This is a genomic window from Rhizobium sp. LC145, from assembly GCF_001005825.1.
In the GTDB taxonomy this organism is placed as follows: domain Bacteria; phylum Pseudomonadota; class Alphaproteobacteria; order Rhizobiales; family Rhizobiaceae; genus Neorhizobium.
Genome location: NZ_LBHV01000004.1, coordinates 556616 through 613286 on the forward strand (window position 1 = coordinate 556616; position 56671 = coordinate 613286).

The 56671-nt window shown below is 62.5% G+C and carries 55 protein-coding genes (2 of these 55 cut by a window edge); 30 read left to right on the forward strand and 25 right to left on the reverse strand.

Annotation, left to right across the window (positions count from 1 at the left end; genetic code table 11):
• Nucleotides 1–500: the start of an ABC transporter substrate-binding protein gene (locus tag YH62_RS14250; protein WP_170986302.1), read on the reverse strand. 751 nt of this gene lie to the left of the window's left edge; only the first 500 of its 1251 coding nucleotides appear in the window; its start codon is at nt 498–500; its stop codon lies beyond the left edge, outside the window.
• A gap of 261 nt (nt 501–761) precedes the next feature.
• On the opposite strand from YH62_RS14250, the gene YH62_RS14255 reads away from it, so the two are divergent.
• Nucleotides 762–1814: a LacI family transcriptional regulator gene (locus YH62_RS14255; RefSeq protein ID WP_052760408.1), complete on the forward strand. Its 1053-nt coding sequence runs from the start codon at nt 762–764 to the stop codon at nt 1812–1814.
• Between the two features lie 40 nt (nt 1815–1854).
• Here YH62_RS14255 and YH62_RS14260 read toward each other — a convergent pair whose 3' ends face one another.
• The 5 genes from YH62_RS14260 to YH62_RS14280 all read right to left on the reverse strand — a co-directional run bounded on the left by YH62_RS14260 (nt 1855) and on the right by YH62_RS14280 (nt 8381).
• Nucleotides 1855–3360 (reverse strand): tripartite tricarboxylate transporter permease, encoded by a 1506-nt coding sequence (locus tag YH62_RS14260; protein WP_046794865.1) that lies wholly within the window; start codon nt 3358–3360, stop codon nt 1855–1857.
• Between the two features lie 9 nt (nt 3361–3369).
• On the reverse strand, nt 3370–3831 hold the full coding sequence (locus YH62_RS14265; RefSeq protein WP_046794866.1) for a tripartite tricarboxylate transporter TctB family protein: 462 nt from the start codon (nt 3829–3831) through the stop codon (nt 3370–3372).
• Between the two features lie 195 nt (nt 3832–4026).
• On the reverse strand, nt 4027–5010 hold the full coding sequence (locus YH62_RS14270) for a tripartite tricarboxylate transporter substrate-binding protein (RefSeq protein ID WP_046794867.1): 984 nt from the start codon (nt 5008–5010) through the stop codon (nt 4027–4029).
• Between the two features lie 204 nt (nt 5011–5214).
• On the reverse strand, nt 5215–6588 hold the full coding sequence (locus YH62_RS14275) for a sigma-54 dependent transcriptional regulator (protein ID WP_046794868.1): 1374 nt from the start codon (nt 6586–6588) through the stop codon (nt 5215–5217).
• Nucleotides 6585–8381 (reverse strand): sensor histidine kinase, encoded by a 1797-nt coding sequence (locus YH62_RS14280; protein WP_245282102.1) that lies wholly within the window; start codon nt 8379–8381, stop codon nt 6585–6587. The genes YH62_RS14275 and YH62_RS14280 overlap by 4 nt, the downstream gene beginning before the upstream one ends.
• 264 nt (nt 8382–8645) lie before the next feature.
• Between YH62_RS14280 and YH62_RS14285 the strand changes: the two genes are divergently transcribed.
• The 14 genes from YH62_RS14285 to YH62_RS14350 all read left to right on the forward strand — a co-directional run bounded on the left by YH62_RS14285 (nt 8646) and on the right by YH62_RS14350 (nt 25480).
• Complete coding sequence (locus tag YH62_RS14285) at nt 8646–9122, forward strand: DUF4126 family protein (RefSeq protein ID WP_046794870.1); 477 nt, start codon at nt 8646–8648, stop codon at nt 9120–9122.
• Nucleotides 9119–10492, forward strand: coding sequence for an FAD-containing oxidoreductase (locus tag YH62_RS14290; protein ID WP_046794871.1), 1374 nt, complete (start codon nt 9119–9121; stop codon nt 10490–10492). Before YH62_RS14285 ends, YH62_RS14290 begins: the two co-directional genes overlap by 4 nt.
• A gap of 102 nt (nt 10493–10594) precedes the next feature.
• Nucleotides 10595–12562: an asparagine synthase (glutamine-hydrolyzing) gene (asnB, locus tag YH62_RS14295; RefSeq protein ID WP_046794872.1), complete on the forward strand. Its 1968-nt coding sequence runs from the start codon at nt 10595–10597 to the stop codon at nt 12560–12562.
• A gap of 4 nt (nt 12563–12566) precedes the next feature.
• The gene (locus tag YH62_RS14300) at nt 12567–13877 is read left to right on the forward strand and encodes a lipopolysaccharide biosynthesis protein (RefSeq protein WP_046794873.1); all 1311 of its coding nucleotides are present in this window, start codon (nt 12567–12569) and stop codon (nt 13875–13877) included.
• Complete coding sequence (locus YH62_RS14305; RefSeq protein WP_046794874.1) at nt 13874–15031, forward strand: hypothetical protein; 1158 nt, start codon at nt 13874–13876, stop codon at nt 15029–15031. The genes YH62_RS14300 and YH62_RS14305 overlap by 4 nt, the downstream gene beginning before the upstream one ends.
• Nucleotides 15032–15141: 110 nt before the next feature.
• A complete protein-coding gene (locus YH62_RS14310) occupies nt 15142–16770 on the forward strand; it encodes a GumC family protein (protein ID WP_082118346.1) in 1629 nt (542 codons plus the stop codon).
• An 84-nt stretch (nt 16771–16854) separates the two neighbouring features.
• Nucleotides 16855–18111: an O-antigen ligase gene (locus YH62_RS14315; protein ID WP_245282103.1), complete on the forward strand. Its 1257-nt coding sequence runs from the start codon at nt 16855–16857 to the stop codon at nt 18109–18111.
• Complete coding sequence (locus YH62_RS14320) at nt 18104–18877, forward strand: polysaccharide deacetylase family protein (RefSeq protein WP_046794877.1); 774 nt, start codon at nt 18104–18106, stop codon at nt 18875–18877. The genes YH62_RS14315 and YH62_RS14320 overlap by 8 nt, the downstream gene beginning before the upstream one ends.
• Nucleotides 18874–20130 carry a glycosyltransferase family 4 protein gene (locus tag YH62_RS14325; protein ID WP_046794878.1) on the forward strand — a complete coding sequence of 419 codons (1257 nt, stop codon included), beginning with the start codon at nt 18874–18876 and terminating at the stop codon, nt 20128–20130. Before YH62_RS14320 ends, YH62_RS14325 begins: the two co-directional genes overlap by 4 nt.
• Nucleotides 20131–20266: 136 nt before the next feature.
• Entirely contained in the window at nt 20267–21634 is a 1368-nt protein-coding gene (locus tag YH62_RS14330) for a glycosyltransferase family 4 protein (protein ID WP_245282091.1), read from the forward strand.
• Nucleotides 21631–22686: a glycosyltransferase gene (locus tag YH62_RS14335; protein ID WP_046794879.1), complete on the forward strand. Its 1056-nt coding sequence runs from the start codon at nt 21631–21633 to the stop codon at nt 22684–22686. The genes YH62_RS14330 and YH62_RS14335 overlap by 4 nt, the downstream gene beginning before the upstream one ends.
• Nucleotides 22625–24793 carry a glycoside hydrolase gene (locus YH62_RS14340; RefSeq protein ID WP_046794880.1) on the forward strand — a complete coding sequence of 723 codons (2169 nt, stop codon included), beginning with the start codon at nt 22625–22627 and terminating at the stop codon, nt 24791–24793. The genes YH62_RS14335 and YH62_RS14340 overlap by 62 nt, the downstream gene beginning before the upstream one ends.
• Before the next feature lie 72 nt (nt 24794–24865).
• Nucleotides 24866–25084, forward strand: coding sequence for a hypothetical protein (locus YH62_RS14345; protein WP_046794881.1), 219 nt, complete (start codon nt 24866–24868; stop codon nt 25082–25084).
• A 180-nt stretch (nt 25085–25264) separates the two neighbouring features.
• Nucleotides 25265–25480 (forward strand): hypothetical protein, encoded by a 216-nt coding sequence (locus tag YH62_RS14350; protein WP_046794882.1) that lies wholly within the window; start codon nt 25265–25267, stop codon nt 25478–25480.
• A gap of 43 nt (nt 25481–25523) precedes the next feature.
• On the opposite strand, the gene YH62_RS14355 is transcribed toward YH62_RS14350, so the two are convergent.
• Nucleotides 25524–26033: a DUF892 family protein gene (locus YH62_RS14355; RefSeq protein ID WP_046794883.1), complete on the reverse strand. Its 510-nt coding sequence runs from the start codon at nt 26031–26033 to the stop codon at nt 25524–25526.
• A gap of 213 nt (nt 26034–26246) precedes the next feature.
• Between YH62_RS14355 and YH62_RS14360 the strand changes: the two genes are divergently transcribed.
• The 3 genes from YH62_RS14360 (at nt 26247) to YH62_RS14370 (ending at nt 28255) form a co-directional block, all read left to right on the forward strand.
• Nucleotides 26247–26426 (forward strand): hypothetical protein, encoded by a 180-nt coding sequence (locus tag YH62_RS14360; RefSeq protein WP_046794884.1) that lies wholly within the window; start codon nt 26247–26249, stop codon nt 26424–26426.
• A 27-nt stretch (nt 26427–26453) separates the two neighbouring features.
• The gene (locus YH62_RS14365) at nt 26454–26660 is read left to right on the forward strand and encodes a hypothetical protein (RefSeq protein ID WP_046794885.1); all 207 of its coding nucleotides are present in this window, start codon (nt 26454–26456) and stop codon (nt 26658–26660) included.
• A 98-nt stretch (nt 26661–26758) separates the two neighbouring features.
• Nucleotides 26759–28255 carry a phospholipase D-like domain-containing protein gene (locus YH62_RS14370; protein WP_082118367.1) on the forward strand — a complete coding sequence of 499 codons (1497 nt, stop codon included), beginning with the start codon at nt 26759–26761 and terminating at the stop codon, nt 28253–28255.
• On the opposite strand, the gene YH62_RS14375 is transcribed toward YH62_RS14370, so the two are convergent.
• Nucleotides 28235–29176 carry a lysylphosphatidylglycerol synthase domain-containing protein gene (locus YH62_RS14375; protein ID WP_046794887.1) on the reverse strand — a complete coding sequence of 314 codons (942 nt, stop codon included), beginning with the start codon at nt 29174–29176 and terminating at the stop codon, nt 28235–28237. The genes YH62_RS14370 and YH62_RS14375 overlap by 21 nt on opposite strands.
• A gap of 65 nt (nt 29177–29241) precedes the next feature.
• Between YH62_RS14375 and YH62_RS14380 the strand changes: the two genes are divergently transcribed.
• Nucleotides 29242–29994, forward strand: coding sequence for an endonuclease/exonuclease/phosphatase family protein (locus YH62_RS14380; protein WP_046794888.1), 753 nt, complete (start codon nt 29242–29244; stop codon nt 29992–29994).
• Nucleotides 29995–30001: 7 nt separating this feature from the next.
• On the opposite strand, the gene YH62_RS14385 is transcribed toward YH62_RS14380, so the two are convergent.
• From YH62_RS14385 to YH62_RS14400, 4 genes are all read right to left on the reverse strand, one after another.
• Nucleotides 30002–30679: a phosphoribosyltransferase family protein gene (locus tag YH62_RS14385; RefSeq protein WP_046794889.1), complete on the reverse strand. Its 678-nt coding sequence runs from the start codon at nt 30677–30679 to the stop codon at nt 30002–30004.
• Between the two features lie 145 nt (nt 30680–30824).
• On the reverse strand, nt 30825–31073 hold the full coding sequence (locus YH62_RS14390; protein WP_046794890.1) for a hypothetical protein: 249 nt from the start codon (nt 31071–31073) through the stop codon (nt 30825–30827).
• Between the two features lie 25 nt (nt 31074–31098).
• Nucleotides 31099–31302 carry a hypothetical protein gene (locus YH62_RS14395; protein WP_046794891.1) on the reverse strand — a complete coding sequence of 68 codons (204 nt, stop codon included), beginning with the start codon at nt 31300–31302 and terminating at the stop codon, nt 31099–31101.
• A gap of 45 nt (nt 31303–31347) precedes the next feature.
• Nucleotides 31348–31620 carry a hypothetical protein gene (locus tag YH62_RS14400; RefSeq protein WP_046794892.1) on the reverse strand — a complete coding sequence of 91 codons (273 nt, stop codon included), beginning with the start codon at nt 31618–31620 and terminating at the stop codon, nt 31348–31350.
• Between the two features lie 491 nt (nt 31621–32111).
• On the opposite strand from YH62_RS14400, the gene YH62_RS14405 reads away from it, so the two are divergent.
• On the forward strand, nt 32112–32753 hold the full coding sequence (locus YH62_RS14405) for a TetR family transcriptional regulator C-terminal domain-containing protein (RefSeq protein WP_046794893.1): 642 nt from the start codon (nt 32112–32114) through the stop codon (nt 32751–32753).
• Between the two features lie 13 nt (nt 32754–32766).
• Nucleotides 32767–33960 (forward strand): pyridoxal phosphate-dependent aminotransferase, encoded by a 1194-nt coding sequence (locus YH62_RS14410; protein ID WP_046794894.1) that lies wholly within the window; start codon nt 32767–32769, stop codon nt 33958–33960.
• 8 nt (nt 33961–33968) lie between these two features.
• Here YH62_RS14410 and YH62_RS14415 read toward each other — a convergent pair whose 3' ends face one another.
• The 5 genes from YH62_RS14415 to YH62_RS14435 all read right to left on the reverse strand — a co-directional run bounded on the left by YH62_RS14415 (nt 33969) and on the right by YH62_RS14435 (nt 39443).
• Nucleotides 33969–34259, reverse strand: coding sequence for a hypothetical protein (locus YH62_RS14415; protein WP_046794895.1), 291 nt, complete (start codon nt 34257–34259; stop codon nt 33969–33971).
• Between the two features lie 31 nt (nt 34260–34290).
• Complete coding sequence (locus YH62_RS14420) at nt 34291–35274, reverse strand: TIGR03885 family FMN-dependent LLM class oxidoreductase (RefSeq protein WP_046794896.1); 984 nt, start codon at nt 35272–35274, stop codon at nt 34291–34293.
• Between the two features lie 3 nt (nt 35275–35277).
• Complete coding sequence (locus tag YH62_RS14425) at nt 35278–36915, reverse strand: alpha-amylase family protein (RefSeq protein ID WP_046794897.1); 1638 nt, start codon at nt 36913–36915, stop codon at nt 35278–35280.
• Nucleotides 36916–36996: 81 nt separating this feature from the next.
• Nucleotides 36997–38247, reverse strand: coding sequence for a DUF763 domain-containing protein (locus tag YH62_RS14430; RefSeq protein ID WP_046794898.1), 1251 nt, complete (start codon nt 38245–38247; stop codon nt 36997–36999).
• 26 nt (nt 38248–38273) lie between these two features.
• Nucleotides 38274–39443, reverse strand: coding sequence for an aminotransferase (locus tag YH62_RS14435; RefSeq protein WP_046794899.1), 1170 nt, complete (start codon nt 39441–39443; stop codon nt 38274–38276).
• Nucleotides 39444–39517: 74 nt separating this feature from the next.
• Between YH62_RS14435 and YH62_RS14440 the strand changes: the two genes are divergently transcribed.
• Nucleotides 39518–40180, forward strand: coding sequence for a sulfite oxidase-like oxidoreductase (locus YH62_RS14440; protein ID WP_046794900.1), 663 nt, complete (start codon nt 39518–39520; stop codon nt 40178–40180).
• Nucleotides 40181–40219: 39 nt separating this feature from the next.
• Here YH62_RS14440 and YH62_RS14445 read toward each other — a convergent pair whose 3' ends face one another.
• From YH62_RS14445 to YH62_RS14455, 3 genes are read right to left on the reverse strand one after another with little or no spacing between them, the layout of a single operon-like run.
• Nucleotides 40220–42514 (reverse strand): xanthine dehydrogenase family protein molybdopterin-binding subunit, encoded by a 2295-nt coding sequence (locus tag YH62_RS14445; protein ID WP_046794901.1) that lies wholly within the window; start codon nt 42512–42514, stop codon nt 40220–40222.
• Entirely contained in the window at nt 42511–43494 is a 984-nt protein-coding gene (locus tag YH62_RS14450) for a xanthine dehydrogenase family protein subunit M (protein ID WP_046794902.1), read from the reverse strand. Before YH62_RS14450 ends, YH62_RS14445 begins: the two co-directional genes overlap by 4 nt.
• A complete protein-coding gene (locus YH62_RS14455; protein WP_046794903.1) occupies nt 43494–43967 on the reverse strand; it encodes a (2Fe-2S)-binding protein in 474 nt (157 codons plus the stop codon). Before YH62_RS14455 ends, YH62_RS14450 begins: the two co-directional genes overlap by 1 nt.
• A gap of 236 nt (nt 43968–44203) precedes the next feature.
• On the opposite strand from YH62_RS14455, the gene YH62_RS14460 reads away from it, so the two are divergent.
• Complete coding sequence (locus YH62_RS14460; protein ID WP_046794904.1) at nt 44204–44794, forward strand: TetR family transcriptional regulator; 591 nt, start codon at nt 44204–44206, stop codon at nt 44792–44794.
• Here the strand turns inward: YH62_RS14460 and YH62_RS14465 are convergent, their stop codons facing one another.
• Both YH62_RS14465 and YH62_RS14470 read right to left on the reverse strand, forming a co-directional pair.
• Nucleotides 44795–45598, reverse strand: coding sequence for a helix-turn-helix transcriptional regulator (locus YH62_RS14465; protein ID WP_046794905.1), 804 nt, complete (start codon nt 45596–45598; stop codon nt 44795–44797). It abuts the gene before it with no gap.
• Complete coding sequence (locus YH62_RS14470; RefSeq protein ID WP_046794906.1) at nt 45595–45960, reverse strand: nuclear transport factor 2 family protein; 366 nt, start codon at nt 45958–45960, stop codon at nt 45595–45597. Before YH62_RS14470 ends, YH62_RS14465 begins: the two co-directional genes overlap by 4 nt.
• Nucleotides 45961–46132: 172 nt before the next feature.
• Between YH62_RS14470 and YH62_RS14475 the strand changes: the two genes are divergently transcribed.
• From YH62_RS14475 to YH62_RS14485, 3 genes are all read left to right on the forward strand, one after another.
• Nucleotides 46133–46945 (forward strand): AraC family transcriptional regulator, encoded by an 813-nt coding sequence (locus tag YH62_RS14475; RefSeq protein WP_052760409.1) that lies wholly within the window; start codon nt 46133–46135, stop codon nt 46943–46945.
• A 94-nt stretch (nt 46946–47039) separates the two neighbouring features.
• Nucleotides 47040–47534: a nuclear transport factor 2 family protein gene (locus YH62_RS14480; protein ID WP_082118348.1), complete on the forward strand. Its 495-nt coding sequence runs from the start codon at nt 47040–47042 to the stop codon at nt 47532–47534.
• Between the two features lie 11 nt (nt 47535–47545).
• The gene (locus tag YH62_RS14485) at nt 47546–48061 is read left to right on the forward strand and encodes a nuclear transport factor 2 family protein (RefSeq protein ID WP_052760410.1); all 516 of its coding nucleotides are present in this window, start codon (nt 47546–47548) and stop codon (nt 48059–48061) included.
• Between the two features lie 15 nt (nt 48062–48076).
• On the opposite strand, the gene YH62_RS14490 is transcribed toward YH62_RS14485, so the two are convergent.
• Genes YH62_RS14490 through YH62_RS14500 form a run of 3 tightly spaced genes read right to left on the reverse strand, consistent with a single transcriptional unit; the run spans nt 48077 to nt 50929 of the window.
• The gene (locus YH62_RS14490) at nt 48077–48850 is read right to left on the reverse strand and encodes an enoyl-CoA hydratase (RefSeq protein ID WP_046794907.1); all 774 of its coding nucleotides are present in this window, start codon (nt 48848–48850) and stop codon (nt 48077–48079) included.
• The gene (gene mmsB, locus YH62_RS14495; protein ID WP_046794908.1) at nt 48847–49755 is read right to left on the reverse strand and encodes a 3-hydroxyisobutyrate dehydrogenase; all 909 of its coding nucleotides are present in this window, start codon (nt 49753–49755) and stop codon (nt 48847–48849) included. Before mmsB ends, YH62_RS14490 begins: the two co-directional genes overlap by 4 nt.
• A 19-nt stretch (nt 49756–49774) precedes the next feature.
• Nucleotides 49775–50929 carry an isobutyryl-CoA dehydrogenase gene (locus tag YH62_RS14500; RefSeq protein ID WP_046794909.1) on the reverse strand — a complete coding sequence of 385 codons (1155 nt, stop codon included), beginning with the start codon at nt 50927–50929 and terminating at the stop codon, nt 49775–49777.
• Nucleotides 50930–51194: 265 nt separating this feature from the next.
• Between YH62_RS14500 and YH62_RS14505 the strand changes: the two genes are divergently transcribed.
• The 4 genes from YH62_RS14505 to YH62_RS14520 all read left to right on the forward strand — a co-directional run.
• On the forward strand, nt 51195–53423 hold the full coding sequence (locus YH62_RS14505; RefSeq protein ID WP_052760411.1) for an EAL domain-containing protein: 2229 nt from the start codon (nt 51195–51197) through the stop codon (nt 53421–53423).
• Between the two features lies 1 nt (nt 53424).
• Complete coding sequence (locus tag YH62_RS14510; RefSeq protein WP_082118350.1) at nt 53425–54363, forward strand: amino acid ABC transporter substrate-binding protein; 939 nt, start codon at nt 53425–53427, stop codon at nt 54361–54363.
• 11 nt (nt 54364–54374) lie between these two features.
• Complete coding sequence (locus YH62_RS14515; RefSeq protein WP_046795108.1) at nt 54375–55274, forward strand: amino acid ABC transporter substrate-binding protein; 900 nt, start codon at nt 54375–54377, stop codon at nt 55272–55274.
• Nucleotides 55275–55378: 104 nt separating this feature from the next.
• A protein-coding gene (locus YH62_RS14520) for an ABC transporter ATP-binding protein/permease (protein WP_046794910.1) crosses the window boundary here: on the forward strand, nt 55379–56671 show its 5' portion. Its footprint extends 483 nt past the window's final position; the window shows 1293 of its 1776 coding nt (coding positions 1–1293); the start codon lies at nt 55379–55381; its stop codon lies off the right edge, out of view.

Here is a 56671-nt window from a genome sequence, read left to right on the forward strand (position 1 = left end):
ATCAGCTCGTCGATGTTCTCCGGAGCCTTGCCGCCGGCCTTGTCGAGCGCGGCCTTGTTGAGCCACAGCCAGTTGGTGGAGTGGACGTTCACCGGAGCAGCGATCCAGTGGCCGTCATACTTGGAGAATTCCTGGAGTGCGGCGGGGATCACCTTGTCCCAACCCTGCTGGGTGGCGAGCTCGTCGAGATTGCCGACAACGCCCATCTCGGCCCAGTCCTTGATGTCGAAGCCGAGCATCTGCACGGCGGTCGGCGGATCGCCGGAGGTGACGCGTGCGCGAAGCGCGGTCATGGCCTGGACGCCGGAGCCACCGGCAACCGGCATGTCCTTCCAGCCGACGCCTTCCTTCTGCAGGTTTTCCTTGAGCACGTTGAGCGCCGCAGCCTCACCGCCCGAGGTCCACCAGTGCAGGACTTCGACCTCTTCCTGCGCCTGCACGGCGCCTGCCGTAAGCGCGATGACCGCCGCGCCGGCGGCGAGTTTGCTGATCATTCGAATATTCATTGAGAATCTCCCTTTGCATCCGGGCTCCTCTCCGGATATCGAGTTATAACGATATAAACGCCTCGCGAGTCAACCCGGCTTCAGGATTTTTTAAGCACTTGACCGGAGTGGGAAGTCGATGAAAAAATTGGGGAAATTGGTATCTACCAATTTTTACTCGTGAATCGAGAAAAACTCCCGGCGTGTTTGTCCGGACTTGTAAAGTTTTAGGAGGTGCTCGCCCTGCGTTTCCTGGGGCGAGATGGAGGAAGACGAATGCCGTTGGAGGACCCGGCCCACAAGGGACGGCGGGCAAAACCCGAGAGCGCTCCCGACCGGATGGGAAGCGATGCGAAACCGACACTGAAAACCGTCGCCGAACTGACCGGCCTTGCCGTGACGACGGTCTCTCGCGCGCTTGCAGGAGCGCCCCAGATCGCGCTGGAAACCCGGTTGCGCGTCCGCCAGGTTGCCGAAGAGATCGGCTATCTGCCCGACCGCGCAGCACAGCGCCTTCGGACCGGCCGCACCAATGTCATCAGCCTGGTTCTCGATCCGCACGAGGAAATCCTCGGCTATGCGACCTCGATGATCAGTGGGATCACCGCGGCCCTTCGCGGCACGCCCTACCACCTGGTCATCACACCTCATTTTTCCGATCTGCCGCAGGTCGAGCCCGTGCGCCACATCATGCGCAACCGCATGGCGGACGGCATCATCTTCAGCCGCACCGAGCCCGCTGACGAGCGCGTCAAGCTGCTGGTGGAGAACAACTTCCCTTTCATCTGTCACGGCCGGACGGAACTCGCGACCCCGCACCCTTATGTCGATTACGACAATTACGGCTTCGCCTATGAGGCCGCGCGAAGGCTGATTGCCGCCGGCAGCCGGAAGCTCGCGATTATCCTGCCGCCGGAACGCTTCACCTTCGCCCACCACATGCGACACGGCTTCATGACCGCCGTGCGCGAAGAGGGAGTGGCTTTCGAGTTTGCAACAGGGATCACGCTCGACAGCAAGTCGCATGAGATTCGCGACAGCATTTTCAAACGCCTTGGAGAACCTGACCGGCCGGACGGTTTTGTCTGCGGCGGCGAAGTCTCGGCACTCGCGGTCATGGCCGCCTCCCAGGACCGTGGGCTGGAGCTCGGCAGGGACATCCGCCTCGTCGCCAAGCAGACCTCCGGCCTGTTCGACGAGATCCGCCCGCGCGTCGAGACGATCTACGAGGATCTCTCCGAGGCGGGCCTGTTGATGGGAAGACTTCTTCTGAAAAGGATCGCCGGACCTGTACCGGTGGGCGAGCTCCAGGCTTTACAGACGCTCTGAAGCAAGATGGGCCGCGCGGGTAGGCGCGGCCCATCTTATCTCAATCCTCTTCCTGGAACACGGCCTCGCGCTTGGCCTTCACGCTCGGCATGAAGACGACGACGAGAACCAGTGCGGCGAGGAAGAGGAGGCCTGCGCTGATGGGGCGCGTGATGAAGGTGGTTGCATCCCCACGCGACAGGATCATGGCTCGCCTCAGGTTTTCCTCGAGCAACGGCCCCAGCACGAAGCCGAGCAGCAGCGGCGCGGGCTCGCAGCGAAGCTTGGTGAGCACATAGCCGATGAGACCGAAGAACGCGACCGAATAGAGATCGTAGACGTTCGAGTTGACGCTGTAGACCCCGATCGAGCAGAAGGCCATGATGATCGGGAAAAGCACGTAATAGGGGATCGTCAGCAGCTTCACCCAAAGCCCGATCAGCGGCAGGTTGAGGACCACCAGCATCAGGTTGCCGATCCACATGGAGGCGATGATGCCCCAGAAAAGCGCCGGCTGCTCGGATGCGACGTTCGGTCCCGGCACGATGCCCTGGATGATCATCGCGCCGATCATCAGCGCCATGACCGGATTGGCAGGAATGCCGAGGGTCAGCAGCGGGATGAAGGAGGTCTGGGCGCCGGCATTGTTGGCCGATTCCGGCCCAGCGACGCCTGCGACCGCGCCGCGGCCGAACTCTTCCGGATGTTTGGAAACCTTCTTCTCGACCGTATAGGAGGCGAAGGAGGCCAGGATCGCGCCCCCGCCCGGCAGGATGCCGAGCACCGAGCCGATGACGGTGCCGCGCAGCACCGGCGCGATCATGCGCCTGAAATCCTCCTTGGTCGGCAACAGCCCGCTGACCTTGGCCATCAGCACCGTGCGTGTCTTCTCGCTCTCCAGATTGCGCAGGATTTCCGCGACGCCGAAAACACCGACGGCAACCGCCACGAAATTCAGGCCGTCGGAATACTCGCGGATGCCGAGGTTGAAGCGCGGCGTGCCAGTGTAGATGTCGGTGCCGACAAGGCCGAGAAGCAACCCGAGCACCACCATGGCAAGCGCCTTGACGACCGAGCCGTGCGCAAGCGCGATCGAGGAGACGAGGCCGACGATCATCAGGGAGAAATATTCCGCCGCACCGAACTGCAATGCGATTTCCGTAAGCGGCGGCGCGAAGATGGCGACGAGGAAGGTCGATACCGTGCCCGCAAAGAAGGAGCCGAGCGCGGCGATGGAGAGCGCTACCCCTGCCCGGCCGTTGCGGGCCATCTGGTAACCGTCGATAGCGGTTACGGCCGAAGAGGATTCGCCCGGCATGTTGATGAGGATCGCAGTGGTCGAACCGCCGTACTGCGCGCCGTAATAGATGCCCGCCAGCATGATCAGCGAGGAGACCGGCTCGAGCTGGAAGGTGATCGGCAGCAGCATGGCTATGGTCGCAGTCGCGCCGATGCCGGGCAGAACGCCGATCAATGTCCCGAGAATAACGCCGATGAGGCAGAAGAACAGGTTTTCAAACGAGGATGCCGTCGAAAATCCGAGTGCCAGATTGCTGAAAAGATCCATCCGCCCCTCCTAAAAATTGAGCCAGGGGCCGAAGCGCCGGAAAGGCAGGCCAAGACCGTAGCTGAACACCGCTACCGAAAAGACCGTCAGCAGCGCCGCCAGAACGAGCGCCGTCAGCGGCTTCATCCGGCTGGAAGCGAAGGAGGCGAAGAAGGCTGCCAGGAACAGCGCCGGCACGAAACCGAGGCCGCGCACGGTAAGCCCGAAGAAGATCGGCGCCGGCAGAATGAAGAATATGCCGCGCCAGGCGATCGGCCCGATCGGCTCGCCCTCCGCCCTGAATGCCTGGGCGAGGATGATGAGACCGAAGAGAACCAACGCGCCGGAGAGAACCAGCGGAAAATAGCCGGGTCCCATCCGGAAGGCCGTGCCGAGTTCGAGCTGAAACGATTGGAAGGCAAAGAAGAAGCCGAGCCCGACGAACAGAAGTCCGCAGATCAGGTTGGTCCTATCGAATTGCAAGGATTTCATGATGTCTCCGATGGGCTGGAGGAGGCACGGGGGAGGTTCTGCCCCTCACCCTAACCCCCTCCCCGCGCGCGGGGAGAGGGAACGTGCCCAATCCATCGTTCGAGGATGGCGTGACGGCGCGGCATATCCCTTCTCCCCGTCAAGACGGGGAGAAGGTGGCGGCAGCCGGATGAGGGGCAGCCGACCAGCGGAGCCTCAGTCGGCGTATTCGCCGGCCGCTTCGATCACCGGCTTCCAGCGGTTGATCTCGCCTTCGAGCTTGGCCTTCAGCGCTGCCGGGGTGGCGTCCGCTTCCGGCGAGGGCAAGGTGCCGAGTTCGGCGAAGCGAGCGACGACGTTCGGGTCCTTGAGCGCCACCTGCAGCGACTTGGAAAGGCGCTCGGTGACTTCGGCCGGCGTGCCCTTCGGCGCATAGATGCCGTGCCAAATGCCCACCTGCATATCGGGCAGGCCGGATTCGGCGACCGTCGGGATATCCTTGAGAACGTCCAGGCGCTCCGGCGAGGTCACGGCATAGGCCTTGATGGTGCCGCCCGTGATCTGCTTCGTCGTGTTCGTGGTCTGGTCGCACATGATGTCGACCTGGCCGCCGAGCAGATCGGTCATGGCCGGACCCGTGCCCTTGTAGGGAACGGTGACGAGCGGCGTCTCGATGGCGCTCATAAACAGCATGCCGCACAGATGCGAAGCCGCGCCGATGCCGGCATTGGCGACGGTGACCGTATCCTTGTTGGCCTTCGCATACTCGATCAGACCCTTGAAGTCGGTCGGTTCGAGATCCTTGCGGGCGACGATGGTCATCGGCACGTCGGTGACGAGGCCGACATATTCGAAGGCGTTCAGCGTATCATAGGGCAGCTTGCGGTAGAGCGTGGCGCTGGTCGCCATGCCGATGTGGTGCAGAAGCAGCGTGTAACCATCGGCGTCGGCCTGTGCGACGCGGCCAGCACCGAGCGTGCCGCCGGCGCCGCCGACATTTTCGACGATGATCTGCTGGCCGAGGTCCTTCGACATGGCTTCGGCAACGAGACGGGTGACCGTGTCGGTCGGGCCGCCCGCAGAGAAAGGCACGACCATAGTGATCGAGCGCTCCGGATAACCCTGCGCTCCCGCCGAAACGGAGAAGAGCGAAAGAGCCGCGAATGCGGTTGCGCCGAGAACGGCGTTGAACATTTTCATTGTGTTTCCTCCTGCGTCAAAGCCAGTGGGCGCAGCTCCTCCCGCGCCCGGCCTGGATGACCCCATTTGCGCACCATGGCAGTTTGCCGCAATCGCTACGGAGGGCAACTCCGTATTTTCCGTCCATGCGCTTTCACAGCATGGGTGGAAATGGGAACAACCTTCCCAAAGGATGGGTGGATTTCCACCCATCACCCTCTCCGCTCAGGAATCCCGGTCTTCCTGCAACACCTGCTCAGGCCCCAGCAGCTTCTTGTCGAGGCCATATTTCTGCATCTTCTCATAGAGCGTCTTGCGGGAAATGCCGAGAGATTCGTAGACCGGGCGAAGCGCCCCGCCATGCGCCGCGATCGCACCCGCGATGATGTTGCGCTCGAAGGCGGCCACCTTGTCCGCCAGTCGGCCGGCATCCGGGCGCGATGGACTGCCGGGCTCTCCCGGCCCGCTGTCCAGGCCTAGAACGAACCTGTCGGCGGCATTGCGAAGCTCCCGCACATTGCCGGGCCAATCGCGCTGGGCGATGCTCGATATCAGCTCCTGCGGCACGTCCGCATCCTCCCGGCCGTAGCGGGCGGCAGCCTCGCGCACGAGCTGGAGGAACAGAAGCGGGATATCCGGCCGCCGTTGCGCCAGCGAGGGCACATGAATGGTCGCGACGTTCAGGCGGTAGAAGAGATCCGCGCGGAACCTTCCGGCGGCGACTTCGGCTTCCAGGTCCACCTTGCTGGTGGCGATGAACCGAACGTCGAGCGGTACCGTCTCGTTCGAGCCGAGCCGCGTGATCACCCTCTCCTGCAGCACGCGCAGGAACTTCGCCTGAAGATCGACGGGCATGGAGCCGATCTCGTCGAGCAGGATCGTCCCACCCCGCCCGTGCTCGAACTTGCCGTAACGCGGCCGGAGCGCACCGGGAAAGGCACCGGCCTCGTGACCGAAAAGCTCGCTTTCGATGAGATTCTCCGGCAGGGCCGCGCAATTGATGGCGATGAAGGGGCGGTTCGCGCGCGAGCTGATGTCGTGGAGGGCCCGCGCCACCACTTCCTTGCCCGCGCCCGTCTCGCCGATGATCAGCGTATCGGCATCCGATGCGCCGATCGCCCGGATGCGGTAGCGCAGGTCCACCATGACCTGGGTACGTCCGGGAAGCCGCGCTTCGAGATCGTCGCGCTTGCCGGCCACGGCCCTCAGCCGCCTGTTTTCGAGCACCAGGCCCCGCCGATCCATCCCGCGGCGGATGATGCCCGCCAGATGCTGTGGGGTGAACGGCTTTTCGAGGAAATCATAGGCCCCTTCCCGCATCGCCTTGACCGCAAGCTGCACGTCGCCGTGCCCGGTGACGAGGATCACCGGTATTTCCGCGTCGAGTTCGCGGATCCGGTGCAGAAGCGTCATGCCGTCGGTGCCTGGCATGCGGATATCGCTGACGACGACCCCGTCGAAGCTGAAGCCGGTCAGCTCCAGCACATGGTCGGCCGTCGAAAAGGTCTGGACGGTTAGCCCGAACAGTTCCAGCGCCTGGGCGGTGGAACGGCGCAGCTCCTCCTCGTCATCGACCAGCAAAACCCTCTGCTCGCTCACTCGGCCGCCTCCTGCAGGTTCTTATCGGCGACTTCGAGCTCGATCAGGAAGAGCGCGCCGCCCTCCGGATGGTCGGAAACGCTGAGGCTGCCGCCGAAATCCTTGACGATGTTGTAGGAGATCGAAAGGCCGAGACCCAGCCCCTTGCCGATGCCCTTCGTGGTGAAGAAGGGATCGAAGATACGCTCGCGGATGGCGGCGGCCACGCCAGCGCCACGGTCACGCACGGAGACCAGGATCTTGTCTTTCACCCTTTCGGCCGAGACGGTGATGCGCCGGTCATCGAGCCCTTCCACGGCATCCGCCGCATTGGTGATGATATTGACCAGCACCTGCTGCAGGCGCACCGAACCTGCCTTGACGGGCGGAAGAGAAGGATCGAGCTGCAGTTCGAGAACCGCATCCGCCGCCTTGAGCCGGGTCGCGACGATCTCCATCGTATCGCGCAGAACATCGTCGAGGACCACCGGCCCGAGCTTCTCGTTCGGCTTGCGGGCGAAGTTGCGCAAGTGCTTGCTGATCGATGCCATGCGGTCAATGAGCGCCGAAATGCGTAGGACGTTATCGCTCGCCTCCGCCGTGCGCCCCCGCTCGATCAGCACGCTGGCCGTCTCGGCATAGGTCTTGGCCGCGGCGAGAGGCTGGTTGAGTTCATGGGAAAGAGCTGCCGACATCTGACCAAGTCCCGCAAGCTTGCCGGCCTGGATGAGATCGGCCTGGGTCTGGCGCAGCCGCCGCTCCGTGGCGCGGCGTTCGGCGATCTCCTGCTCGATGCGACTGTTGACGCGCGCAAGATCGGCCGTGCGCTCGGCGACCCGCCGCTCGAGTTCGTTACGCGCCTCCGCCTGCAGGAGCAGGCGCTCGTTGAGCCGGGCCCGGCGCTGGAGAAAGATCGTGAGCGCCAGACCCGCCAGGCAAAGCGTCAGCAGCACGGCCGCGATCGCCGTTTTCGTGCGGGCATGCACGGAATTGGTATCCATCAACACGTTGACGGTCCAGCCCGCCTCGGACATCGACTGGGAGACGACGAGATATTCCTTTTCCGCGCCGTCCTCGGCGATCGTCATGATCTGATGCCCGGCGAATGTGCCGCGCCTGACGGGAAGCTCGCGCACATAGGCATCCGCGTAACGACGGGAAGCCTCGGTGCGGGCAATTCGTTCCGGCGTCAGCGGCAGGAGGGTCGAATAGAGCCACTGTGGGCTGCCGGTCATGAAGATGATGCCTTCGGGATCGGAGACGAAGATCCTGTTGTCGCCGCCACTCCAGGAATCCTCGATCATGTCGATATCGACCTTGAAGACGATCACGCCCCTGATGATGCCATTGATCTCGATCGGGGAGCCGAAATAATAGCCGCGCTTCAACGAGGTCGTACCGAGCGCATAGAAGCGCGATTGCTTGCCGGCCGCCGCATCCTGAAAATAGGGCCGATAGCTGAAATTCTCGCCGACGAAGCTCAAAGGCTGGTCATGATTGCTGGCGGCGATGGTCTCACCGTCCATGGTCATGACGTAGATGTCGGAGGACTTCAGAAGTGCATTGATATCTTTGAGGTAAGCATTCGTTCTCGTTTTGAGATAGGGGTCGTCGGGATTTTCGATCAGAGTCTCGATATTGCCCTGGTCGGCAATCAGCGCCGGCAAGGCTTCGTAGCGTTTCAGATGACCGTCGAGCGCCGACACCGCAAGGCGCAGCGTCGTGCCGGCCTGGACCGCGGCCTCGTTCATATAGCTGCGGGCGGCGAAGTCCCTGCCGGGAAAGATCACGGCAACGCCGAGCCCGGCAAGCACGATCAAGGCTAAGAGAACGCGATGTCTCAAGAGATGACGGGCTCCTCTCCCGATTTCCGCGACACCTCCCATTGTAAATTCCGGGCCGCGGATTTCCATCTAATCTTGCGGACCGGCGAGCCGGTCAAGTGAGATACGGTCGGGAAATCCGGAGCGACAGGGCTTCAAACCCGAAATGTCGGCCTTTCCCTTGCTTGACTCGGTCGAGATTCATGATTGGATCAAGCGGAGGGTAACGCCGCGCGAAGGCGGCAAGGAGGGTCTGTGGTCTACTTGCTTGCACTTCTCATCGGCGTCGTTGCCGGGCTCCGTGCCCTGACTGCGCCCGCCGCCATCGGCTGGGCCGCCTGGCTCGGCTGGCTCGATCTTTCCGGAACCTGGCTCTCCTTCATGAGCTCGATCTGGGCTGTCGTGATACTCACCGCGCTCGCCATCATCGAACTCGTCACGGATCAGCTTCCCTCGACGCCGAGCCGCAAGGTTCCGCAGCAGTTCGGCGCCCGCATTCTGATGGGTGCGGTTGCCGGTGCTGCGATCGGCGTCGGCGGAGGTTCCTGGACAGCCGGACTGTTTGCAGGCATCGTCGGGGCGATCATCGGCACATATGGCGGGGCGGCTCTGCGTGCAAAGCTCGCCACGAGCTTCGGCAAGGACCCGCCGGCTGCCTTCATCGAGGATGCCATCGCCATTATCGGTGCCTGGCTCGTCATTGCGGCCCTGCCGATGCCGGTGGCGACATGAAGAGCTTCGACGCCATCATCATCGGTGCAGGCCAGGCGGGCCCGTCCCTTGCCGGCAGGCTCACCGCCGCCGGCATGACCGTGGCGATCGTCGAGCGCACGTATATCGGCGGCACTTGCGTCAACACCGGCTGCATGCCCACCAAGGCGCTGGTTGCCAGCGCTTATGCCGCCCACATTGCCCGCCGCGCCGACGATTACGGTGTGGTGATCGAGGGCCCGGTCAAGGTCGACATGAAGAAGACCATGCAACGGTCGCATCAGGTGACGCTGAACGCCCGCAACAACAATGAAAACTGGCTGCGGGGCATGGAAGGATGCACGCTGATCCTCGGCCATGCCCGTTTCGAAAGCCGCAACACCATCCGTGTCGGCGATGAGCTCCTGACCGCGCCGAAGATATTCCTGAACGTCGGCGGCAGAGCCGCCATTCCCGATTTTCCGGGGATCGACGACGTGCCTTACCTCACCAATAGCTCGATCGTCCTTCTGGACCGGTTGCCCAGACACCTCGCCGTCATTGGCGGCAGCTATATCGGCCTGGAATTCGCACAGATGTACCGACGCTTTGGCGCAGACGTCACCGTCGTGGAGAAGGGTCCGAGGCTGGTAGGACGCGAAGACGAAGATGTTTCGGAGGCGATCCGAGGCATTCTCGAAGCGGAAGGCATCAAAGTCCGCACTAATGCCGAATGCATCCGTTTTCGGCCGCACGAGGAAGGCGTTGCCGTCGGCGTGGATTGCACGGAAGGCGAGCCGGAAATCATCGGCTCGGATGTCCTGCTCGCTGTCGGCCGACACCCGAACACCGGCGATCTTGGCCTGGACAAGGCTGGCGTGGAAACGGATCAGCGCGGCTATATCAAGGTCGGCGAAGATCTCTCCACCAATGTCGAAGGCATCTGGGCGCTTGGCGATTGCAATGGACGCGGCGCCTTCACCCACACCGCCTACAACGACTTCGAGATCATCGCGGCCAATCTGCTGGACGGGGAGAACCGCAAGGTTTCCGACCGATTGCTCGGTTATGCCCTCTATATCGACCCGCCGCTCGGCCGCGTGGGCATGACGGAGACCGAAGCGCGCAAGGCAGGCGGACAAGTGCTCGTCGGCAAGCGGCCGATGAGCCGTGTAGGCCGCGCCATCGAAAAGGGCGAGACACAAGGTTTCATGAAGATCGTCGCGGACGCTGAGACCCGCAAAATCCTCGGGGCGGCCATCCTCGGCACCGGCGGAGACGAAGCGATCCACGGCGTGCTCGACATGATGAACGCGGGCGCGACCGTCGATGCGCTGCGCTGGGCGGTACCGATTCATCCCACCGTTTCGGAACTCTGGCCGACGGTGATCCTGGAGATGCAACCGGCTTAACCTTGCGTTTACCGCGTGTCGCTTTTCACAACCTTCTTAACAGGCCGAGCAAGGTTTTTCCCTTATGAACGGAGTTGATGTCCCTGTTCATGATGGAAACAGATGTGCGGTTTTGCTGGCTTCTTCGGTGACATATCGGCTCCGGGCGGCCCGGAGGCCCTTTTGTCCTCCATGGCGCGCGCGATCGCCCATCGCGGTCCCGATGGTCAGGGCGTATTCGCCGCGCCGGGCATCGGATTGGCGCATGTCCGCTTGTCGATCGTCGGCCTCGCCGATGGCCAGCAGCCGATGTCCAATCCTGAAGGCAACATCACGATCGCCTTCAACGGCGAAATCTTCAACTATGTGGAATTGCGCGAGGAGCTGAAGGCGCGCGGCATCCGCTTCCGCACCGGCAGCGATACCGAGGTCCTTCTGCAGCTCTACGCGATCTATGGAGACGAGTGCCTCGACCGGCTCAACGGCGACTTCTCCTTCGCGATCTGGGATGCCCGCAGGCGCCGCATCCTACTTGCCCGCGACCGCATGGGCGTGCGCCCTCTCTTCTACGCCGAGAAGAACGGCACGCTTTATTTCGCCTCCGAGGTGAAGGCGCTGTTGGAAGTGCCGGGCATAGAGGCTGAGCTTGATCCCATCGCGCTCGACCAGATTTTCACCCTCTGGGCACCCATTGCGCCACGCACTGCCTTCAAGGACATCTTCGAGCTGGAGCCGGGAGGATATATCACGATCGAGAACGGCCGGATGAATGTCCGGACCTACTGGTCGCTCGATTTTCCCGATGCAAATGATGTCGATCCAAGCGCGAACCAATCCGCAAAAGAGGAAGAACTCCGGGCGCTGCTGACGGACGCGACGCGGCTGCGCATGCGGGCCGATGTGCCGATCGGCGCCTATCTTTCGGGCGGTCTCGATTCATCGCTGATCGCAGCGCTGGCCGCACCCATGGCGCCCTCCGGCCTCAACACCTTTTCCGTGACGTTCGACAGCGAGGAACACGACGAAAGCCGCTTCCAGATGGAGATGGCGAAGGCACTCGGCACCAACCACCGCTCGATCCCCTGCCTTGCAGGCGATATCGCCGAAAGCTTCCCCGAAGTGATCCGTTTCACCGAGCGGCCGGTGCTGCGCACCGCACCGGCGCCCCTCTATCGTCTCTCCGGTCTCGTTCGGGACGCGGGCATGAAAGTGGTGCTGACGGGTGAAGGCGCCGACGAGGTTTTTGCCGGATACGATATCTTCCGCGAGGCGCGGGTCCGCCGCTTCTGCGCCCGCCAGCCGAGCTCGACGATCCGGCCGCACCTGTTCCGCAAGCTCTACCCCTATATTCCGGGGCTGAAACAGCAATCTCCCGAATACCTCTCCGCCTTCTTCGGCGCCGGCGACGAGCGGAGCGACGATCCGCTCTTTTCGCATCGCCCGCGGTTCCGCAGCACCTCGGCGGCCAAGATTTTCTATTCGGAAGATCTGCGATCCACGCTCGGCGAGTACGATGCGGCCGAAGAGCTCGCCTCGCGCCTTCCCTCCACCTTCCGCCGCTGGCACCCGCTGCATCAGGCGCAATATCTCGAAAGCCGTTTCCTGCTGCCGGGCTATATTCTCTCCAGCCAGGGAGACCGCATGGCCATGGCGCATGGCATCGAAGGCCGTTTTCCCTTCCTCGATCACCGCCTCGTGGAATTCGCAAGCCGGCTGCCGCCCGGCATGAAGCTCAAGGGCCTGGAGGAGAAGCATATCCTGCGCCGCGTCGCCAAGGATCTTCTGCCCGATCTCATCAGCCGCCGCCCCAAGCAGCCCTATCGCGCCCCGGACAGCCGTTCCTTCACCGGCGGAAGCGAGCGGGGCTATGTCGCGGAAATGCTGTCGGAGGCGGAAATCGGAGGCGGCGGTCTCTTCAACGCCCGCGCGGTATCGAAGCTTCACCGAAAATGCAGCACCCAGCCGGTCTCCGGCTTTCGCGACAACGCCGCCTTCGTCGGCATCCTCTCGACCCAGCTCTGGCTGCGGAATTTCTCGGCCGCAAGGCAGCGGACCGAAACCCGCGTGCTGGCCGCGCAAGGCAGGGGATAGACCGATGCCAGGCCGCCCGTCCAAAATCCAAAGCTACCGCGCCATGCTGCCGATGGTGATGTCCTATGCCGCGTCCGGCACCAGCCTCATCATCAGTTCGGTCGCGCAGCTCGTCACCTTCGCGGTGCTGGCGCGTTCCCTCGGCGTCCACGAATTCAGCCTCTTCGTGGCGATAACGGCGGTTTCCAACATCGCCCTGCACCTGTGCGGGCTCGGCGCGACCGAATGCCTGGTGAGGCGCGTTGCCCGCGATCATGCCATGTATCCGGCCATGCTGGGGCATAACATCATCCTGACCTCGATCAGCGGGCTCCTGCTCCTCGTGGTCGGCGCGATCGTCCTGCCCTTCTTCTTCGATGTCGATCCCGATCCGGTCGCCAATGCCGCGATGATAACCGTGATGCTCGTCACCAACATCGTCCTGGTGCGCGCGATCCTGTTCTGCGAGCAGGTATTCATCGCCTTTTCCGATTTCGCCACGGCCAACAAAGTGGTGGTGGGCTTCGCGCTGGTTCGGACCGCTGCGGCGGTTCTTGCCTGCCTGGTCTTTGGTGTATCGACACTGGAAGGCTGGATCGCCTGGCAATTCGCCGCCCACCTGCTGTTCTTCCTCGCCTGCATTGCAGCGGTTCGCCGGCTGGGAGTCCCGAAATACGGCATCGTCCGCGAGGAACTGCGGCTCGGTCTTTTCTTCAGCATCCCGTTCATCCTGAAGGCCGCCCGCCAGAATGCCGACCTCCTGGTCCTGAGCCTCGTGGCGAGCGCCGAGATCGTCGCCAGCTACAGCGTGGCCCGCCGCATCATCGAAAGCAGCTATCTCTCCGTCGATGCCCTGAACCGGATCGTCTATCCTGGAACGGCAAGGGCCAGCGTCGGCGGCCTTCATCATGCCAGAGAGCGGGTTACGAAGATCTTTGCCATCGCCCTTGCGATCAGCATTGCCGCCGCCGCCGCAGTCTTCGTGCTGGCACCTGTCCTTCCATACCTGTTCGGGCACGAATACACCTCGCTGGTGACCTTCGTACGTGACCTCTGCTGGGTGCTGGTTCCGGTTTCCGGCTGGGCGATCGCCGTCGAGGCGCTGGGGGCATCCGGCCACCAGGGCGCGCGCGCCTCCGTGCTCGGGGTCGGAAGCCTGCTCGGCGCCATCCTCGCCGCCTGGGCCACGTGGTATGCCCCGCCGATCGGCACTTTCGTCTCCTATTACGTCATCGAGACCGCCATGGCGATTGCCGCCTGGGCAGTCTACCTGCGGATCGTCCGGCAGGATGGCAAGCGGGAAACCCTCGTTACGGCGGGAGGGGCGGCCGAATGAATCAAAGCCTCGACAAGATGCCCCTGCTAGACAACACCTCCCTTGCCTCTCTCCATGCACAGCCCCGCAGCGTGCGCGCCATGGAGGCGGGTGATCTTCAGACGGTTGGGCGGCTGTTCAACAAGGCCTTCCGCAACAAGGTCCAGGAGCCCGGCGGGGATCTGCTCGACTATCTCGACCAGGTCTTCCTGAAACCTCCCGGCTATTCGCCGGAGCTGGGAAGCATCGTCCACGAAAACAGCAAGGGGCAGATCGATAGCGCATTGCTCGCCATGCCCATGGCCTTCGACATCGGCGGGCGGAGGATTGCCGCCCGGCTGCTCTGCGCCTTCATGGCGGATGGCCGATCAGGGCTGGTGGGTGCGGCGCAGCTTACCCGCGCGATACGATTGTCTCAGCCCGATCTCTGCTTCTCCGACAATGCCTCGCCCGCCAGTGCCGATCATTGGGGGGCCGCCGGCGGCATGATGCTGCCCATCCAGAGCCTCGAATGGCAGCGTATCTTCAGGCCCTCCCGGGCCGGCTTGCGGGAGCTTCAGACGAAACTCCCCTCATCCCGACATCTACCCCTCGGACCATTGCTTGGAGGTATCGACTCCCTTGCGAGGCGTTATTTCAAGGCCTTTACGCCGCCAATTCCGAAGGGGCTGGTTTCACAAGCGGCAAGTCTGGATGAATTCTTCGCGCATTCCCGGAAGATGACGGAACGCTTCTTCATCCGCCCGGCATGGTCGCGCGACGACCTGGCATGGCTGATGGAGACCGCATCCCTCAACAGGACGCTCGGCAACCTCCAGTGCCGCACCATATTCGATGCGAAGGGTGAGACGGTCGGCTGCTATCTCTTCTTCGGCCAGCAAGGGGGATGGGCGCATGTCCTCAACATACTGTGCCTCGAAGATCGGGAATTCGATGTCGTCGGCCAGATGTTCGCCGATCTCGATGCGAACGGTTATGCGGCCGCCCATGGCATGGCGCAGCCCTTCCTGATGAATGCGCTGATGCGCCAGCGGCAGATGAGTTTCCGGCATCGCGGCTATTTCTGCATGCTGACGCGCCATCGCGAAGTAAACGAAGCAGCCATTCGCCACGATATCTTCGTCGGCGGTCTGGCTTCCGAAAGCTGGAGCCGGTTGTTGACCGATTTCCGATAGATCAGAGCTATCGGATTAACCCGATATTCATGCGGCCCATCTAGTTATCCATGAGAATGCCTGGTGAACCAAGGTCTCTCCGTGCAGGGACGGCGCGGGTGGAGGTGTCAATGTACCGGCCGAAGGAGCCTGAAAACCGACGACCGGTTCAATCCGATGGGATGACCGGCCGCAGGACCGGCATGTCCCGGGTGGGCTCCCTCCTCGACCGTATGGACGAAGCCGAGAGCCACAATGCTCCTCCGGAAAACTATCGGCGATTGGCGCCTTCCGAACCCGCCGTTCGGGAACCGCCGGAGCCTCCCCGTCCGGAACCCGAAAAATCGACGCTGGAGCGCAGCCTGAACGCGCAGTTTCTCAGCCTGACCGAGATCGGCCCGGCGGATATCCTGCTCTGGCTGCGTGACGGTATCAAATGGATCGTGCTTGCCGTCATCATCGGTGTGATTGCGGCGCTGGCCTACGCATTGACGGCGACGCCGCGGTACACGGCCTATACCGATCTCATCGTCGATCCGGCAAACCTCAACGTCGTTTCCGACGATGTGTTCGCCTCCAGTTCGCAGCGGGATTCGCAGCTCCTCGAAGTGGAAAGCAAGCTTCGCGTGCTGACCTCGGGCAATGTGCTGCGCCATGTCATCACCGAACTCGATCTCGCGAACGATCCGGAGTTCAACAAGCCGAGCCTCCTCGACCCGCTCATGCGCCTGATTTCCGGTCCTCAGCCCGAAGGCGACAGGGAACTCGGCATCCTGCGGGCGTTGAGCGAACGCGTGAGCGCGCAGCGCGAGGAACGTTCCTTCGTGGTCTCCCTCGGGGTCTGGACGGAAGACCCGGCAAAATCGGTCAAGTTGGCGGATGCCATCGTGCGTGCCTTCGAAACCGAACTTTTCCAATCGACAGCGGAAAGTGCCGGCCGCGTCGCCGCCGGCCTCACCTCGCGGCTCGATGAGCTGCGTGCTGCCGTGACCCAGGCGGAAGAACGCGTGGAGCAATTCAAGCGGGACAACAAGCTGCAATTGAATGCGGGCGAATTGGCAAGCAGCCGTATTTCGAGCGCGCTGGACACCCAGGTTCTCGATGCGCAGCAGCGGTTGATCCAGGCCGAAGCCCGCTACGAGCAGATGCAAAACGCCGTCGCGAGCCGCCGCGCGGCGACCGACACGGTCTTCGACTCGCCCGCAATGGCCAATCTTCGCACCAGCTACGCCACGCTGCAGCAGCAGATCGGCTCTCTTTCATTGACCTATGGTGCACGGCACCCTCGCCTGATCTCCCTGCAATCCGAGCAGGCCGCGCTTGATAGAGCCATCGGCGACGAGGCCGGCCGTATCCTGCGATCGGCGAAGACGGATGTGGACCAGGCCCGCTCTACGCTGGACGAACTCCGCCGCAGAGCCGATGCCGAGCGCAGCACCGTCTTCACCAACAGCGATGCCCAGGTGCGGCTGCGGGAGCTGGAACGCGACGCCCAGGCGAAGGCCGCCGTATACGAAACCTATCTCGGCCGCACGCACCAGATCACCGAACGGCAGCAGATCGATGCCACCAATGTCCGGGTAATCTCGCCGGCAGTGCCGCCGAAGGCCAAGAGCTGGCCGCCGCGCACGGTGATCCTTCTCGCCGCCGGCGCGGTGGCGGGAACCGCGCTCGGCATCGGCCTTGCGATTGCGCTCGGCCTGCTGCGCCATCTCGATGACGCACGCCGCAGGCTTTCCTATCCGCACAGGTATGCGTGAGGGGAGCGTGCCATGCGATCCCCGACAGCCGAAGCCATAGCCCCCGTCACCCTGGACAGGAACGTTTTCGGCGTCACGCTGTTCATGGCCGTCTTCCTGTTCTTCTGGGTCACCACCGATCCTTACGTGGATCTCACCGGTGCCGCGACGCTCGATCCTTCTGCGGGGGCCTCGAACCGGCTCAACCAGATCGCAACGCTGCTGATCTTCGGCGGCATGCTGCTCTACGGCTTCCTGCACCCACTGCGCTCGATCATCCTGCAGCCCCGCTGGCTGCTTGCCGCCATCTTCGGCTGGTTCCTGTTCACGGCGCTTCTTTCCAACCACCCTACTCTTGGGATCAAAGCGTTGATCCTCGGGATCATCGTGCCCATCAACGCGAGCATTTTTCTGCTGCTGCCCTCCTCCGAGAGACAGTTTGCGAAGCTGCTCGCAATCGGCACGTTGATCATGCTGGGTTTCGCCTATTTCGGCGTGGTCTTCCGTCCCGATGTTTCGATCCACCAGGCCTCGGAATTGCGCGAGCCGATGAATGCCGGCTTCTGGCGGGGGCACTTCACGCATAAGAACGGTGCGGCAGGGGCCATGGTCATCGGAGCCTTCTTCGGCTTTTACGTGATGTCGGTCTGGTCGCGCATGATCGGACTGGTGATCGTGGCACTGTCGTGCTTCTTTCTCGTCCATACGGGCGGCAAGTCGGCATCCGCCATGCTGCCGGCGGTCCTGGTTCTTGCTTGGCTGTTCGAGCGGTTTCGCAGCCTGCGCATCCCTATCGCCGTTGGAGGCGTCGCCGCCTTCAACCTGCTGGCGGTGGGAGCGGCCGTCATTGCGCCCTTCCGCGAATTCGTCACCGGCCTCGGCATCGATGCGACCTTTACGAACCGCTCGGATATCTGGCGGTTCGCCTTTTCTGCAATTTCCGAAAACCCGATCACCGGCTACGGATTGAAGGCCTTCTGGCAGACGCGGGAACTCGTCTATAGCGGCGGCTCCGTCGAAACCTGGGCAGTAGAGGCCTTTAACGGCCATAATGCCTATCTCGACATGCTGCTGCAGACGGGCATTCCGGGCCTCGTCCTCACCCTGATCTTCGTCCTTTTCCTGCCGTTGCGCGATCTCAACCGTGCCGATGGCGGCGGCGCCCATTCGAACGTGACGCGGCTCTTCGTCCGCATATGGCTCTACACGCTCTTCAATGCGGGATTGGAAAGCATCTTTTTCGAAAGCGGCAGCCTGCTCTGGTTCACCTTCGTCGTCGCCCTCTATGGATTCCGGCTGCGTTCGCAGAACCTCGTCAGCGAGCCGCAAGGGGCACGGGAGGGGAACTTTGCTCATGGCTGATCCGACGACGACCGTAGACCACCTGATCGACCGGATCGGCAACCGCCTGATCTGGGAGATCGCGTCGAAGAGACGCCGGGTCGAAACGCAAGTGCCGCTCGTCTCCTTCACCTTCGACGACGTTCCCGATACTGCCCTGACGCATGGTGCGGGCATTCTGGAGAAATACGCGGCGCGAGGCACCTTCTATATCTCAGGCGGGCTTGCCGGCTCGGTGGAGCCGCGCCGCAGGCTGATCGATGCCGAAGGCTGCACGGAGCTTTTCCGTCGCGGCCACGAAATCGGGTGCCACACCTTCTCCCACAACCGCATCCGCAAGTTTGGCCGCGACCTCGGAGCAGATCTGGATCGAAGCGCCCGTTTTCTGCGCGAGATCGGCATCACCCGCCCGGCGACCAATTTCGCCTTTCCCTACAACGCCGCCTGGCCGCTGGCACGAAACACCCTGGCGGATCGGTTCGAGACATGCCGAGGTGCCGGCGAAGCGATAAACCGTGGCCTTGTCGACCCCCTGATGCTCAAAGCCGTGGAAATCCGCCAACCGGAGGATCATGCACTCGACCTCACCGGCTGGATCGACGATGTCGCGACCGATCCCGGCTGGCTGATCTTCTTCACCCACGATATCGCCGAAGAGCCGACACCCTACGGCTGCACCCCGGCGACCTTCGATCATCTCGTCCGCCATTGTATCGAAAAGGGCTGTCGGATCGTCACCGTCGAGGCGGCGGTGCGCGAACTCGGTTGGAAGGCAGACGCGAGATGAACGTCCGCCCCAGCGTGACCGACACCGTTACGAAGCGGCTGCTCAACATCAACAATTACTTCTATCGTCGCGGAGGCGCCGAAACGGTCTTCTTCGATCACACGGCGCTTTTCGAGGAGATCGGCTGGGATGTCGTGCCCTTCGCCATGCAGCATGAGAACAACCAGCCCTCCCCATGGTCGGAATATTTCGTCTCCGAGATCGAATACGGACGGGAGGCGGGCCCGCTCGCCAAGGCGGCACAGGCTGCCAAGGTCATCTATTCGCTGGAAGCGCAACGCAATCTCAAGCGGCTGATCGAAAAGGCGAGACCGAACATCGCCCATGCCCACAACGTCTACCACCACCTGTCGCCGGCGATCTTCTCGACCCTGAAGGACGCCGGAATTCCGGTCGTGATGACCGCCCACGACCTGAAACTCGCCTGCCCTGCCTACAAGATGCTGCGCGAGGGAAAGGTGTGCGAGGATTGCCGTGGCGGCCGCATACACAATGTCGTCGTCCACCGCTGCGTGAAAGAGTCGCTCGCGCTCAGCGCCGTCGTCTTCGCCGAGACCACGCTGCACCGAATGCTCGGACTTTATCGCAACAAGGTCGACCGCATCGTCGTTCCAAGCCGCTTCTATCGCGAGAAGCTGATGGAATGGGGTTGGCCGGCGGAAAGCCTCGTCCACATCCCCAACTTCGTCGATGTCGAGAAGTTTTCGGCCGATTGGGCGGAGAGCGACTATTTCGTCTTCGCCGGAAGGCTGGCTCCGGAAAAGGGCATTGCGACACTGATCCGCGCCGCCGCCAAGGCCGGGCAGCGCCTGGTGATCGCCGGCACCGGCCCCGAGGAAATGAAGCTGCGGCAGCTCGCGGAAGCCATGCAGGCGGACGTCACCTTCGCCGGCTATGTCTCGGGCGAAAATCTCTTTCGCCTGATCGGGCAGTCCCGCGCCCTGGTGCTTCCGTCGGAATGGTACGAGAACGCGCCGATCAGCATCCTAGAAGCCTATGCGCTCGGCCGCCCGGTGATCGGCGCAGCGATCGGCGGCATACCGGAAATGGTCCGCGAGGATGAGACCGGCAGAACCGCGGCGGCCGGTTCGGTGGAAGACCTCGCCGCCGTTCTTTCCGCCATGGCGGCACTTTCTCCGCAAAGGCGGGCGGATATGGGCCGGGCGGGCCGCCGGTGGATATCCGCCGATTTCTCCAGCAATGCCTATCGGCAGCGCATGCTGGACCTCTACCGGAGCCTCGGCGTCGCCTGAGGACAAAGGCCTCGGCAACGTTCCGGCCTTTTGCGTTAAAACCGCACAGCTTCCCTAGAATTTTAGCGGTTCGATTTCCGGTATCGGAACGTTCCATCGGTACAACCTACTCAGAAATGATTTCTGGGCCGGGTCAATGGAAAAGAAAACGCGTGTCTCGCAGATGGAACATCCGCCATTCGCAAACGGGGCGCCGGATCATCTCGCGCTCGGGGACAACCTGAACGCACGACCGGCTCCGGCCGCACCGAGCCTGAACAGGCCGGAGGGGGCGCGGCGGGAGCGCGTGGTGATGAACGAGACACCACGCCTCTCGCCCGCACTCATCGATACCTCCATCACGCCCGATCTTGCGGAGAGCGTACGGGCGATCCGACGACGGGTCGTCATGCTCGGCCTGCGGGGCATTCCGGACATCCAGGGCGGGATAGAAAAACATGTCGAGATGCTCGGACAGGAGCTTCTCCAGCATGGCTGGGATGTCGAGATCCTCGGGCGCAGGCCCTATCTCCGGCAAAAGGCACCTACCGTTTGGCGCGGCATTCGCGTTGTCCCTCTCTGGGCGCCGCGCTCCATGCTCTTCGAAGCAATCGCGCATACCTTTCTCGGCGTGCTCCATGCTGCCGTGAAACGGCCGGATATCCTGCACATCCACGCGATCGGCCCGGGGATTCTGGCTCCGATCGCCCGCCTCGCCGGCCTCAAGGTGGTGGTCACCCATCACGGCTATGATTACGACCGGGAGAAATGGGGGCCGCTCGCAAGGCGGGTGCTGCGGCTCGGAGAAAGATTGGCGATGCGCTTCGCCAGCGCCAGCATCGGGGTTTCGGGGGATGTCGCCCGGACCATGAAGGCGCGGCACTGCAGAGAGGTCAGCCACATTCCGAACGGCGTGAACGTGCGGCCCGGCATTGCCGGCAATGGCGTCATCGAGCGTTTTGGGCTCGAGCGCCGGCGCTATATCGTCATGGTTGCCCGCATCGTTCCGGAAAAGCGGCAGAACGATCTGATCGCCGCCTTCGAGACGCTCGGACGGACGGATTGGAAACTGGTTCTGGTGGGTGCCGCCGATCACGACAGCCCCTATTCGAAAGAGGTGGAGGCCATGGCCGCGCGGGTTCCGGGCGTGGTAATGGCCGGCTTCCAGAGCGGGGAAGATCTCGCGGCCCTCTTTTCCCAGGCAGGTCTTTTCGTCCTGCCGTCGATCCACGAAGGCATGCCGATCGCGCTTCTTGAGGCGCTCAGCTACGGGCTTCCGGTGCTGGCGAGCGATATTCCGGCCAACCGCGAAGTGGAGCTGCCGGCAACGGACTACTTCCCCGTGCGGAACGTCGCGGCGCTTGCCGAAGCGCTTGCCCGCAAGATGTCGGAACCGTTCAGCCAGGAGGGGGCGCTTGCGCGCATCCGCGAGATCGAACGCGCCTACGGCTGGTCCTCCATAGGGCGCGCCACGGCGGCGGTCTATCGATCCGTCGTCGCAAAGAACAGCAAGAGGTTCTCTTGACCGTATCGATCATCATCAAGACGCTCAACGAAGAGAAGCGGATCGCCCAGACGATCCGGCACGCGCTTGCCGGTCTTCCGGGCGGGCGCGGAGAGGTGATCGTCGCCGATAGCGGCTCCTCCGACGGCACGATCGAGATCGCCTCGCGTTACCCGGTGCGCATCGTACGTATCGAGGCGCCGGCGCGTCCGAGCTGCGGCCTCGGTCCGCAACTCGGCTTCCAATATGCCCGGTACGAATACATCTGCCTTCTCGATGGCGACATGGATCTCGACCCTGATTTCCTGCCCGAGGCGCTGGCCTTTCTGGACCGGCACGGCAAGGCGGCGGGGGTAACGGGACATGTCGAGGAGATGATGCTCGACAATCTGGAATATACGCGCCGCGTCCAGCGGAATGCGCCGGAAAATCGCATCGGCTCCATAGACCGGATGAACGGCGGCGGCCTCTATCGGCGGGCGGCGATCGAGAGCATCGGCTACCTCACCGATCGGAACCTGCACGGCTACGAGGAATTCGACCTCGGGATACGCCTAAGGCATGCCGGCTGGAACCTGCACAGGCTCGACCGGCGCTTCGTCAGGCATTACGGCCACAGCATCAATTCCTATCGGCTCCTGGTGCGTCGCTGGAAGACGAAATATCTCTTCGGCATCGGGGAAGTTCTGCGGGCGGCAACCGGCAAACCTTATTTCCGGCAGATGCTGAAGGAATTGCCGGAGCTGAAGCTATGGGCGCTGGTCTGCTGCTGGATCCTTTTCTCGCTCGGCCTCCTCCTCTTCCTGCCGGACAAGCTGCTGGCGCTCGTGCTCGTGGTGGGAATCTTCGCCGCGGTCGTCGCGCTGATGTCGGTCCGAAAGCGAAGCTTCTCGCTCGGCCTCTACACGGTGGTCGCCTGGCTCTTCCATGCGGCGGGCCTGCCTTTCGGCTATGTCGCTCCGCGACGCAGCCCGCTCGACTGGATCGAAAGCCGCTATCTTGGAGGGCCCGATGAAAAGACTGATGAGGGCGGCGGGGATTCTGGCGCTTATCGCAGCGGCTCCGGCGGCTAACGCCACTGATTGGTTGCCGGTTCGTGAAATCGCGCTGACCGTTGCAAGCGGCAGCCCACTCGACTTTTCCGGTATTCTGCCGAACCAACCGATCGACGAGGATCACCGGCTTATTGCCGGTGAAGATGGGCGCATCGCGACCGCCGCTTCGCCTCGGTCCCCGAAGCCCCTGTTTTGCGCCTCGCTCGGCTGGAGCCCAGCGTCCGGCGGCTTTCCCGACCATGCCTCCGCTGATATCTATGCCAGACAACTGGCCATGCGCGGCTACAACATCGCCCGCTTCCATTTCGTCGATGCGAACCTGATGCAAGGCCGCGCCGACGATTTCGACTTCAATCCGGACGTGCTCGACCGCATCCATTACCTGATGGCCGCCCTCAAGCGGAACGGCATCTACTGGATGTTCGACGGGATCACATCCTGGCGGGGCGCCTATGGCGGATATGACGATCGCTGGGATCCCGGCGGCGACGTGAAGCTGGCTCTCCATTTCGACGACGAGGCATTCGAACACTGGAAACGGCTGCAGAAGGAGCTTCTCGCCCGGATCAATCCCTATACCGGGATAGCGCCCATCAAGGACGAGGCGCTTGCACTGGTAATTCTTGCCAATGAAAACGGCATCGAATTCGAGAATGTCGTAAAGGAAGGAAAAGGCTGGCCCGGCTATGCCGGCATGTTACAAAAACCCTTCAATGCCTGGCTTCGCAACAAATATCGCTCGACCACGGAACTTGGGAAAGCCTGGCCCGACCTCCGCCCCGATGAAAGGCTGGAAGCCGCCTCGATCAGCCTGCCTGTCGACCGCTACCTGGACGGACCGCGAATGCGCGATCTTCAGGCCTTCTTCGTGGAAACCGAGCGTCGCTCCGCCGACCGAATAACGAACGTGCTGCGCGATCTCGGTTATCGCGGCCTCATCAGCACCTATAACAACTGGGCGACGGTCCAGACCTCGCTCAGCCGGGAGCGGCTCGATGCCGTCACCATGAACACCTACCAGGATTGGGTCGGTGGCTATGAGCCCGGCTCGGCCATCGGAAACAAAAGCTCCGTCACCGATGCCGCCAGCTACATGCGTTATGCCGCCGCCTCGCGCTGGCTCGGCAAGCCTTTCGCCCTCAGTGAATATGACCATCTCTTCTGGAGCCGCTACCGCTACGAGGCCGGGCTTCTCATGCCCGCCTATGCGACGCTGCAGGGATGGGACATTCTCTGCCGCCACGGACATGCACCAATCATCCTGAAATACGGTGAGCCTTATCCCCACAAGCGAGCCATGCTGCCTTATGCGATAGCGCTCGATCCGGTCGCCCGGGCGGGAGAAACGCTCGCAGCACTTCTCTTCCGTCGAGGCGATGTCTCGCCGGCTCGCAACGTGATCCCTTTCACCATGCGTGGCATGGAAGACCTGAACGATGACATGCAGGCGGCCGAGCCCGACGCGTTGACCGAGCTCGCACTCGTCTCCCGCATCGGCCTCAAATCCTCGGATGGCCTGCGGGAACTGCTTGCGGTCAATCAACCCCGCAAAGACACCCAGGCGCAAGAACTGCTCGACGCGTTGAGAGAGGCCGGTCTCCTGCCGGCCAATAATCGCACCGATCCGGAGCGTGGAATATTCGAAAGCGATACCGGCGAACTGCTGCTCGACCGGGAAGAACAGCGATTGACGCTTTCCACGCCCCGGACCGAGGCAGCCGCTTTCAGCAAGTTGGACGGCCCTCTCGACCTCGGAACCTTGCGGGTTGAAAGTGCCGACGGCGCAGGCTTGATCGCGGCGGCGGCGCTGGATGGCGGCTCGTCGCTTGCCACCGCCAAGCGTATCCTGCTGATCTTCGCGACGGACGCCCGCAATACGAACATGCGCTTTCGGGACCCCGAGGAGAACGTGATCGAGGATTTCGGCTCGCTGCCGGTGCTGATCCGCAAGGGCGAGGTTGCACTGGAGTTCAAGGAACGCGTCGCTCGCTGGCGCCTCTCCTCGGTTGGGCTGGATGGGAAAGTGAAGGCGCCGCTGCGGGTCGAAACAGGACCTATCCGCTTCAATCTTTCGAACGACACCCCCTCCGGGCCGACCACCTTCTTCCTGCTTGAAACCGATTGAGGCGAGCCTCCGGGATCAAAATCCCGGCTCGCTGGTTGGATAGATATACCGACCTGGACAGGAGGAATATCGATGGCCCATGCGAGCACGAAACATGTCGGCAGCGGCACTCGGGGCAAGGGTAGCGGGAGCGGCGCCATGACGGACGTCGACAAGGAGCTCATTCCCGAAAACACGGTGCTTTCCAATCGCGACAAGGCGCAGCATTCCCGCCAGCGTGGCCTCGACAGCAAGGCCGTGCAGACAGAGCAGTTTCACGATCACGAAGCCAATCATTTGAAAGAGGATTAGCGGACCGAATCATCACAACCGGGTGAGATTCACTCCTCGCGGAATTGAACCGGATTTATTGTCAAGATCACCCTTGCAAAGAATGGGGGAAAGAGTCACTGTTGGCTATCGCCAGGGTATGAAGGGGCGATGGCGACGGGAGGCAAGGCACGCTTCGCCCCGTAATGGAGGCCGAAAACAATGAATACGGCAGTCGTTACGCATGCATTCGAACCAAGCGAACTGGCTTTCCTCCAGCGTTTCTTCAACACGCTGTGCGCTGAGCGCGGACTGGATGGTGGAAGTTTGGCCGCCAATGATCTAGCTGCGCAAATTCTGCAGCTTTATCAACAAGGTGTGCGGGACGAAAGAGAACTCCACATCCATCTGGGGGAAATGCCCCACATCAAGAACTGATCGCGCTTCCGCCAGCCGTCCGACGGCGGCTGGTATCTGATCCCTAACGCTTGGCCTGCAGTTCGCGTTCGTCGCGCATGAGGAAGACCCGCGTGACGTTGTCGAGGTTTGCCTCCAACCAGTCGGCCATTGCGATCTCCTCCTCCAGGATACGCTCGAACACCGCTTTCGCTTCGATCTCCCCAAGCTCATCCGCCGCTGCGATCAGCACACGGTAGCTCGCGATCTCCACATGCTCGAACGCGTAGCTCGCCATGGCTCCCTTGATCACCTCATCGCTCGTGAATATGCCTCCGAGCCCCTGGGCGGTTGCGGCAAGCTTTCCCGCGATATCCTTGAGCGTCGAGGCGCCGCCCGCCGCGAACCGCCCAAGCAGGTCTTCCAGGACTTCAGCATGCGCTCGGGTTTCGATCAGATGCTGCTCGATGCGGTTTCTGAGATCGGGATAGTTCTCGAGGCGCCGCGATTGCGCCGTCATCATCGTTATGGCCTGCTCCTCCATCGCATGGGCGTCCCGAAGCCACGCGATGAAATTGTCTCTGGCATGGGTCATGTCGTTTCTCCTAGCATCTTCGACCTCCCGACGGGCCGGGCTCGTCGGGCGCATCGCATCAACTTGAGAAGACGCGCTAAGTTCCGCCGACCGTTCGCCGGGCCCGAAGATACTGCCCGAAAAAGGCTCCGATCGGAGCGCCTGTCGGGAGGAACAATAGCCGCCGGGCTCCGTTGTGCTCCTGCAAGGAAGAGTACCGCAAGGAGACTAATCATGATGCCCGATCCACGCGAACCGAGCGAACAGCCGCCGATGCCGGCGCCGACCTGGAAGCCGGAACCGCCGATCGACGAGCCTGAGCCGGACCGCCTTCCGGACGAGGCACCATTGCCTAATCCGGACGAAACCGAAAATCCGCCGGTCTACATGCCGCCGGGCAACCGCGTTCAATAATGGGTCCGGTGGCAACAGGAGGTGACCATGGCAACCCATAGCGACATGCACACGCATCGCGGAGACAAGCACCCCGGCGAAGAGCATGGAGCGCCCAGGCTGGAGCTCTGGAAGCTATTTGCCGCGGCCCTGTTCATCCTTCTCTGCGTGTTGGCCGCGATGGAGCTCTTCAATGTAGCGGAGTTTGGCGGCACTGAACCCCTCAATCCGCCTCCACACGGCATAGACCAGTAGCGGATCCTTCTCCCGCGCCCCTCAGCGTGGGAGAGACCGTTGGAACAAAGGGAAAATTTCGCACGTTCATCTATCACTCATCTCAGGAGATGGCGCAGGTGGACGTGGCGATAGAGCTTTCCACACCCGAGTTTGTCCAGATCGACCCGATCATCCGGCCCGGACGCAACGCATGGCGCAGCGCAAGGGCCGACAAGGCGGCATTCCTGGTGGATGGCGCCGATTACTTCCGCCGGCTCGATCAGGTTCTCCGCAAGGCCCGGAAATCCATCTTCATCGTCGGCTGGGATTTCAACCCCGATATTCGCCTGCGCCAGGACGAGCCCGATAGCGAAACCTTGGGGCAATTGCTTCACATGCTGGCGGAGGAAAGGCCAGATCTGGAAATCCGTCTCCTCGTCTGGGGAATGGGCCCGGTCTATTCGGGAAGGAGCCTCAAGGTTTTCGGCAAGATGGGATGGAGCGATCATCCCCGCATTTTCCTGCGCTTCGACTTCCGTCACCCGCTTCGGGCAAGCCATCACCAGAAGATCGTCACGATAGACGATCGGACCGCTTTCCTCGGCGGCATCGACATTACCGCCAAACGCTGGGACGATCGCCTCCACCGGGTCGAAGATGCCCGCCGGATTGCTCCGGACGGGACGAGTTACGGTCCGTTGCATGACGTGCAGGCGATCGTGAGCGGAGACGCTGCCGGGATGATTGGCGACGTCGCACGCCGCCGGTGGAAGAAAGCGACCGGTGAAAAATTGACGGCACACGGTTTTCCGGGCGACGCACCCTGGCCCGAGGATCTGGAGCCGGCGCTCACGGATTGCAATGCCGCGCTGGCGCTCACCGAGGCATGGAAGTGGAGGGGACACCGCGGCCACAGGGAAGCGATCCGGTTGACCCACGACGCGCTGAGAAACGCGAAGCGCCACCTCTATATCGAAACCCAGTATCTCGCCTCATTCGGCGTCGCGCGCACGCTTGCCCGGCGCCTGAGAGAAGCTGACGGACCGGAAATCCTGGTGGTCGTGACCCGGAAGTCCCATGGCTTCCTGGAAAAGCTGATGATGGGGCACAACCGCAATCGCCTTATCCGCCGGCTGAAGCGCGCCGACCGCAACAAGCGGCTTCGGGTCTTCTACGCTGTCGTGCCGGACGGAAGGGGCGGCGAGCAGGAGGTAATCGTGCATTCCAAGGTCATCATCGTGGATGACCGCTTCATTCGCGTCGGCTCGTCGAACCTCAACAATCGCTCCGAAGGGCTCGATACGGAATGCGACCTGGCAATCGAAACCGGCTCGCCGGCGGGCCAGAGCGCCATCGCCGCCATCCGCAACGACCTGCTGGCTGAACATCTCGACGCCTCGCCGCGGGAAGTGGCCGAAATCATCGCCCGAACGGGCTCCATGTTCGCAGCCGTGGATGCCCTGAACATCCGCCCGCGCGGACTGCGGCCCTTCGATGTCGATCCTCGCAACGGCGAGACGCAATCCATGATCGGCACCGGCCTTGTCGATCCCAAGCAGCCTTATTGGCCCGTCCCGCAGTTTGAGGCGGGTATCCGGCGCTTTTTCTCCCGCCTAGCTCGTCGCCTGTTCTGACACCTTTTCCGGGCGGCGGCGATAATAGGCTTCGCTCGCGATCAGGATCGGCACGCCGACCGTCAGAGGCACGAAGAAATAGAGAACGCGAAAGGCAACCAGTGCGCCGATCGATTCCGCATCCGGCAGGATACTTAGCATGGTTGCTTCCAGAACGCCGAGCCCGCCCGGCACGTGGCTGATCAACGCCGCGATATTGGCGGTAACGTAGGCGCTCGCAACATCCAGATAGCCGGCATCCGAAAAGCCCGCGAGAAGCTGGTGAATGCAAGCCGCCACGCAGGAAAAATTCAGCGTTCCGATGACGATCTGCCCGAGAGCGAGCGCCGGCCGGGGCGGCTCGAAGCTCCAGCTCCACAGTCTCAGCCGGCGGCGGACGAAGGCGCAGATCAGCATATAGGCAAGCGGCAGAGCGAGGCACACGAGGCCCAGGAGGATCGCCGCCGGCCTGTCGAGCCCCAGCAGATTGGGATCGCCACCCGGTCTCAAAAGCAGGGCGAGCCCCGCGAGCGTGGCGAGCCCCAATCCCACCGTCACTCCGCAAAAGACGATCACCTTGGCGACCTGCTCGGCGGAAAGCCCCCAGCGCGAATAGAAGCGGTATCGGACCGCGCCGCTGCTGAGCGCCGCCAGCCCCACATTGTGGCCGATCGAAAGGCTCGTGAAGGAGGCGAGCGCCGTGCGCGGATAGGAGAGCGGTTTTCCGGCATATCTCAACGCCAGCGCATCGAAGCCCGTGAGGCAAAGATAGGAGCAGGCGACAAAACCGAGAGCGGAAGCCAGCCGCCATCCGGGAATGGCGCCGACGGACTCTTCGATCTCCTCGAAGGAGTATCGCCCCAGGCTGCGGTAAACGAGGAGAACGGCAAGGCAGATCGCCGCGGCGATCAACAATCTCAGCACGTGCCGCCTGGCGATCATTCTCTTCCTCCGTTGCCGGAGTCCCGTGTGGGAACGAAAAGCCGGGCAAAGGGGTTCCCTGCGGCATGACGGATACCGAGACACGACCATTTCCCGCCCGGCAGGCACTCAAGATCCTGAGTTACAACGTCCATAGCTGCATCGGCACCGACCGTAGGCTCGATCCTGTCCGGGTAGCGGAGGTCATCGCCGCTCTCGAGCCCGACATCATCGGGCTGCAGGAGCTGGATGTCGGCCGCAACCGCACCGGCGGCATGGATCAGGCCCATATCATCGCATCCCTCCTGCGCATGGAATTCCACTTCCACGCCGCGCTGAAGGTGGAGGAGGAGCATTACGGCGATGCCGTGCTGACGGCGCTCCCGATGCGCCTGGTCAAGGGAGACGTCCTGCCCTCCCACGGCGAGCAGCGGGGTGCGATCTGGGTGGAGATAACCGCCGGCGATACGCAGCTTCAGGTGTTCAACACCCATCTCGGCCTCCGGCGCCGCGACCGGCTGAGGCAGACGGCCGTGCTGCGGGGGCCCGACTGGCTCGGCCACCCCGATTGCCGGGAGAAGCCGATAATCCTGATTGGCGACATGAACTCCGTCCCTTCCTCGCCGGTCTATCACAATCTCTCGCGGGGAATGGCCGACGTCCAGAACCGTACGGTGATGCAGCCAAGGCCCACATTTCCATCCCGCTATCCCTTCCTGAGGCTGGACCATATCTTCGTGTCCACGGACATCCAGGTGCGCGAAGCCGGAGTAGCTTCGACGAAACTCGCACGCCGCGCCTCCGATCACCTGCCGCTGCTGGCAACCGTTGAGGTTTAGAACCGTTTCAGGGCGCCTTGCCGAATTTCCGCGCTTCCTTCAGCAGCCGAACCACTTCCTGATCGGTCGTCTGGGTGAAATCGCCGTAATGGGCGCCGACCGCCTGAAGGCGCTCGGGAGCCGAGAGGCAGACGATCTCGTCGACCTCGTCCCTCAAGGATTCCACCACATCCCGCGGCGCAACAGGTACAGCGATGCAGATGGAGGCAACACCCATTTGTTTCAGCGCATGGATGCCGGCGCGGATGGAGACCCCGACGGCGATACCATCGTCGATCAGTATGACATCCCTGCCGGAATGGTCGTGATCACGTGGCTCGTCCTCCCCGAAATACATGCGGTGACGCCGCTGGATTTCGGAGAGCTGGTGATCTCGCTCGGTCGCAAGATAGCCGGGTGGGATCGAGAAATTCCGCGCCGCCTCCTCGTTGACGACCACATGCGGCTCCTTGGTATCGACTACGGCGCCGATGCCGTATTCCGGCTGGCCAGGAGCGCCGATCTTGCGGACTATCAAGAGATCGAGGGGCGCATCGAGCCGCCGCGCCACCTCGAAGGCGACGGGTACGCCGCCCCGCGGCAGCGCCATCACGATGGGATTGGCGTGGGCCTGTTCCTGAAGGGCATCCGCCAGCTGCCTTCCGGCATCGCCACGATCTGCAAAGGTGGGGCCAAATCCGAACATGTCATCCTCCCAAGACGCTCCGCCGCGGCGAAGTCGCCACGGCCGGATATTGTTGCCCTGCCCTTCGGGGATCATAGCCCCCGACCGGCACCCGGACAACCTTGCCGGAAACCCTTGGGAGAGCGCCTTCGTTCCGGCGGAGGCGCTATCGGCTGCCGCCGCCGCCCTTGCGATGCTCGCTTTCCTGGTTGCGCCCGCGGATGATGGAAGGATCATCATTCATCGAGACATCCGCCGTGCGCATACTCATGTCATCGCCCTTGCGGAAAGCCTTGCGCGCGGCCTCGCTGCGGTTGAGATCAGCCTTCGCATCGAAGTCCTTGCCGGCATTGGCCGTTTTCTCGCGCTTTTCGATGATGTTCCGCTGCTGCTCGTGGGTCTTCGCACCCTGCATGATGAATTCCTCCTTTTCGTCGCCGCTATTTGTTCGCGCGGCCGCGTTGGTCGGGATCGATACCGCCGGATGGCAGCGTATCGTTCGCGACATCGCCTTCATCCGTATTTTCGCCTGCGATCTCCTCGTTGCCGGTGGCTCGGTTGAGACCTTTCGACTGGCCGATGCCTGGATCGGATTTCAGGTCGGCGTCGCTCGGCTTTCGGGGCTTGAAGTGCTTGGACGTCATGACTCGTCCTCCTTGATCGCGTGTGCCGCAAGGCAGCCGCGGCATTCAATGTCGCGTGCGTGCGACGAACTTGTTGAAACGGCTTGTTTTGCCGTCATCGGTTTCCTCCTGGTAGAGGAACGAAAGCTCGTTATCGTCGAAGACCGCGAAGAAATTCTCCCACGAGATTTCTTCCAGCGCCTCTTCGGGCCTGCCGAAATCGACGCGCAGCAAGCCGCCTTCGCCAGCCGCCGCTTTTACTCGCGCGGGATGGCCGCCGCGTTCCTCGATCCAATGGCGGATTTCATCGTGATTGGTGGTCTGGACTGCCTTGCTCATTGGCTCTTGTCTCCGTTTTTGATGCAAAGACAGAACCGGCCGGCATCGCGATTGTTCCGGCAAGGCGTGGGATATAGACCCGAGATATGCGTACGAAAACGGGAACCTTTGCCTGGGCCCGGTGTTCAGGCGACGTCGATCACAGAACTTTGTCCGATCGACGGCGTCATAAATACCCTCCCAACTGGCGCCTCCTTTTTCAGGGAGGCGCCTTTTTCCTGCCTGACCGGAGGCTCCGCTGATCCCGCTCAGGCGGCGCGGCGCGCGCCGGGATACGATCCCTTAATCGTCCTGGATAAGAATTGAGGCATGAAGCCTGACTTGTGCAGGCATTATTCAAGCGTATAATAACTTCAACCACTGACAAATTTTGGGAGCGGACTCCGCCCCTATCCGCAATTCCGGGAGACCGTTTCGATGCAGGCCTGCGGCGCCTATGCCATGCCTTTTGCCCGGCTTTTCAATGTCATCCGCCCCATGCGGGCATTTCGGTGAACCGGCGCAGCTATCACAGGGCAAGCGAGACCGAGCGGCGTGAGGACCTGATCGCCGCCACGCTCGATTGCATCGCCGAATTCGGCATCCGCGGCGCAACCGTGCGGCAGATAGCCACGCGCGCCGGCGTCACGGGCGGGCTTATCCGCCATTACTTCGCCGGCAAGGACCAGATGCTGCAGGCGGCCTATCGGCAGGTCATGACCGGCATAACGGACGAGGCGATCCGCGCGGCGACGGAGGGCGGCGATGCCCGCACGCGTCTGCGCCGATTCATCGTCGCCAACGTCACGCCGCCCGTCACGGACCCGCGCACGCTCTCGCTCTGGGCGGCTTTCATCAGCCATATTCCGCTCGACCCGACCTTCGCCGCCATTCATCGCGAGAACTACCTGACCTTTCTGGAGGCGCTCGAAGCTCTGCTCCTCGCTCTCCATGCGGAACAGGGCCGGACCGTCAGCCGCGAGGAATGCCGCGCGCACGCGATCGCCGTCAACGGCCTGATCGACGGCCTCTGGCTCGAGGGTACGCTTGCCGCGGACCTTTTTGCCGACAAAGGGCTTGCCGAAACCGCTCTTTCTTCCGTCGAAGCCCTGCTCCGGCTTTCGCCGGGCGAGCTTTCGGCTTCCGAGACATAAAAAAGGAAATGCCATGCGTTATGCTTCGATCACCGATCGCCTCGCCCATCTCGGCTCCGGCCGCTGGGCCGTTCACCTCGCCGCCCGCCGCATGAAGGCTGCGGGCGAGGACGTCATCGAGCTGACGATCGGCGAGCCGGACATCGCACCCGACAGGGCGCTTCTCGATGAGGCTGCGCGGGCCATGTATGCGGGCCGCACCCGCTATTCCAACGGCCGCGGCGAACCCACGGTCTTGAACGCCTTGGTGGAGAAATATTCAAAGCGCCGCAAGGGCGTGACCGAGAACAACTTCCTCTGCTTTCCCGGCACTCAGACGGCGCTCTACAGCGTAATGGCCGGCCTCGTCGAGGCAGGTGACGGTGTCGTCGTCGGTGATCCGCTCTATGCCACCTACGAAGGCGTGATCGCCTCGACGGGCGCGCATATGATCCCCGTGCCGCTAAGGCCCGAGAACAGGTTCCACATGAAGGCCGAGGATCTGGAATGGGCGATCACGCCCGAAGCCCGCGTGCTCTTGCTCAACACGCCCCACAACCCGACGGGCGCCGTGCTGACGGCCGCCGAAATCGCCGCGATCGGCGAGGTCTGCCGCAGGCATGATCTCTGGATCGTCTGCGACGAGGTCTATGAGGAGCTGATCTTCGAAGGCACGCCGTTCGCCTCGCCCTTCGACATTCCGGAACTCGCGGAGCGCACGATCGTCGTCTCCTCCATCTCAAAGTCCCATGCCGCGCCGGGCTTCCGCAGCGGCTGGGCCGCCGGGCCGGAAGAGTTCTGCGAAAAGGTGCTGCCCGTTTCCGAGACCATGCTGTTCGGCGTACAGCCCTTCATCGCCGACATGACGGCCATGGCTCTCTCAAGGCGCTTCGAGACCGCCGACGTGATGCGCGAGAATTATCGCCGCCGTGCCGCGATCGTCGAAAAGGCCTTTGCCGGCAATAATCTTATAACGCCCATGCCGCCGGAAGGCGGGATGTTCATCCTGCTCGACGTCGCCGCAACCGGCCTCGGCGGCGAAGAGTTCGCCTGGGAACTGCTGCAGGAGGAGAAGGTGGCGGTGATGCCTGGCAGGTCCTTCGGCGATCAGGCCGCCGGCTTTCTGCGCATTTCGCTGACCGTGCCGGACGACGTTCTGGCAATCGCCATGGAACGGATCGGCGATCTTGCAAGCCGCCTGGTCGCGCTGACGGAAAAGCGGGCCTGAGCCACGTATTACTCCGCCTTGTCATCCTTGGATGAGGGTTTGCGGGTGGTCTGCCGGCCGACGAATTCAGCCTCCGCCTCCTCGTCATAGGGAAGCGCGCTGCCGCCACCGGCATCGCCCGCATCCGCCACCCGGCCGCTCGGATCGCGGCTGGTCTCGGCCTCCCAGACCTTGCGGGCCTTGTTGAGATCGGCGGTGGCGGGATCGGCCTCGTGGCGGCGTGTCATCTCGCCGGTGCCGGAACTCTTGGTAATGTTCGGCCCACCGCCGCCGGATTTCGCTTTTTCTTTGGGTTCCATGCTCGCCTCCCTGGTTCACAACATGAACCGTTCAGGCGAGGCTTCGTTCCGAAAGTTCGGGCAGCACTTTTTCACCGAAGATCTCGATGAACTCGCGCTGATTGCGCCCGACATTGTGGAGGTAGATTTCCGAAAACCCCATCTCCAGATCCCGGCCCAGCCAGTCCAGATGGTGGGAGGGATCCGCGGATATGCGCACATGCTCGTCCATATCCTCGGGCCGCACCTGCACGCAGGCGGCGTCGAACTCCTCCGGCAGCCTCAGGGTTTCGGCGACGGCCGCGCTGACCGCGTTGCTGCGCCATTGATCGAAGGCGTTCTCCCTCGCTTCGCCGTCTGTCGCGGCCCAGGAGAGATGAACCTGCAGATAGACCGGCTTGTCCTCCCCTCCTCCCCGCTGAAAGGCTTCGATGATTTTCGTGAGATTTTCACGCGGCTGGTTGACGGTGATCAATCCATCCGCCCAGGAGCCGGCCCATTCCGCCGTTTCCGGCGAGAGCGCTCCCGCAACCAGCTTGGGCGGCGTCTTCGCAAGCGTATGGAGTTTCGCCTCGTCCACCTTGATCGGATGATCCCGGCTGATCGTCTCGCCCGAAAACAGCGCCCGGATAATCTCCGCGCCGGCCAGCAGCCGCTCGTTCCTTTCCCCTTTCGAAGGCCAGCGCTCGCCGGTGATGTGCTCGTTCAGCGCCTGCCCGCTGCCGAGCGCCATCCAGGGTAACCGGCCAGGAAACATCTCGCCGATCGTCGCCGCAGCCTGCGCCGTCAGCGCCGGATGATAGCGCCAGCCGGAAGGCACGGTGATCAGCCCGAAGGGAATGCGCTTCGTCGCCTGCATCGCGGCGCCGAGAAAGGCCCAGACGAAGCCGGATTGTCCCTGCCGCAGGCTCCAGGGCGCGAAATGATCGGACGACATCACCGCGGAAAACCCCGCCGCTTCCGCGAGCTTCACATAGCCGATAAGCTCGCTCGGCGAAAATTGCTCATGGGAGGCGTGATAGCCGATATGCGCCATCGCTCACTCCCTCTCCGAACTCAGCCAGAGATATTGATAGGGCTTGAGCTTGAGGCGCAGCCGGGGCGAGGCCTTGTATTCGGACTTGTCGATCAGATCGGTGAATGCTTCCGCCTCCATGCCGCCGAGATGGATTTCGGCTTCCACGACCCGGCCGGCGAGATTGTGGACGATGAGCAGCAAATTGCCTGCATCCTCGAAGCCATGGACCAGGAGGGCCGGATTGCTTGCGCCGAGCCTGACGGGCCGCCCCTTGACGAAGAGCGGCTGGGCGCGCCTCAGCACGATCAATCGCTTGACGGTGTTGAGAAGCGATTGGGGATCTTTCTGCTGCTCCTCGACATTGATCTTCTTGTAGGAGAAATGCCCGTTGTCGACCGGCTTCACCTTCAGCTTGCCTGTCGGCGCATTCGAGAAACCGGCATTCCGCCGCGCCGACCACTGCATCGGTATGCGCACCGCTGTTCGGCCGGGTTGGTTGAGGTCCTCCCCTATGCCGATCTCGTCGCCATAGACGATCAGCGGCGGCCCGCGGAGCGAGAAGATGATGCTGAGCGCCAGTTCGATCCGCCGCTGGTCGCCGTCCAGCATGGGCGCCAGCCTGCGGCGCACGCCGCGGTCGAATACCTGCATTTCCTTGTCCGGCGCGAAGGCGTTGAACACCGCCTCCTTCAATTCCGGCGGCACGCGCGAGAAATCGAGTTCATCGAGATTGCGCAGGAAATTGGCCCAGCCGCAGCCGGCCGGCGGTTCGGGCAACAGGCTTATGGCATGATTGATGGGCCCGGCATCTTCCTTCGCGAGCCCCGCAAAGATGTAGCAGGCGAGCATGAAATTGAAGAGGAGATGCAGCTGGTCGCCCTCGCCGAAATACCGGCCCGTCTCTTCCGGAGGCATGTTGACCTCGCCAATCAGCACCCCCGTCGGACGGCGCGCCCTCAGATAGCTTGCAAGCTCCATCAGGATGCCGTGCGGATCGCGCGGATTGGCGTGCTCCAGCCCCTTGTCGGCAATGATGAGCGGCGCGGCATCGAGCCGGAAGCCGCTGATGCCGAAGGCCAGCCAGTAGTCGACGATCCGCAGGATTTCCTGCCGCACTTCCGGATTGGCGAAATTCAGCTCCGGCTGGAAATCGTAGAAATTGTGGAAGTAATAGGCCCGAGCCACCTCGTCATAGGTCCAGAGGCTGTCCACCTCTCCGGGGAAGATCGATTTGGCTCCCGCGGCTACCGGCGGCGGATCGGGGCTCCAGACATAATAGTCGCGATAGCGGCAATGATTGTCGCGGCGCGCCGCCTGGAACCACGGATGCTCGTTGGAGGTGTGGTTCGCCACGAGATCCATGATGACCCGTATGCCGTGTTCGCCCGCGCTGTGCAGGAAATTGAGGAAGTCGTCGAAGGTTCCGACATCCGGATTGATGGAATAGAAATCGCTGACGTCGTAGCCGTTGTCCCTGTCCGGGCTGCGGTAGAAGGGTAGCAGCCAGATGCAGGTGATGCCGAGGTCGGCGAGATAGGGCAGCTTCTCCGCAAGGCCGATGAAATCGCCGATGCCGTCGCCGTTTCCGTCCGCGAATTTCTCGACATCGATGCCGTAGATGACGGCTTCATTGTACCAGGACAGGGTGGGTGTCGTCATGAACGGCCTCTGCTCGGTTTACCGGGATGCAAGGCCGTAAAGTGCTGGAGGGGGAAGAAAGTTCCCGAAAGGAACCGCGGCTTATCTGCGTTTCGCCGCCGTTTCGGCCTCCGGCATTTCCCAGCCGAAGACGCTGCGGCCGCCCCATTCGTGCGAATGGCGAAACTCGCCGGCCACGATTTCCTTGAGGTCGAGACCGGTGACATATTTCTCGGTGAGACGGGCTTGGTCGTCCAGCCGCTTCAGCGCCTGAAGCTCTTCCTCGCGGCCGAGCCTGCCCTTGCGGACTGCGGATTTCATCACGCCGATCGTCTCGTCATAGACCTTGAGCGGAACCGGGAAAGGGTGCCGGTCCTTGCCGCCATGGGCGAGCGAGAAGCGCGCGGGATCGGAAAAGCGGCAGGGCGCCCCGTGTACCACCTCAGCCACCATGGCGAGTGCCTTGACGGTGCGGGCGCCGACACCCGGAGTGAGCAGCAGATGTTCGAAATCCTGCGGGCCGCGATCGGCCGCGGCGGCGAGCGTGCCATGCAGCCGCTTCATGTTCACATCCTTCTCCCGCACGTCGTGGTGCTCCGGCATGACGAGATGCGGCAGCATGGGCTGCGCCGCAGCCTTTCGCTTCGGCTCCAGTGCGACGATCTCGCGAACGATCCGGTCCGGTCCAAGCGAGGAAAGCAGGTCCAGCTGACCCATGCGGGAAGCCTCGGCCCTGTGATCGGCAAGATTGACGATCTCGCCCTGCTGGCGACCCTCGATCGCAGCGTGCGGTGAATCAACGAAGCTCGTGATCCCTTCCGAAAGCCAATGGTAGCGACGCGCCTGGCGCTTGTCTCCGTTCATGCCCTGCTGCACCACCACCCACTTGCCGTCATCGGTGACAATGAAGCCGTGCAGGTAGAGATCGAAACCATCCTGCACCGCTGCGCTATCGACCTTGGCAACCAGCCGGCTTGCGGTGGCAAGTTCCTCTCCGTCGATGCCGACGCGCTCGCCGATCGTCACGAGTTCGCCCGGCGTCTTGCGGGAATGCTGTCCGCGTCCGCCGCAGACATGTATGCCGAGTTCGCCTGAAAGTGGCGTGAGCCCCCGCTTGAGCGCTCCGATGACGCTGGTGGTGATGCCTGACGAATGCCAGTCCATGCCCATCACGCAGCCGAAGGATTGGAACCAGAAGGGATGCGCAAGCCGCCGGAGGAATTCGTCGCGGCCGTAGTGCTGGATGATGGCTTCGGCAATGAGCGCGCCAAGGCTCGTCATGCGCTCGCCGAGCCACCGGGGAACCCGGCCGCCGTGAAGCGGAAGATCGGCGCTGCCTGCTCTCTGGACCATGGCCGCTTATATCGCGGCCAGCAGCATCAGGACAGGGAAAAGTTCTTCAAACGTTCTTCCAACCGCCCGATCGTCGCCACATCCGCATTGGCGAAGGCGCAACGCAGGTAATCCTGCTGGCTTTCGCCGAAATAGGCACCGGGGATCGAGATGATGCCGGCCTGCTTCGCAAGCTTCTCCGCCACTTCCGCGGAGCCGACGCCGTGGAAGGGATGCCGCACGAAGGCGAAATAGGCACCGATCGCACCGATCTTCCACTCCGGAACTGCTTGCATCACCGCCTTCAGGGCTTCGGCGCGGCGGCCGATCTCCTGGCGGTTTTCCTCGCGCCAACCGCCAAGCAGCGGCAGCGCCTCGGCGACGGCAGCCTGGGCCGCGCGCGGCGCGCAGATCTGCAGATTGTCCATGATCTTGGCGATCTGCTCGATCACTTTTGCTCCGGCCGTAATTGCACCGAGCCGATGGCCGGGAATGCAGAAGGATTTCGAGAAACTGTAGAGGCCGATCAGCGTCTCATCCCAGCCGTCGAGCCCGAGCAATCCATGCGGAGCCTTGCCGGCCTCGGGCATGAAGTCCCTGTAGGTCTCGTCGAGGATCAGCCAGATTCCCCTTTCCCGGCAGAGCTTGAAGATCGCTTCGAGCAGGGAAGGAGGATAGATGGCACCGGTCGGATTGTTCGGGGAAACCAGCGCCAGCGCCCGCACGTCGCCGGTGATCGCCTTTTCGAGATCGACCAGATCGGGCAGGAAACCGTTTTCGGCCCGGCAAGGAACGAACCGCGTCTTCACCCCCATCATGGCGAGCGTCGTCTCGTGGTTGAAATAGAAGGGCTCGATCATCAGAACCGTCTGGCCGGGTCCCGCAACCGTCATGGCCGCGCAGACGAAGGCCTGATTGCAGCCGGAGGTGATGTGGATGTTTTCCGCTTCCACGCGAGCGTAGACATCCGAGACATGCTCCGCATAGGCTTGGCGAAGCGACATTTCCCCTTCGATCGGCCCGTAACCTGTGAAAGCCGCGGAAGAGGCCGTCTCGCCCAAGAGACGCAGCATATCCGGATGCGCCGGATAGCCCGGCACCGCCTGCGAAAGGTCGATGAGCGGCCCCTTGGAGCCGTCATAGGCACGCCCCCAGGCGAAGACGGAGGGAACGGGCGGCGGGCTCAGCTTTTCGACGAGGGCATTGAAGGCGGGCATCGGTATTTCCAAAGGGGCGATTGATTTCACCACCTTCTTTACCAGATTATCGCCGGACGCAAGGAGAACCGGACATGGCCGACGACCTTCAACCGCCAGATTCCAAGCTCACCATCACTAAGCGAAAATGGGCTGAACAGGGAAAGTTCCTGACCGGCCGCATCTCCCGCCCGGAAACCGAACGCCTGCCGCCCGGCCAGCACCTGGTGAAGAACTGGCCCGTCCTCGATCTCGGCCAGCAGCCGCAGGTCACGACCTCACAGTGGCGGCTCGACGTTCGCGGCCTCGTCAACCATCCCCGGACCTTCGACTGGGTAACCCTTCAGGCTCTACCGCAAAGCGAGATGCGCTCCGATATCCATTGCGTGACGACCTGGTCGCGCTACGACAACCACTGGAAGGGCATTTCCACGCATGATTTCCTGGACGCGGTCGATCCGAAGGACGAGGCGGTTGCCGTGATGTTGACGAGCTACGACGGCTATACCACCAATCTGCTGCTTTCCGACTTCGCCTCCCCCGACGCGATCCTCGTTACCGAATGGGAAGGCCAGCCTCTGACGCGGGAGCATGGAGGGCCGGTGCGCCTCGTCTTGCCGCATCTCTATTTCTGGAAGAGCGCCAAATGGCTGCACCGGATCGAGTTCCTCGACCGGGACCGCGCCGGCTTCTGGGAAAGCAATGGCTACCATATGCGGGGCGAGCCCTGGGCCGAGGAACGCTATTCGGGCGATTGATTTAAGCCCTCACCCCGCTTGGACGGGGTGAGGGCTATCTCAGATCAACTTATCAAGCGTGATCGGCAGATCGCGGACCCGCTTGCCGGTCGCGTGGAACACGGCATTGGCGATCGCCGGCGCGACGCCGACGATGCCCACCTCGCCCACGCCCTTGCCACCCAGCACCGAGGCATTGAGATCGGGGATACCGACTGAGATGACCTCGATATGCGGCACATCGGCATTGGTCGCCACGAGGTAATCCCCGAGATTGTTGTTGATGACCCGCCCATTGCGGCCATCGACCAATCCCTCCTCCAGCAAGGCCTGCCCGATACCCATGATAATGCCGCCGCGCCACTGGCTTTCGGCGAGCTTCGGATTGTAGATCCGGCCGCAATCGAAAGCGGAAACGATGCGCGAGACACGGATCGTGCCGAAGTCCTCGTCGACCCTCACCTCGACGAAATGCGCACACCAGCTATACATCGAATAGTCGCCGGCGGTCGGCCCCTGGATGGCCGTCATGGTCGTCCAGGCGCGCTTGTGTCCCTCCGGCCCCTGATCCGCTTCCGGAAGCGTGTTGCGGCGGGTCTCGATCAGATCGCGTCCCGTAGCGGACATCAATTCCGCCACCGTAAGCGACGGTCCATCGCCGCGAGGCACGGCAATCCGACCATCGGTGACAGTCAAGGTGTTGGCGCCCGTATCGCGGAAGGGCGAATTGGCATCGTTGAGGGCAAGCCCGATCAGCTCTTCCCGCGCCGCCGTCGCCGCCTTGTGTACAGCGCCGGTGATCGCGCCCGCCAGCATCGAGCCGCCCGCCACGGTCGCGCCCGGCAGCGACGAGTCGCCGAGCCGGACATCGATTTGTCCAACCGGAACGCCGAGCGCTTCGGCAGCCGTCTGGGCAAGGATCGTATAGGTCCCCTGCCCCATGTCGATTGCGCCGCTGACCACTTCCACCGTGCCGTCCGAGAGAAGGCGGATCATCGCCTCGCTCGCTGCCCGCAGCACCGGAAATGTGCCGCAGCCGACGCCCCAGCCGATAAGTTGGCGGCCGTCCCGCATGGAGCGCGGCTCGAAGCTTCGCTTCGCCCAACCGAAGGCTTCGGAACCCGCCGCAAGCGCTTCGCGCATCTGGCGGGTAGACCAGGGCTTGCCCGATTGGGGGTCGTGTTCGGCATAGTTCCTGAGCCTGATCTCGACAGGATCGACACCAGCCGCGTAGGCGAGTTCATCCATCGCGCATTCCAGCCCGAAAGCGCTAGGGTTCTTCCCAGGAGCACGCAAGGCACCCGGCATCACGGTATTGGCCGGCACCAGCCGGTGCTCGGAACTGAAATTCGGCACCGCATACATGAGAGGTGTGGCGGCGCTCGTCTGCTCCGGAAAATCGGCATAGGTGGACGTCTCGCTGGCTCCGCGATGCACGATCGCCTGCAGGATGCCGTCGGAATTTGCGCCGAGTTCCAGAGTCTGGCGCGTCGCCGCTCTTCCGCCATAGGAGGTAAAGTTCTGCGGCCGTGTGACAGCGAGCTTCACCGGTCGGCCGAGCCTGCGGGCCACCGCCGCTGCGACAGCTCCATAGGCGTAAACGGCTGCCTTGGAACCGAAGCCCCCGCCGATGAAGGGCGATAGGAGGCGCACGTTTTCGTCCGGCAAGCCGAAGAGTTCCGCATAGGAACGCGCCATGCCGTGCGTCCATTGGCTCGGCTCCCAGATCGTCAGCCGGTCGCCGTCCCATCTGGCCGTCAGCCCATGCGGCTCGATCGGCACGTGATATTCACGCGGCGTGCTGTATTCCGCCTCGATGCGCAACGGCGATGCCGCGAGCGCCTCTTCGGCATCGCCCCAGGCAATATTGAACTGGTCGACCAGCTTGCCCTCCCCGGCATTCGGAGAGTCCATGCTGGCAACGGCGGTCGTCTCCTCATAGGTGACCTCGACCAGCCGTGCCGCTTCGGTCGCCTGCTCGAGCGTCTCGGCAATAACGGCGGCGATGGCCTGGCCGTTGAAGGCGACTTCACGCGGAAGCGGATGATAGGGCTGATCGTCGGGGCGATTGCCATACCAGTCGGAGGCGACCTTCAGCTCCAGATCGGTTTCGGGCGTAACGACCAGAAGTGTGCCGGGCGCCGCCTCTGCCTTCGTCGTATCGACCTTAACCACCCGGCCGGCCGCGATCGTGCTTTGCACCAGCACGGCATAGGCGAGCCCCTCGACGGGATGCTCCAGCGCATAGGTCGCGCCGCCCGTGATCTTCAGCTTGCCGTCGAGGCGCGAAAAGCGTCCACCGAGCGCGCCATCGGAGGCATCGCCCTGTTTGGTGCGGGTTTCCATGATGGTCATGCCAGACCTCCCATTTGCAGGATGGCGCGCGCGACGACACGCGGCGCAAGTTCGATCTTGTAGCGGTTGGCCCCGTGGGAAACGGCGCCTTCCATGGCGAGACGGCTTGCCTTTTCCACGGAGGCCGCATCGAGAGCCTTGCCGACGAGAGCCTGCTCGACGGCACGCGCCCGCCACGGCTTGGTGGCGACCCCGCCAAGCGCGACGCGGATGTCGCGGACCGTCCGGCCGTCCTCCTCCAGCTCGAGACCGACCGCAGCACTAGCCGCCGCGAATTCGTAGGATTGCCGGTCGCGGACCTTGAGATAGGTCGAATTCTTCGCGGCCGGCGACGCGGGGATGACGATGCCCGCGATCATCTCTCCCGGCTCGATGACGGTATCCCGATCCGGCCTGTCACCGGGTGTCAGGAAAAACTCATCTGCCAGCACGGTCCTTCCGCCGAGATCGACGGAAGCATCGAAAGCGACGAGCGCGACCGCCAGATCGCCGGGATAGGAGGCGATGCAGGCCTCGCTCGTGCCGAGCACCGCATGGTTGCGGGTGACACCACCGATCGCCGAGCAGCCGGAACCCGGACTGCGCTTGTTGCAAGCGGGAAACGTGGCGGGATCGCGGAAATACGGACAGCGCGTCCGCTGCAGGAGATTGCCGCCGACAGTCGCCATGTTGCGAAGTTGGGCGGAAGCCGCCAGCAGCAGTGATTCCGAAACGGCGGGGAAGTTCGCCCGGATCGCGGGGTGATCCGCCACTTCGCCCATTTTGGCGAGCGCGCCGATTCTTGCGCCGGCCGCGTCCATTTCGATATCCGAAAAGCCCGGCAGGTGCGTGATATCGATGACCGCTTCAGGTTCGAAGACACCGCACTTGGCGAGATCGAGAAGCGTAGTACCGCCGGCAAGCAGCATGGCACCTGATTGGATGGCAGCCTGACGGGCTTGATCCGCCGAGGTCGCGCGGGAATAGGAAAAATCTCTCATCACGCCGCCTCCGCCGCTTCGCGGACCGCCGCGACGATGCTGTTATAGGCCCCGCATCGACAGAGATTGCCGGCCATGTATTCGCGGATTTCCTCGTCCGACCCGGCATGCCCCTCGCGGATGCAGGCAACCGCCGACATGATCTGGCCCGGCGTGCAATAGCCGCATTGGAAGGCGTCATGCTCCAGAAACGCCGCCTGCACGGGATGCAGATCGCCGTTTTCCGCGGCCAAGCCCTCGATCGTAGCAATCTGGCGGCCTTCGACCTGGGCTGCCAATGTCAGACAGGAAAGCACGCGCTTGCCGTCGACATGCACCGTGCATGCCCCGCACTGGCCCTGATCGCAGCCTTTCTTGGTGCCGGTGAGTTCCAGATGCTCGCGCAGAGCATCGAGCAGGGTGACCCGCGGCTCGACATCGAGTTCGCGTGTCTTTCCATTGATCTCCAGTGAAAGATGAACCGTTCGTGTCATGGATCAAGCTCCTGCCATCGTCACGAGAATGAGATTTCGATATTGGAATGGGCTGGCAATCCGGCCCTGGCGCCCTAGCTATGGGTTACGGGATGGCCATGAGTGGGTTTCGGCATGACATCCCGCCTCCTTCTGGGTTAAGAGGTGGAAGGCACTCCAGTTAAGCGGAGGAGCCTCCGTTTAATCTAGCGACTTGCCGGCTCCGGTCAAGTCCCCAATGTGCCTGGAGCATTATTTTGGCCTCGGCCGAGCAGAAACCTGCCCCTCCCACGACAAAGCTACGCGCAGACGCGCGCCGCAACCGCGAGAAACTCATCGAGGTCGCGGCAGTCGCCTTTGCGGAACACGGCGTGGAAACCTCACTCGAGGACATCGCCCGAAAGGCCGGCGTCGGCATCGGCACGCTCTACCGGCATTTCCCAACCCGCGAGCATCTGGTCGAGGTCATCTATCGCCGCGAACTCGAAAGCCTTGCGGCTGCAGCAACGGAGCTTGCGCAATCACACGCACCGGATGTGGCGCTGGAGGAATGGATGCGCCGCTTCGTCGGCTATATCGCCGCCAAGCGTGGCATGGCGAACAGCCTGAAAATCCTGATGGGCACCAATTCTTCGTTGTTCGCGGAAAGCTTCGGACGCATTCGCAGCGCGTTCGAGGGACTGCTGAAAACGGCGGGCGATGCGGGCACCATCCGCAAGGACATCGACACGACGGACCTGCTGCACGCTCTTTCGAGCATCTACTCCATGCCGGATACGCCGGAATGGCGCGATCGTTCCCATCGCCTCATCGGCCTCCTGATGGACGGCCTGCGCGCGAAAAAATAATCAGCCGCCTTCAGCAATTCGCCGCAGGCGTTCGGCGGTTTCATCATTCGCCGGAAAGAAGGACTCCACTGCCAGTTCCGACAGAGTGACGTCGACCGGCGTTCCGAAGACGGTGGTCGTGGAAATGAAGGAGAGCAGACCGGCCTCGGTGCGCAATTCCAGCGGAACGGCGATGCCGGCATAATCGCTGGAGGCGGCTTGTTTCGGCGAGGGATTCGGAAAGGGATAGGCCGCAAGCTCTTCAAGAAGAGCGGAGAGAACCGGATCGGCGGTCATCGCGATCTGCTGGTGCAGCCGTTCCAGGAGATGATGCCGCCATTCGGCGAGATTGGCGATTGCCGGAGCGAGACCTTGCGGATGCAGACTTAGCCGCAGCACGTTGACCGGCGGCTCCAGAAGGGCTTGGTCAACAACACCCGCAAGAAGTGGCGCAAGCGCGCCGTTCGCTGCCACCAGCGTCCAATGCCTGTCCACGGCCAATGCCGGAAACGGCTCATGCCCCTTCAATACCATCTCGACCGCGCGCCTTGCTGGCGCAAGCGCCGGATCGTCCAAGGATCGCTCGGCAAAGACGGGCGCGAAACCGGCGGCAAGCAGCATGGGATTGCGCTCGCGAAGCGGCACGCCCAGCCGCTCGGCGAGATGCAGCAACATCTCGCGGCTCGGTTGGGAACGTCCGCTCTCTATGAAGCTGAGATGCCTTTGGGAGATATCCGCCTCCAGCGCCAGATCGAGCTGGCTCATGTGTCGGCGGCGGCGCCAGTCGCGAAGATAGTCTCCCAAAGGACGGACGGCGATCGTCATGCGGCTGCCGGAACCTGATCAAGGAAGCCGTGCACAGCCTTCAGACGTCCGCCTTCGATGAGCGCGAAGTCCGTGCCCTTGATGAGCGCTTCGCCATCGGCGGGGCCGAAACCCCAGGAAAAGCGGAGATTGTCTCCATGACCATCCGCCTCGCCGATCAACTCGAAGCGGAAGCCGGGAAAGCGCTCCTGCACGGCGGCAACCAACCCGTCGATTTCGGCATGGCCCCGGCCCTGCATCAACGGATCGACATAGATCGCGCCCTCGGCCCAGCTTTCCGCAATCAGCGCCTGGCGGCGGGCAGGATCGGTCTCGTTCCAGACGGCGAGGTAGCGGTGGACGGTCTCGTTTGCATCGGTCATCTTCTGTCTCCTTTGATCGCCCGGACCATCCAGGCAGCGCGATCATGCGGGAACCGGCATCCTTCTATCAATTACGCGTCAGGTAATCAAAGCAGCGCGATACATGGACGGCCACGAGGATGTGACGAGCAAAACCGCTCTCCAAAGGTTAGCCTGGCCTGAGGAGGAAGCCATGTGGACGGATATCGGCAGGTTCGGATCGCGTTTGGAACCGGGAAAGCTCGCCTGGGAAAGCGGCCATTCCACATTCCTTAGCACAGCTCCGGGCGAAGGAAGTTTCGCGTTTTCCGGCGTAACGCTCGGCATCGTTCTTCGCTCTCTTCCCTCCCACCACGCCGCATATGGCAGCGACAGGCGCCGCCATATGCCGCTGTCAGCCGGCCAGGGCTGGCTCTTTCCCGCCGGCTTCGACGGCTGGTGCCGCTGGGATGAGCCCAATGATTTCCTCAATCTCGAAGTCGGCGCCGGGTATCTTGCGGATGCCGACCTTGAGGTGCCGACCGCTTTCCGGCCGCTGAAAGGCGACCTCGACCCGCTGCTCGTACAGCTCGGCCTCAATCTGCACGCCGCGGCAAGGGAAAGCTCCACCCTTTACCGCGACAGCCTGGCAGCCGCATTTGCCACCCAGCTTGCCCGCGTCGTGACCGGCGTGAACGAACAGGATCGACGAATAGACCCCCGTCTCGGCCGCGCTCTGCAATACATCCACGATCATCTGGCCGAGGACATCACGCTCGCCGATCTCGCTGCCGCAGCGGCAATGAGTCCGTTCCATTTCTCCCGCTGCTTCAAGGCGCAAACCGGGCTTGCGCCCTATGCCTTCGTCATCGCGCGGCGCATGGAAAGAGCCAAGGAGCTGCTGCGGGCCACGCGGTTGCCAGTGGCCGAGATCGCCTGGCGCGTCGGCTACAGGAACCCGGCGAAATTCGCCACACAGTTCAAACGTCTTACCGGCGCGACGCCCGGTGAGTGGCGCGGCAATTGAAGAGCAGGATCGGATCGCTCTTCCGCAGGATTGGGACCTGATCACGAGGGAAGAAGGCGCTAGCCCTTGAGAAAAAGGGAGAAGCGCCGTGTCCATGATGAATTCTTTCGCAATCCTCGCGGTCTCGGGCCTGCTCGTCGCAAGCTCGAATGCCTACGCCCAATCGAGCGAGGCCAATATCCAGATCATCCGCGATTATTATGCCGCCTACGCCACCGGCAATCCGGAAGCGGTCAGGCCCTTCCTGGCAGAAAACATCGTCTGGCGCATTCCCGGCCATCATCCGCTTGCAGGTGAAAAACGCGGCGTGGACGAGGTGGTCGCCTTCTTCGCAGGTCTCGCCAAGGGCCGCTTCAAGGCCGAACCGACATTCTTCCAGGCGCAGGACGATCTGGTGGTCGATATCCATCGCGGCTGGAGCAATGTCGGCAGCGGACCGGAGATCGACCAGCTCTACGCACTGATGTTCCGCATCGAAGATGGAAAGATCGTTGAGGCGACGAATTTCCTCACCGACATGCACCAGTCGGACGCGTTCTATTGGGCACATTATCCGCTGAACCCACTGCCGCAACGACTGGCCGAGTAAGGGAGAAGGCGATGTTACGCAACCTTTCCCTTGTCATTGGCGCAGTCCTCATGGTCTCGGGGAATGCCGCCGCCACACCTGCGGAAGAGGCAAAGATTGCAGCGGCGATCTCCGCGGTCGCCATCTATGCCGACAACCGTGAGTTCGCGGCCCTTGAGGATTTCTTCGCCTCCGAAACGCTGATCGATTACACCTCTCTTTGGGGCGGCGAAGCGCAGCGCTTTACGCCGCAGGCGCTTATGGCTGCCTGGTCCGGCCTTCTGCCCGGCTTTGACGCTACGCGGCACCAGCTTTCAGATATCAGGGTGGAGCAAAACGGCGAGCACGCAAATGCCACTGCCAGAGTAACGGCCGCCCATTGGCTGGAAGATGCGACTTGGACCATCTCCGGCTTCTACGACTACGCACTGGTGCGCAGCGACTCGCAATGGCGCGTCTCGGCACTGACCTTCCATCTTACCGATGAAAGCGGAGATCGCGGCCTGGTCCGGAAGGCGGCGGAAAAGGTCAGTGCCAAGGCGGAATGACGAATTTCAGCCGATTTACCGGTTCTTGAACTCCGCCTGACGTTTTTCGACGAAGGCCGCCATCCCTTCCTTCTGGTCCTCGAAGGCGAAGAGGGAGTGGAAAAGACGGCGCTCGAAGCGCAGGCCTTCGGCAAGTCCCATCTCCTCGGCGCGGTTGACCGCTTCCTTGGCCATCATCACCGCCGGCAGCGACATGCCCGCAATGGTTTCGGCGGTCTTCAACGCATCCGAAACAAGATCCGCAGCCGGGACGATGCGGGCCACCAGCCCTGCCCTTTCGGCTTCGACCGCATCCATCATCCGGCCCGTTAGGCACATCTCCATGGCCTTGGCGCGGCCGACGAGCCGCGTCAGGCGCTGGCTGCCGCCCATCCCGGGAATGACGCCGAGCTTGATTTCTGGCTGGCCGAACTTCGCCGTGTCGGCGGCAAGAATGAAATCGCACATCATCGCAAGCTCGCAGCCACCGCCGAGCGCGAAGCCAGCGACCGCCGCGATCATCGGCTTGCGAACGAGCGTCAACCGGTTCCAGTCCGAAAACCAGTCGTTCACGTACATGTCGACAGAGTTGTGTTCCTGCATCTCCTTGATGTCCGCGCCGGCCGCGAAAGCCTTTTCCGAACCGGTGATGACGATGCAGCCGATCTGAGGATTGCGGTCGAAGGTTTCTACCGCTTGCAGCAGCTCTTCCCCGAGCTGCCGGTTGATGGCGTTGAGCGCCTTCGGGCGGTTGAGGGTAACGAGGCCCACACGCCCCTTCTCTTCTGCGATGATCGTCTCGTAGCTCATCCTCTCGCCTCTCCGGTCTTTTGCGACTGTTCACGGAAATAGTTGATGATGGAGGAAAAATCCTCCCCACCCCGGCCGAGCGCGTTGAAGGTCTCGTAGAGCTCGGCGGCATGCGCGCCCATTGCCGTCTCGGCACCGGCCGCCGCAGCAGCTTCTTGCGAAAGCTTCAGATCCTTCAGCATCAGCGCCGCGGCAAAACCCGGCTTGTAGCCGTTATTGGCAGGCGAAGTCGGCACCGGCCCAGGGACCGGGCAATAGGTGTTGATCGACCAGCACTGGCCGGAAGATGTGGAGGCTACATCGAACAGCGCCTGATGCGAGAGCCCAAGCTTTTCGGCGAGCACGAAGGCCTCGCAGACGCCCGCCATGGTGATACCGAGGATCATGTTGTTGCAGATCTTGGCAGCTTGCCCCGCGCCGGAATCTCCGCAGTGGACGATGCGTTTGCCCATCTTCTGCAGCACCGGCTCGCCCCTCGCGAAAGCTGCCTCTGCGCCGCCCACCATGAAGGTCAGCGTTCCTGCCGTAGCGCCGCCCGTGCCACCCGAAACCGGCGCGTCGAGCGAGAGGCAGCTGGCTTCCTTTGCCAGCATATGCGCCTTGCGAGCGCTTTCCACGTCGATCGTGGAGCAATCGATCATCAGCGTGCCGGGCTGCACCGCCTTGACGAGTTCGCTCCAGACCGAGATGACGTGCTTGCCGGCCGGCAGCATGGTGATCACCACGGAAGCATCCTTCACCGCCTCCACAGCGCTTGCAGCGATCATGACGCCGTTTGCGGAAGCGGTTTCCAGCGAGGCCGCGGCGAGATCGAACCCATTGACCCGGTAGCCCGCCTTTACCAGGTTTGCCGCCATCGGTCCGCCCATGTTGCCGAGACCGACGAATGCGATTGCTTCAGTCATTGGTGATCCTCCCTGCTTTTCATTTCGCATGCCGCGTCTGCCCGATGATCGATCGCGCGACGATGACGTTCATGATCTCGTTCGTACCCTCCAATATCTGATGGACGCGCAGGTCGCGTACGAGCTTCTCGACCCCGTAATCCGCCAGATAACCGTAGCCGCCATGCAGTTGCAGCGCGTCGTTGGCGACGTCGAAACAGCGGTCGGTCACCATCCTCTTCGCCATGGCGCAAAGCATGGTGGCATCCGACGCCTTCTCCTCCAAAGCCAGCGCCGCGCGCCACAGGAAGGTGCGCGACATCTCAATATTCGCAGCCATGTCCGCCAGCTTGAACTGCAGCGCCTGGAACTCCACGATCGGCTGGCCGAAAGCCTGTCGCTCGCGGGCATAGGCGAGCGCCTTGTCGAACGCCGCTTGCGCTCCACCGAGGGATGCGGCCGCGATATTGAGCCGCCCGCCGTCAAGCCCCGCCATGGCGATCTTGAAGCCGTCGCCTTCCGCGCCGAGGCGGTTGGCCACCGGCACCCGCGCACCGTCGAAGATCACGGCGCGGGTCGGCTGGGCGTTCCAGCCCATCTTCTTCTCATTGGCTCCAAAGGAAAGGCCCGGCGTATCTTTCGGAACCAGCAGGGTAGAAATGCCCTTTGGCCCCTCCTCGCCGGTGCGAACCATCACGACGTAGACGTCGGAGGCGCCCGCACCGGAAATGAACTGCTTCTGCCCCGAGAGCACATAGTGCTCGCCGTCGCGAACCGCCTTCGTCCTCAGCCTCCCGGCGTCCGACCCGACGCTCGGCTCAGTCAGGCAATAGCTGGAAAGCTTGTCCATCGAAAGCAGGCCGGGAAGCCATGCCTGCCGCTGCTCTTCCGATCCGAAGCGATCGATCATCCATGCGCACATGTTGTGGATCGAAATATAGGAGCCGACCGCCGGGCAAGCTCGCGCTAAGGCCTCGAAGATCAGGACAGACTCCAGCCGTCCCAGGCCGGAGCCGCCGATATCGTCGCGCACATAGATGCCGCCCATGCCGAGAGCCCCGGCCTTGCGGATCGTATCCACGGGAAAGTGCTTGTTCTGATCCCATTCGATGGCGAAGGGGGCGATCTCCTCCGCCGCAAACCCCTCGGCCATTTCGCGAATGGCAATCTGCTCATCGCTGAGAGCGAAATCCATTCCATCCTCCTCCGGCTGTTCGTCACAGGCCTTGCCAGGATGTGGCACAAGGCGGTGCAACACGCCAGTCCGTCCTTGGTCTAGACCGGACCTCCGGTCCTGAAAAGAGCCGAGGATTTTCATTCCGTCATAATTGGTCGGTTTACTATGCTCACGCGAGACGGAAGACGCACACTACCGATACGATATTTTAAGGCAGGAGCCGTATATGTTGGTATCGATCCGTCGATGCTTTGGGGAATGGGTGAGGTCCATAAAGGGGGCAATGATCACTGACAAAGCCGAGACCGAAACGACCGTCGGATTTCCTCCGGCAGGGTCAGCGCATTCCCGCTTGCGCTGGCATCAGTCGCTCTTTGGCAAGATCACGCTCTTCCTGATCGCAGGCGTCATCTCCGCCTATGGCGTTGGCGCTCTGGCCGGACTGCTCATGGTGGAGCGGAACTCCCAGGAACAGTGGCGCCGCCAGGCGGAAATGAACGCCCAGATCGCCAGCTTCACAGTCCGCAACATCTACACCTTCGTGGCAGTCGAGGCGGACCCGTCCGGCCAGATCATCCGAATTCTCAGCGAGCGGCCGCTCGGAGACGACGAATCGGTTCTCGATACCGGCTTCAATCCGGTCGACGTCCTGGCGCTTGCCGCGGCGCAGACGAAGAACGAAGTCTGGCTTTTCCGCTACGACAAGGAAACCGGCAGCCTCATCAGCTCCGCCGATGCCACGGGCGCTACATCCGGCGAGCATCTGGCTTTTCCAACGCCGCATCTGCCGAACAATTTCTTCACCGGCTTTGCCACGATCGGCGAAAGGGAGCATTTCATCGCTTCCCTGCCGGTCGCCACCTCGGCGGGCGAGCTTTTAGGGTCCGTCGTCACGAGCATCGGCGAGGCGGAAGAACTTCTGCGCACGCGTGACGACCTGGTCCGCAATTCATTCCTTGCCCTCATCGCCATGCTGGTCGTGATCAGCCTGGTCGTGACGCTGGTCATGCGGAGGCTTTTCCGCCCGGTTCCCGCGTTGGTAAAGGCCCTGACGCGCATCGCCCGGGATGATACCGGCACTGTTACGCCCTTCCAGGGCCGGCACGACGAGATCGGCCGCCTTGCCGTCGCGATCGAAACGCTGCGGGAAGCGGTGGTCGAACGCGAGAACCTTCGCCAGGTCCGCGAAGTGGCCAAGCAGATGGAGCATATGGCGCATCACGATTCCCTGACCGGACTGCCCAATCGCGCCTTCTTCAACAAGGCGCTGGCCGATGCCATCGAGACGACGGCCTCAGAGGGAAGCCGCTTCAACGTCATGCTGCTCGATCTCGACCGCTTCAAGTCCGTGAATGATACGTTCGGCCACGCTGCAGGCGATGCTCTTCTGGTTGCCGCAACCGAGCGCGTCGCGATGCTGCTCGGCCCCAAGGATATCGCCGCCCGCCTCGGCGGCGACGAATTCGCCCTGCTGCAATGGGTGGATCAGGACCCGATGTCCGAAGCTTCGCGGCTCGCAGAAGCCGTCGTGTCGGCGATCGGAACCCCCTTCACCATTCTCGGCAATCGGATCTCGATCGGCACAAGCGTCGGAATTGCCTGCGCGCCCTCCCACGGTGCAACGGCCGCGACCCTTCTCAAGAGCGCCGACGTGGCCCTCTACTGTTCCAAGACCCGTGGCCGCGGCAATCATAGCTTCTTTACGGAAAGCATGGTGATGGCCACTCCGAACCTCTATGCGCTGGAGCAGGACCTCGAGATGGCGCTGGAACGCGGACAGTTCGCGCTGCATTACCAGCCGATCGTCACCGTCGCGGGAGGCAAGATCGCTGGTTACGAGGCGCTGCTGCGCTGGCGCCATCCGGAACACGGCATGATACCGCCGGACCGGTTCATCCCGCTTGCCGAGGAAACGGGCCAGATCGTCAAGATCGGCGAATGGGTTATCCGCCAGGCCAGTCGGGATGCCCGGCAAATGCCGGAGGACACGGTAGTCACCGTCAACATCTCGGCCATCCAGCTTCACCATCGCAGCCTGGTGGATACGCTTCGTTCCGCACTTGCCGAAAGCGGGCTTGCGCCTTCCAGGTTCGAGGTGGAAGTCACCGAATCCGTCATGCTATCCGATGCGATCGCCTCCTCGGTGATCGGGGAGATCGACGCGATGGGCGTCGGCATCGTGTTGGACGACTTCGGAACCGGCTACGCATCGTTGAGCTATCTCCGAAAGCTCCCTATCCGGAAAATCAAGATCGACCGCAGCTTCATCGACGGGCTTGCCGCGCGGACGGAGAACGGAGCGCTCGTCAGCGGCATCGTCCAGCTCGCCAGAAGTCTCGGAATACAGACAACGGCGGAAGGCGTGGAAAGCGAAATCGAATTGGAATTGCTGCGGCTCGCCGGCTGCGATCTCGCCCAAGGCTACCACATCGGCAGGCCGGCGCCTCTCACGCGGGCGTCAGCCCCCATCAAAAGATCGCCGATCCGCACCTCGTCAACGGGAGCATCGTGAAATGCCTGTACGCGTTGCGAAGCTATTTTCCCACGAAAGCCGAAGAGTAGGCCGATATCTTGCCTCAGCCCTGCTCATTGCCTCGCTCTGTCCAGCGACCTCCGTTGCGCAATCCACGGAAGACACGCTTGCCGCGATCGCAAACACCAAAACGATCACGATCGGCTACCGGGAAGACGCTCCTCCCTTCTCCTACCGTCTGAGCGACGGCAAAGTCGTCGGCTACTCGATCGATCTGTGCCGACGGATCGCCGAAAGTGTCCGGCAGCATCTCAAGCTCGACAAGCTGGAGGTCATGCTGGTTCCCTCGACAGCCGCGACCCGCTTCGTGCTGGTCAAGAGCGGCAAGGTCGATCTCGAATGCACCACCACCACCAATACCGCGGAGCGGCGCGAGCAGGTGGCCTTCTCCTATCCGCATTTCATGACGGCGACGCGCTTCGTCTCCCGCAAGAGCGACGGGCTGACCGGCATCAAGGACTTGAGCGGTCGCAGCGTTGTCTCCACCACCGGGACCATCAACGTGGAGCAGTTGAACGCACTCAACCGGCGCGAAAACCTCAACATCTCCGTTCTCCTGGCCAGACAGCACGCCGATGCGTTCGCCATGGTGGAGAAAGGGCGAGCCTCGGCATTCGTCATGGATGGGATTTTGCTTGCCGCACTCGTCGCCTCATCGAAGGACCCGGCCGCCTTTGCCATTTCCGAGGATACGTTCGGTCCGCCCGAACCCTACGGCATCCTGATGCGCAAGGATGATTCCGCCTTCAAGGAGGTCGTCAACGATGCGCTGAGGGAGGTGTTCGTCAGCGGCGAGATCTACGAGATCTACGAGAAATGGTTCATGTCGCCGATCCCGCCGGACAACCGAAATCTCAACCTGCCGATTTCACCCACAATGCAGGCGGCATTCGAGAGCCCGCACGAATACCTCGAGTGAAGGAGGTCGCCTTGCGTGTTTCAGCCATCTTCCGATACGTATCTGCGGCGATCTTCGCCGCTGTCCTCGCAGCCGCGCCGCAAACGCGGGCGGAGGCTCCTGCGTCAACTCTCGAGCGCATAGCCGAGACCGGCAAGATCCGCATCGGCTATGGCGATTCGCCGCCTTTCTCCTATACCGACAAGGACGGAACCATCGTCGGCTACTCGATCGACATCTGCAAGCGCCTGAGCGAGGAGTTGAGGGAAAGGCTGCGCCTTCCGGCCATCGGGATCGAATATGTCTTCCGGACACCCAGCAATCGGGTGCAATTGCTGAACGACGGCGCGATGGACATCGAATGCAACAGCAGCACCAACACGCCGGAGCGGCGGCGCAGCGTCGCCTTCACCCGCAGCCATTTCTATGTCGCCACCCGCTACGTCGCCTTGGCGAAAAACGATCTGCGGACGATCGAAGACCTGAGAGGCCGAACCGTGAGCGTGGCGCTGGGCACGGTCAATGTCGGCCAGATCAACCAGCTCAACCGGGAGCGTAAGCTCAATCTCTCCATCGTGACGTCCGACAGCGTGCAAGGGGCGTTCGACATGATCACCAACGGCATGGCCTCCGCCTATGCCATGGACGAGGTGCTCCTGAGCGCAATGATCGGGCGTACCGGAAATCCGGAAGACTATACGGTCTCGACGGAAGTGGTGGCCGAGCCGCAGCCCTATGGTTTCATGGTACGCCTGAGCGACACGGAATTTCATGACGCGGTAAATACGGCGCTGGCGAAAATCTATGCAAGCGCGGAGATGCAGGAGATCTATGATCGCTGGTTCACGCGCCCCATCCCGCGCGACAATGTCAATCTGCACCTGCCAATGAGTGAGACTTTGAGGCGTTCCTTTGCCGATCCCGGCCGATAGGACGGAAAAATCTCATGACCGCCGATGCCAACTATGGCAGGGAGGTGATTGCTGCACTTATCTAAGTATATTGATTGTGGGGCAGGCGATCGGGACGGTGTAGCATGGCTGATCTGGCAGAGGGCGAAGTCCGGCCCTTCCTCGAAGGACAGGAATACGAACTAGGTTTCTATGATCAGCTCAGGCTGATGTCGCGAGCCTTCTGGGCCTCGCCGGTCCGTAACCGCGTGGTCGTGCTCGCTTTCGGGCTGCTCGCGATCATCCTGCTGACGACCTATGCCCAATACCGCCTCAACCAGTGGAACGTACCGTTCTACAACGCCCTCGAGCGCCGTGATCTCACCAGTTTCATCGAACAGTTGAAGGTATTCGCCGTCATCGGCGGGTCGTTGCTCGTTCTGAATGTCGTACAGGCCTGGCTCAACCAGATGGCCGCCCTCTACATGCGCGAGGGCCTTTCCCGCGATCTCGTAAACCAATGGCTGAAACCGAGGCGGGCGCTGCAACTTGCGCAGGTGGGTGTGATCGGCGTCAATCCCGATCAGCGCCTGCACGAGGATGCCAGGAACCTCTCCGAAATCACGACGACGCTTGCAATCGGCCTGGTGAGTTCGACGATCCTGCTCGTCAGCTTCATCGGCGTGCTATGGGCTGTTTCGGCGAACTTTTCCTTCAGTTTCAGTGGCAGGGAAATCGTCATTCCAGGTTATATGGTCTGGGCCGCCCTGCTCTATGCCGGTTCGGCCTCGATGCTGAGCAACCTCGTCGGCGGAGGCCTGCCGATCCTCAATTCCGAGCGCTATTCGAAGGAGGCGGAACTCCGCTTCGCGCTGATGCACGCCAACGAGAACCTGACGGCGATCACGCTCGCCAACGGGGAGGAGAGCGAGAGGCGGCGTATCCAGCTTTCGATCAGCACCGTGCTTGGGGTGATCCGCCGGCTGGTGACCGCCTATACCAACCTGACATGGGTTTCCGCCGGCTTCGGATGGCTGTCGACGATCGCACCCATCCTGATCGCCGCTCCGGTCTATTTCTCCGGCAATCTTTCCTTCGGGGGACTGATGATGGCGGTCGGCGCCTTCAATCAGGTGAATGCCGCCCTGCGCTGGTATGTGGATAATTTCCGCCAGATCGCCGACTGGAAAGCGGCTCTGATGCGCGTTTCGACCTTCCGCAACGCCCTCGGCATGATCGAGATCGCGCCGCCGCGAAGCGAAATCCGATGCCTGGAAAGCAGCGACGGGACGATGCGCATACGGCACCTCGAGGTATTTTCCGGACCCGAAGAGCAATACGGGCTGCGCTTGCCGGACGAGGAGGTCGTCATCAGGCAGGGAGAGCGGCTGATGATCAACGGCGACCCCGGCGCCGACCGGCGCATGCTCTTCCAGGCT

Excerpts from the sequence above, each read along its gene's own strand:
- YH62_RS14485 (WP_052760410.1), top strand. The coding sequence starts at position 47,546 with ATGTTACGCAACCTTTCCCTTGTCATTGGCGCAGTCCTCATGGTCTCG.
- YH62_RS14445 (WP_046794901.1), bottom strand. The coding sequence starts at position 42,514 with ATGACCATCATGGAAACCCGCACCAAACAGGGCGATGCCTCCGATGGC.
- YH62_RS14390 (WP_046794890.1), bottom strand. The coding sequence starts at position 31,073 with ATGCAGGGTGCGAAGACCCACGAGCAGCAGCGGAACATCATCGAAAAG.
- YH62_RS14400 (WP_046794892.1), bottom strand. The coding sequence starts at position 31,620 with ATGAGCAAGGCAGTCCAGACCACCAATCACGATGAAATCCGCCATTGG.
- mmsB (WP_046794908.1), bottom strand. The coding sequence starts at position 49,755 with ATGACTGAAGCAATCGCATTCGTCGGTCTCGGCAACATGGGCGGACCG.
- YH62_RS14435 (WP_046794899.1), bottom strand. The coding sequence starts at position 39,443 with ATGCCCGCCTTCAATGCCCTCGTCGAAAAGCTGAGCCCGCCGCCCGTT.
- YH62_RS14305 (WP_046794874.1), top strand. The coding sequence starts at position 13,874 with ATGAATCAAAGCCTCGACAAGATGCCCCTGCTAGACAACACCTCCCTT.
- YH62_RS14455 (WP_046794903.1), bottom strand. The coding sequence starts at position 43,967 with ATGACACGAACGGTTCATCTTTCACTGGAGATCAATGGAAAGACACGC.
- YH62_RS14430 (WP_046794898.1), bottom strand. The coding sequence starts at position 38,247 with ATGGTCCAGAGAGCAGGCAGCGCCGATCTTCCGCTTCACGGCGGCCGG.
- YH62_RS14420 (WP_046794896.1), bottom strand. The coding sequence starts at position 35,274 with ATGGCGCATATCGGCTATCACGCCTCCCATGAGCAATTTTCGCCGAGC.
- YH62_RS14415 (WP_046794895.1), bottom strand. The coding sequence starts at position 34,259 with ATGGAACCCAAAGAAAAAGCGAAATCCGGCGGCGGTGGGCCGAACATT.
- YH62_RS14450 (WP_046794902.1), bottom strand. The coding sequence starts at position 43,494 with ATGAGAGATTTTTCCTATTCCCGCGCGACCTCGGCGGATCAAGCCCGT.
- YH62_RS14340 (WP_046794880.1), top strand. The coding sequence starts at position 22,625 with ATGAAAAGACTGATGAGGGCGGCGGGGATTCTGGCGCTTATCGCAGCG.
- YH62_RS14470 (WP_046794906.1), bottom strand. The coding sequence starts at position 45,960 with ATGACCGATGCAAACGAGACCGTCCACCGCTACCTCGCCGTCTGGAAC.
- YH62_RS14375 (WP_046794887.1), bottom strand. The coding sequence starts at position 29,176 with ATGATCGCCAGGCGGCACGTGCTGAGATTGTTGATCGCCGCGGCGATC.
- YH62_RS14310 (WP_082118346.1), top strand. The coding sequence starts at position 15,142 with ATGTACCGGCCGAAGGAGCCTGAAAACCGACGACCGGTTCAATCCGAT.
- YH62_RS14465 (WP_046794905.1), bottom strand. The coding sequence starts at position 45,598 with ATGACGATCGCCGTCCGTCCTTTGGGAGACTATCTTCGCGACTGGCGC.
- YH62_RS14385 (WP_046794889.1), bottom strand. The coding sequence starts at position 30,679 with ATGTTCGGATTTGGCCCCACCTTTGCAGATCGTGGCGATGCCGGAAGG.
- YH62_RS14315 (WP_245282103.1), top strand. The coding sequence starts at position 16,855 with ATGGCCGTCTTCCTGTTCTTCTGGGTCACCACCGATCCTTACGTGGAT.
- YH62_RS14480 (WP_082118348.1), top strand. The coding sequence starts at position 47,040 with ATGATGAATTCTTTCGCAATCCTCGCGGTCTCGGGCCTGCTCGTCGCA.
- YH62_RS14330 (WP_245282091.1), top strand. The coding sequence starts at position 20,267 with ATGGAAAAGAAAACGCGTGTCTCGCAGATGGAACATCCGCCATTCGCA.
- YH62_RS14505 (WP_052760411.1), top strand. The coding sequence starts at position 51,195 with ATGATCACTGACAAAGCCGAGACCGAAACGACCGTCGGATTTCCTCCG.
- YH62_RS14325 (WP_046794878.1), top strand. The coding sequence starts at position 18,874 with ATGAACGTCCGCCCCAGCGTGACCGACACCGTTACGAAGCGGCTGCTC.
- YH62_RS14440 (WP_046794900.1), top strand. The coding sequence starts at position 39,518 with ATGGCCGACGACCTTCAACCGCCAGATTCCAAGCTCACCATCACTAAG.
- YH62_RS14300 (WP_046794873.1), top strand. The coding sequence starts at position 12,567 with ATGCCAGGCCGCCCGTCCAAAATCCAAAGCTACCGCGCCATGCTGCCG.
- YH62_RS14260 (WP_046794865.1), bottom strand. The coding sequence starts at position 3,360 with ATGGATCTTTTCAGCAATCTGGCACTCGGATTTTCGACGGCATCCTCG.
- YH62_RS14255 (WP_052760408.1), top strand. The coding sequence starts at position 762 with ATGCCGTTGGAGGACCCGGCCCACAAGGGACGGCGGGCAAAACCCGAG.
- YH62_RS14265 (WP_046794866.1), bottom strand. The coding sequence starts at position 3,831 with ATGAAATCCTTGCAATTCGATAGGACCAACCTGATCTGCGGACTTCTG.
- YH62_RS14360 (WP_046794884.1), top strand. The coding sequence starts at position 26,247 with ATGATGCCCGATCCACGCGAACCGAGCGAACAGCCGCCGATGCCGGCG.
- YH62_RS14380 (WP_046794888.1), top strand. The coding sequence starts at position 29,242 with ATGACGGATACCGAGACACGACCATTTCCCGCCCGGCAGGCACTCAAG.
- YH62_RS14365 (WP_046794885.1), top strand. The coding sequence starts at position 26,454 with ATGGCAACCCATAGCGACATGCACACGCATCGCGGAGACAAGCACCCC.
- YH62_RS14355 (WP_046794883.1), bottom strand. The coding sequence starts at position 26,033 with ATGACCCATGCCAGAGACAATTTCATCGCGTGGCTTCGGGACGCCCAT.
- YH62_RS14345 (WP_046794881.1), top strand. The coding sequence starts at position 24,866 with ATGGCCCATGCGAGCACGAAACATGTCGGCAGCGGCACTCGGGGCAAG.
- YH62_RS14410 (WP_046794894.1), top strand. The coding sequence starts at position 32,767 with ATGCGTTATGCTTCGATCACCGATCGCCTCGCCCATCTCGGCTCCGGC.
- YH62_RS14425 (WP_046794897.1), bottom strand. The coding sequence starts at position 36,915 with ATGACGACACCCACCCTGTCCTGGTACAATGAAGCCGTCATCTACGGC.
- YH62_RS14500 (WP_046794909.1), bottom strand. The coding sequence starts at position 50,929 with ATGGATTTCGCTCTCAGCGATGAGCAGATTGCCATTCGCGAAATGGCC.
- YH62_RS14290 (WP_046794871.1), top strand. The coding sequence starts at position 9,119 with ATGAAGAGCTTCGACGCCATCATCATCGGTGCAGGCCAGGCGGGCCCG.
- YH62_RS14475 (WP_052760409.1), top strand. The coding sequence starts at position 46,133 with ATGTGGACGGATATCGGCAGGTTCGGATCGCGTTTGGAACCGGGAAAG.
- YH62_RS14350 (WP_046794882.1), top strand. The coding sequence starts at position 25,265 with ATGAATACGGCAGTCGTTACGCATGCATTCGAACCAAGCGAACTGGCT.
- asnB (WP_046794872.1), top strand. The coding sequence starts at position 10,595 with ATGTGCGGTTTTGCTGGCTTCTTCGGTGACATATCGGCTCCGGGCGGC.
- YH62_RS14510 (WP_082118350.1), top strand. The coding sequence starts at position 53,425 with ATGCCTGTACGCGTTGCGAAGCTATTTTCCCACGAAAGCCGAAGAGTA.
- YH62_RS14395 (WP_046794891.1), bottom strand. The coding sequence starts at position 31,302 with ATGACGTCCAAGCACTTCAAGCCCCGAAAGCCGAGCGACGCCGACCTG.
- YH62_RS14320 (WP_046794877.1), top strand. The coding sequence starts at position 18,104 with ATGGCTGATCCGACGACGACCGTAGACCACCTGATCGACCGGATCGGC.
- YH62_RS14270 (WP_046794867.1), bottom strand. The coding sequence starts at position 5,010 with ATGAAAATGTTCAACGCCGTTCTCGGCGCAACCGCATTCGCGGCTCTT.
- YH62_RS14490 (WP_046794907.1), bottom strand. The coding sequence starts at position 48,850 with ATGAGCTACGAGACGATCATCGCAGAAGAGAAGGGGCGTGTGGGCCTC.